The 53,043-nt window shown below is 67.0% G+C and carries 61 protein-coding genes and 1 tRNA gene (2 of these 62 cut by a window edge); 25 read left to right on the top strand and 37 right to left on the bottom strand.

Features of this window, described 5'->3' with window-relative positions; all coding sequences use genetic code 11:
• Positions 1–230 carry the beginning of a hypothetical protein gene (locus ACW173_RS09385; RefSeq protein ID WP_492084829.1) on the bottom strand. It extends 1,099 nt beyond the left edge of the window, so the window shows 230 of its 1,329 coding nt (coding positions 1–230); it begins with the start codon at positions 228–230; its stop codon lies beyond the left edge, outside the window.
• 413 nt (positions 231–643) lie between these two features.
• Between ACW173_RS09385 and ACW173_RS09380 the strand changes: the two genes are divergently transcribed.
• The gene (locus ACW173_RS09380; protein ID WP_492084827.1) at positions 644–1,411 is read left to right on the top strand and encodes a helix-turn-helix domain-containing protein; all 768 of its coding nucleotides are present in this window, start codon (positions 644–646) and stop codon (positions 1,409–1,411) included.
• Positions 1,412–1,475: 64 nt separating this feature from the next.
• Here ACW173_RS09380 and ACW173_RS09375 read toward each other — a convergent pair whose 3' ends face one another.
• Positions 1,476–2,339: an ImmA/IrrE family metallo-endopeptidase gene (locus tag ACW173_RS09375; protein WP_492084825.1), complete on the bottom strand. Its 864-nt coding sequence runs from the start codon at positions 2,337–2,339 to the stop codon at positions 1,476–1,478.
• Entirely contained in the window at positions 2,332–2,712 is a 381-nt protein-coding gene (locus tag ACW173_RS09370) for a helix-turn-helix domain-containing protein (protein WP_492084823.1), read from the bottom strand. The genes ACW173_RS09375 and ACW173_RS09370 overlap by 8 nt, the downstream gene beginning before the upstream one ends.
• Before the next feature lie 182 nt (positions 2,713–2,894).
• Here ACW173_RS09370 and ACW173_RS09365 point away from each other — a divergent pair, with 182 nt between their 5' ends.
• The 3 genes from ACW173_RS09365 to ACW173_RS09355 are packed head-to-tail and all read left to right on the top strand — an operon-like array spanning position 2,895 to position 5,412.
• The gene (locus ACW173_RS09365; protein ID WP_492084822.1) at positions 2,895–3,671 is read left to right on the top strand and encodes a multiubiquitin domain-containing protein; all 777 of its coding nucleotides are present in this window, start codon (positions 2,895–2,897) and stop codon (positions 3,669–3,671) included.
• Positions 3,668–5,074, top strand: coding sequence for a ThiF family adenylyltransferase (locus ACW173_RS09360; protein ID WP_492084820.1), 1,407 nt, complete (start codon positions 3,668–3,670; stop codon positions 5,072–5,074). The genes ACW173_RS09365 and ACW173_RS09360 overlap by 4 nt, the downstream gene beginning before the upstream one ends.
• Positions 5,071–5,412, top strand: a complete 342-nt coding sequence (locus ACW173_RS09355) for a ubiquitination-like system serine protease family protein (protein ID WP_492084819.1) — start codon at positions 5,071–5,073, stop codon at positions 5,410–5,412. The genes ACW173_RS09360 and ACW173_RS09355 overlap by 4 nt, the downstream gene beginning before the upstream one ends.
• A 39-nt stretch (positions 5,413–5,451) precedes the next feature.
• On the opposite strand, the gene ACW173_RS09350 is transcribed toward ACW173_RS09355, so the two are convergent.
• A complete protein-coding gene (locus ACW173_RS09350) occupies positions 5,452–5,808 on the bottom strand; it encodes a hypothetical protein (protein ID WP_492084817.1) in 357 nt (118 codons plus the stop codon).
• Positions 5,809–6,000: 192 nt separating this feature from the next.
• On the opposite strand from ACW173_RS09350, the gene ACW173_RS09345 reads away from it, so the two are divergent.
• On the top strand, positions 6,001–6,966 hold the full coding sequence (locus tag ACW173_RS09345) for a hypothetical protein (RefSeq protein ID WP_492084815.1): 966 nt from the start codon (positions 6,001–6,003) through the stop codon (positions 6,964–6,966).
• A gap of 262 nt (positions 6,967–7,228) precedes the next feature.
• Here ACW173_RS09345 and mobV read toward each other — a convergent pair whose 3' ends face one another.
• Entirely contained in the window at positions 7,229–8,350 is a 1,122-nt protein-coding gene (mobV, locus tag ACW173_RS09340) for a MobV family relaxase (RefSeq protein ID WP_492084814.1), read from the bottom strand.
• 273 nt (positions 8,351–8,623) lie between these two features.
• Between mobV and ACW173_RS09335 the strand changes: the two genes are divergently transcribed.
• Positions 8,624–9,358: a hypothetical protein gene (locus ACW173_RS09335; protein ID WP_492084812.1), complete on the top strand. Its 735-nt coding sequence runs from the start codon at positions 8,624–8,626 to the stop codon at positions 9,356–9,358.
• 249 nt (positions 9,359–9,607) lie between these two features.
• The gene (locus tag ACW173_RS09330) at positions 9,608–10,726 is read left to right on the top strand and encodes a tyrosine-type recombinase/integrase (RefSeq protein ID WP_492084810.1); all 1,119 of its coding nucleotides are present in this window, start codon (positions 9,608–9,610) and stop codon (positions 10,724–10,726) included.
• 27 nt (positions 10,727–10,753) lie between these two features.
• Here the strand turns inward: ACW173_RS09330 and ACW173_RS09325 are convergent.
• A tRNA-Arg gene (locus ACW173_RS09325) sits at positions 10,754–10,830 on the bottom strand.
• A gap of 253 nt (positions 10,831–11,083) precedes the next feature.
• Between ACW173_RS09325 and ggt the strand changes: the two genes are divergently transcribed.
• Positions 11,084–12,823, top strand: a complete 1,740-nt coding sequence (gene ggt / locus ACW173_RS09320) for a gamma-glutamyltransferase (protein ID WP_492084808.1) — start codon at positions 11,084–11,086, stop codon at positions 12,821–12,823.
• A gap of 79 nt (positions 12,824–12,902) precedes the next feature.
• Here ggt and ACW173_RS09315 read toward each other — a convergent pair whose 3' ends face one another.
• Genes ACW173_RS09315 through ACW173_RS09290 form a run of 6 tightly spaced genes read right to left on the bottom strand, consistent with a single transcriptional unit; the run spans position 12,903 to position 17,308 of the window.
• Positions 12,903–13,118 (bottom strand): hypothetical protein, encoded by a 216-nt coding sequence (locus tag ACW173_RS09315; protein ID WP_492084807.1) that lies wholly within the window; start codon positions 13,116–13,118, stop codon positions 12,903–12,905.
• 11 nt (positions 13,119–13,129) lie between these two features.
• The gene (locus tag ACW173_RS09310) at positions 13,130–14,632 is read right to left on the bottom strand and encodes a sensor histidine kinase (protein WP_492084805.1); all 1,503 of its coding nucleotides are present in this window, start codon (positions 14,630–14,632) and stop codon (positions 13,130–13,132) included.
• Positions 14,633–14,641: 9 nt separating this feature from the next.
• A complete protein-coding gene (locus ACW173_RS09305) occupies positions 14,642–15,391 on the bottom strand; it encodes a TVP38/TMEM64 family protein (protein ID WP_492085963.1) in 750 nt (249 codons plus the stop codon).
• A gap of 8 nt (positions 15,392–15,399) precedes the next feature.
• A complete protein-coding gene (locus tag ACW173_RS09300) occupies positions 15,400–16,458 on the bottom strand; it encodes a quinone-dependent dihydroorotate dehydrogenase (protein ID WP_492084804.1) in 1,059 nt (352 codons plus the stop codon).
• Complete coding sequence (locus tag ACW173_RS09295) at positions 16,455–16,799, bottom strand: DUF952 domain-containing protein (protein ID WP_492084802.1); 345 nt, start codon at positions 16,797–16,799, stop codon at positions 16,455–16,457. The genes ACW173_RS09300 and ACW173_RS09295 overlap by 4 nt, the downstream gene beginning before the upstream one ends.
• On the bottom strand, positions 16,796–17,308 hold the full coding sequence (locus tag ACW173_RS09290; protein ID WP_492084800.1) for a SixA phosphatase family protein: 513 nt from the start codon (positions 17,306–17,308) through the stop codon (positions 16,796–16,798). Before ACW173_RS09290 ends, ACW173_RS09295 begins: the two co-directional genes overlap by 4 nt.
• 77 nt (positions 17,309–17,385) lie before the next feature.
• Between ACW173_RS09290 and metX the strand changes: the two genes are divergently transcribed.
• Genes metX through ACW173_RS09275 form a run of 3 tightly spaced genes read left to right on the top strand, consistent with a single transcriptional unit; the run spans position 17,386 to position 19,984 of the window.
• Complete coding sequence (gene metX, locus ACW173_RS09285) at positions 17,386–18,534, top strand: homoserine O-acetyltransferase MetX (RefSeq protein ID WP_492084798.1); 1,149 nt, start codon at positions 17,386–17,388, stop codon at positions 18,532–18,534.
• On the top strand, positions 18,531–19,208 hold the full coding sequence (metW, locus tag ACW173_RS09280; RefSeq protein ID WP_492084796.1) for a methionine biosynthesis protein MetW: 678 nt from the start codon (positions 18,531–18,533) through the stop codon (positions 19,206–19,208). The genes metX and metW overlap by 4 nt, the downstream gene beginning before the upstream one ends.
• Positions 19,205–19,984, top strand: coding sequence for an endonuclease/exonuclease/phosphatase family protein (locus ACW173_RS09275; RefSeq protein ID WP_492084794.1), 780 nt, complete (start codon positions 19,205–19,207; stop codon positions 19,982–19,984). The genes metW and ACW173_RS09275 overlap by 4 nt, the downstream gene beginning before the upstream one ends.
• Here ACW173_RS09275 and ACW173_RS09270 read toward each other — a convergent pair.
• On the bottom strand, positions 19,941–21,452 hold the full coding sequence (locus ACW173_RS09270; RefSeq protein ID WP_492084793.1) for a phospholipase D-like domain-containing protein: 1,512 nt from the start codon (positions 21,450–21,452) through the stop codon (positions 19,941–19,943). The two genes, ACW173_RS09275 and ACW173_RS09270, sit on opposite strands and share 44 nt — an antisense overlap.
• Positions 21,453–21,545: 93 nt before the next feature.
• On the opposite strand from ACW173_RS09270, the gene ACW173_RS09265 reads away from it, so the two are divergent.
• The gene (locus ACW173_RS09265; RefSeq protein ID WP_492084792.1) at positions 21,546–23,132 is read left to right on the top strand and encodes an MFS transporter; all 1,587 of its coding nucleotides are present in this window, start codon (positions 21,546–21,548) and stop codon (positions 23,130–23,132) included.
• Between the two features lie 98 nt (positions 23,133–23,230).
• Here the strand turns inward: ACW173_RS09265 and ACW173_RS09260 are convergent, their stop codons facing one another.
• Both ACW173_RS09260 and ACW173_RS09255 read right to left on the bottom strand, forming a co-directional pair.
• Entirely contained in the window at positions 23,231–23,575 is a 345-nt protein-coding gene (locus ACW173_RS09260) for a P-II family nitrogen regulator (RefSeq protein ID WP_010918409.1), read from the bottom strand.
• A gap of 73 nt (positions 23,576–23,648) precedes the next feature.
• Positions 23,649–24,455: a class I SAM-dependent methyltransferase gene (locus ACW173_RS09255; protein WP_492084790.1), complete on the bottom strand. Its 807-nt coding sequence runs from the start codon at positions 24,453–24,455 to the stop codon at positions 23,649–23,651.
• A 149-nt stretch (positions 24,456–24,604) separates the two neighbouring features.
• On the opposite strand from ACW173_RS09255, the gene gloB reads away from it, so the two are divergent.
• The 4 genes from gloB to ACW173_RS09235 all read left to right on the top strand — a co-directional run bounded on the left by gloB (position 24,605) and on the right by ACW173_RS09235 (position 27,603).
• Positions 24,605–25,354, top strand: coding sequence for a hydroxyacylglutathione hydrolase (gene gloB / locus ACW173_RS09250; RefSeq protein ID WP_492084788.1), 750 nt, complete (start codon positions 24,605–24,607; stop codon positions 25,352–25,354).
• On the top strand, positions 25,351–25,818 hold the full coding sequence (locus tag ACW173_RS09245; RefSeq protein WP_492084786.1) for a cupin domain-containing protein: 468 nt from the start codon (positions 25,351–25,353) through the stop codon (positions 25,816–25,818). Before gloB ends, ACW173_RS09245 begins: the two co-directional genes overlap by 4 nt.
• Before the next feature lie 163 nt (positions 25,819–25,981).
• Complete coding sequence (locus ACW173_RS09240; protein WP_492084784.1) at positions 25,982–26,422, top strand: hypothetical protein; 441 nt, start codon at positions 25,982–25,984, stop codon at positions 26,420–26,422.
• Between the two features lie 8 nt (positions 26,423–26,430).
• Positions 26,431–27,603, top strand: coding sequence for an MFS transporter (locus tag ACW173_RS09235; protein ID WP_492084782.1), 1,173 nt, complete (start codon positions 26,431–26,433; stop codon positions 27,601–27,603).
• Here ACW173_RS09235 and ACW173_RS09230 read toward each other — a convergent pair.
• The 4 genes from ACW173_RS09230 to ACW173_RS09215 form a co-directional block, all read right to left on the bottom strand.
• Positions 27,600–28,589, bottom strand: a complete 990-nt coding sequence (locus ACW173_RS09230) for a LacI family DNA-binding transcriptional regulator (RefSeq protein WP_492085961.1) — start codon at positions 28,587–28,589, stop codon at positions 27,600–27,602. The genes ACW173_RS09235 and ACW173_RS09230 overlap by 4 nt on opposite strands.
• Before the next feature lie 235 nt (positions 28,590–28,824).
• Positions 28,825–29,604, bottom strand: a complete 780-nt coding sequence (locus ACW173_RS09225; protein ID WP_492084780.1) for a DUF4908 domain-containing protein — start codon at positions 29,602–29,604, stop codon at positions 28,825–28,827.
• Positions 29,605–29,748: 144 nt separating this feature from the next.
• Positions 29,749–30,471, bottom strand: a complete 723-nt coding sequence (locus ACW173_RS09220; protein ID WP_492084778.1) for a beta-ketoacyl-ACP reductase — start codon at positions 30,469–30,471, stop codon at positions 29,749–29,751.
• Positions 30,472–30,593: 122 nt separating this feature from the next.
• Positions 30,594–31,769 (bottom strand): acetyl-CoA C-acetyltransferase, encoded by a 1,176-nt coding sequence (locus ACW173_RS09215; protein WP_492084776.1) that lies wholly within the window; start codon positions 31,767–31,769, stop codon positions 30,594–30,596.
• Between the two features lie 218 nt (positions 31,770–31,987).
• On the opposite strand from ACW173_RS09215, the gene phaR reads away from it, so the two are divergent.
• Both phaR and ACW173_RS09205 read left to right on the top strand, forming a co-directional pair.
• Positions 31,988–32,638, top strand: a complete 651-nt coding sequence (gene phaR / locus ACW173_RS09210; protein ID WP_492084774.1) for a polyhydroxyalkanoate synthesis repressor PhaR — start codon at positions 31,988–31,990, stop codon at positions 32,636–32,638.
• A 73-nt stretch (positions 32,639–32,711) separates the two neighbouring features.
• Complete coding sequence (locus tag ACW173_RS09205; RefSeq protein WP_492084773.1) at positions 32,712–33,038, top strand: hypothetical protein; 327 nt, start codon at positions 32,712–32,714, stop codon at positions 33,036–33,038.
• Here the strand turns inward: ACW173_RS09205 and ACW173_RS09200 are convergent.
• Positions 33,035–33,343 carry a DNA-binding protein gene (locus ACW173_RS09200; RefSeq protein WP_492084771.1) on the bottom strand — a complete coding sequence of 103 codons (309 nt, stop codon included), beginning with the start codon at positions 33,341–33,343 and terminating at the stop codon, positions 33,035–33,037. The genes ACW173_RS09205 and ACW173_RS09200 overlap by 4 nt on opposite strands.
• Positions 33,344–33,421: 78 nt before the next feature.
• Between ACW173_RS09200 and ACW173_RS09195 the strand changes: the two genes are divergently transcribed.
• The gene (locus tag ACW173_RS09195; RefSeq protein ID WP_125155815.1) at positions 33,422–33,487 is read left to right on the top strand and encodes a hypothetical protein; all 66 of its coding nucleotides are present in this window, start codon (positions 33,422–33,424) and stop codon (positions 33,485–33,487) included.
• 58 nt (positions 33,488–33,545) lie between these two features.
• Here the strand turns inward: ACW173_RS09195 and ACW173_RS09190 are convergent, their stop codons facing one another.
• Positions 33,546–34,826 (bottom strand): acetyl-CoA C-acyltransferase, encoded by a 1,281-nt coding sequence (locus ACW173_RS09190; RefSeq protein WP_492084769.1) that lies wholly within the window; start codon positions 34,824–34,826, stop codon positions 33,546–33,548.
• A gap of 158 nt (positions 34,827–34,984) precedes the next feature.
• Between ACW173_RS09190 and hemF the strand changes: the two genes are divergently transcribed.
• Positions 34,985–35,872 carry an oxygen-dependent coproporphyrinogen oxidase gene (gene hemF, locus ACW173_RS09185; protein WP_492084768.1) on the top strand — a complete coding sequence of 296 codons (888 nt, stop codon included), beginning with the start codon at positions 34,985–34,987 and terminating at the stop codon, positions 35,870–35,872.
• A gap of 4 nt (positions 35,873–35,876) precedes the next feature.
• Here hemF and ACW173_RS09180 read toward each other — a convergent pair whose 3' ends face one another.
• From ACW173_RS09180 to ACW173_RS09150, 7 genes are all read right to left on the bottom strand, one after another.
• Complete coding sequence (locus ACW173_RS09180; RefSeq protein ID WP_492084766.1) at positions 35,877–36,521, bottom strand: Isoquinoline 1-oxidoreductase subunit; 645 nt, start codon at positions 36,519–36,521, stop codon at positions 35,877–35,879.
• 40 nt (positions 36,522–36,561) lie between these two features.
• The gene (locus ACW173_RS09175; RefSeq protein WP_492084765.1) at positions 36,562–37,266 is read right to left on the bottom strand and encodes a glutamine amidotransferase-related protein; all 705 of its coding nucleotides are present in this window, start codon (positions 37,264–37,266) and stop codon (positions 36,562–36,564) included.
• Between the two features lie 71 nt (positions 37,267–37,337).
• The gene (locus tag ACW173_RS09170) at positions 37,338–38,591 is read right to left on the bottom strand and encodes a CCA tRNA nucleotidyltransferase (protein WP_492084764.1); all 1,254 of its coding nucleotides are present in this window, start codon (positions 38,589–38,591) and stop codon (positions 37,338–37,340) included.
• A 133-nt stretch (positions 38,592–38,724) separates the two neighbouring features.
• Positions 38,725–39,384 (bottom strand): CoA pyrophosphatase, encoded by a 660-nt coding sequence (locus ACW173_RS09165; protein WP_492084762.1) that lies wholly within the window; start codon positions 39,382–39,384, stop codon positions 38,725–38,727.
• Between the two features lie 11 nt (positions 39,385–39,395).
• Complete coding sequence (locus ACW173_RS09160) at positions 39,396–39,956, bottom strand: DUF1285 domain-containing protein (protein WP_492084760.1); 561 nt, start codon at positions 39,954–39,956, stop codon at positions 39,396–39,398.
• Positions 39,957–39,988: 32 nt separating this feature from the next.
• Positions 39,989–40,522 carry a GNAT family N-acetyltransferase gene (locus ACW173_RS09155; RefSeq protein ID WP_492084759.1) on the bottom strand — a complete coding sequence of 178 codons (534 nt, stop codon included), beginning with the start codon at positions 40,520–40,522 and terminating at the stop codon, positions 39,989–39,991.
• Between the two features lie 64 nt (positions 40,523–40,586).
• On the bottom strand, positions 40,587–40,631 hold the full coding sequence (locus tag ACW173_RS09150; protein ID WP_492085959.1) for a hypothetical protein: 45 nt from the start codon (positions 40,629–40,631) through the stop codon (positions 40,587–40,589).
• Positions 40,632–40,766: 135 nt separating this feature from the next.
• On the opposite strand from ACW173_RS09150, the gene ACW173_RS09145 reads away from it, so the two are divergent.
• Complete coding sequence (locus ACW173_RS09145) at positions 40,767–42,035, top strand: MFS transporter (protein ID WP_492084757.1); 1,269 nt, start codon at positions 40,767–40,769, stop codon at positions 42,033–42,035.
• Here ACW173_RS09145 and ACW173_RS09140 read toward each other — a convergent pair whose 3' ends face one another.
• Complete coding sequence (locus tag ACW173_RS09140; protein ID WP_492084755.1) at positions 42,036–42,515, bottom strand: GNAT family N-acetyltransferase; 480 nt, start codon at positions 42,513–42,515, stop codon at positions 42,036–42,038.
• Here ACW173_RS09140 and ACW173_RS09135 point away from each other — a divergent pair.
• Positions 42,457–42,849, top strand: coding sequence for a TfoX/Sxy family protein (locus ACW173_RS09135; RefSeq protein ID WP_492084754.1), 393 nt, complete (start codon positions 42,457–42,459; stop codon positions 42,847–42,849). The genes ACW173_RS09140 and ACW173_RS09135 overlap by 59 nt on opposite strands.
• On the opposite strand, the gene ACW173_RS09130 is transcribed toward ACW173_RS09135, so the two are convergent.
• From ACW173_RS09130 to ACW173_RS09105, 6 genes are read right to left on the bottom strand one after another with little or no spacing between them, the layout of a single operon-like run.
• Entirely contained in the window at positions 42,846–43,703 is an 858-nt protein-coding gene (locus tag ACW173_RS09130) for an SDR family oxidoreductase (protein ID WP_492084752.1), read from the bottom strand. The genes ACW173_RS09135 and ACW173_RS09130 overlap by 4 nt on opposite strands.
• On the bottom strand, positions 43,700–44,215 hold the full coding sequence (locus ACW173_RS09125; protein ID WP_492084750.1) for a hypothetical protein: 516 nt from the start codon (positions 44,213–44,215) through the stop codon (positions 43,700–43,702). The genes ACW173_RS09130 and ACW173_RS09125 overlap by 4 nt, the downstream gene beginning before the upstream one ends.
• A complete protein-coding gene (locus tag ACW173_RS09120) occupies positions 44,215–45,204 on the bottom strand; it encodes an SDR family NAD(P)-dependent oxidoreductase (protein WP_492084748.1) in 990 nt (329 codons plus the stop codon). Before ACW173_RS09120 ends, ACW173_RS09125 begins: the two co-directional genes overlap by 1 nt.
• A gap of 36 nt (positions 45,205–45,240) precedes the next feature.
• Entirely contained in the window at positions 45,241–46,011 is a 771-nt protein-coding gene (locus ACW173_RS09115; protein WP_492084747.1) for an enoyl-CoA hydratase, read from the bottom strand.
• Positions 46,008–46,451 (bottom strand): MarR family winged helix-turn-helix transcriptional regulator, encoded by a 444-nt coding sequence (locus ACW173_RS09110; RefSeq protein WP_492084746.1) that lies wholly within the window; start codon positions 46,449–46,451, stop codon positions 46,008–46,010. The genes ACW173_RS09115 and ACW173_RS09110 overlap by 4 nt, the downstream gene beginning before the upstream one ends.
• Positions 46,452–46,495: 44 nt before the next feature.
• Positions 46,496–47,593 carry an MBL fold metallo-hydrolase gene (locus ACW173_RS09105; protein WP_492084744.1) on the bottom strand — a complete coding sequence of 366 codons (1,098 nt, stop codon included), beginning with the start codon at positions 47,591–47,593 and terminating at the stop codon, positions 46,496–46,498.
• A 163-nt stretch (positions 47,594–47,756) separates the two neighbouring features.
• On the opposite strand from ACW173_RS09105, the gene ACW173_RS09100 reads away from it, so the two are divergent.
• The gene (locus tag ACW173_RS09100) at positions 47,757–49,100 is read left to right on the top strand and encodes a hypothetical protein (RefSeq protein ID WP_492084742.1); all 1,344 of its coding nucleotides are present in this window, start codon (positions 47,757–47,759) and stop codon (positions 49,098–49,100) included.
• A gap of 87 nt (positions 49,101–49,187) precedes the next feature.
• On the top strand, positions 49,188–49,973 hold the full coding sequence (locus tag ACW173_RS09095; RefSeq protein ID WP_492084741.1) for an SGNH/GDSL hydrolase family protein: 786 nt from the start codon (positions 49,188–49,190) through the stop codon (positions 49,971–49,973).
• 11 nt (positions 49,974–49,984) lie between these two features.
• Here the strand turns inward: ACW173_RS09095 and ACW173_RS09090 are convergent, their stop codons facing one another.
• On the bottom strand, positions 49,985–51,526 hold the full coding sequence (locus ACW173_RS09090; protein WP_492084739.1) for an acetolactate synthase large subunit: 1,542 nt from the start codon (positions 51,524–51,526) through the stop codon (positions 49,985–49,987).
• Between the two features lie 115 nt (positions 51,527–51,641).
• On the opposite strand from ACW173_RS09090, the gene ACW173_RS09085 reads away from it, so the two are divergent.
• Positions 51,642–52,283, top strand: coding sequence for a lysoplasmalogenase family protein (locus ACW173_RS09085; protein WP_492084738.1), 642 nt, complete (start codon positions 51,642–51,644; stop codon positions 52,281–52,283).
• On the opposite strand, the gene ACW173_RS09080 is transcribed toward ACW173_RS09085, so the two are convergent.
• Positions 52,264–53,043, bottom strand: partial view of a feruloyl-CoA synthase gene (locus ACW173_RS09080; protein ID WP_492084736.1) — the 3' portion only. 1,029 nt of this gene lie beyond the right edge of the window; only the last 780 of its 1,809 coding nucleotides appear in the window; its start codon lies beyond the right edge, outside the window; its stop codon occupies positions 52,264–52,266. The genes ACW173_RS09085 and ACW173_RS09080 overlap by 20 nt on opposite strands.

The following is a 53,043-nucleotide window of genomic DNA, read 5'->3' as shown; positions in this document are numbered from 1 at the left end:
CTACTGAGCTTAAGCTGCAGGCGAGCCTGCTTGAGCAGGACCTCCGCGCTCTTAGCGAGCAATCTGCTTCCATCGTGACTGATTGCCCTTGGCTGATCCGCAGCCGCCGGCAAAATGTCAAAGGGGAATGAAGCCAGGTCATTGCGCTGTATCGCGTCTCGAAGCCTGGCCTGGCTCTCGGCCCACTCCATGATGAAGTCACCAACCAGCGTCTTTAGGGATGGCTTCACTGGTCGTCCTCAGTGTCGGAGCCCTCGCCCTTTTGAGGCGATCCCCGCGATCAACCTCAAGCGATTCGACGCACGGAAGGACCCTTCCGATCCCTAATCGGCAGGAAGGCGAGAGCGTTTGTTCGGTGGAATTAAAAAATCCCCAGAACAAAACCCAGAATAGAGCCGGGAAATTGTCGGGGGCCCTTGCCAGGCACCCGATAAATCATTGATTTTTCAGGAGAAAATGGCGCGCCCGGAACGATTCGAACGTCCGACCCTCAGATTCGTAGGCTGAACGAGCGCTATGATTTCGCAGAACTTTTCTGCAAACCGAGCACTTTGTGGCCCATTGAAATCATTGGGCTTCTCGAACGATCTGCAAACGACTTTGCCGCCCGCCCAGCGCGCTTTAGCAGCTTCGGGAGGCGCGCATGAGCAGCCCTACGAATCCCGGGCGCAGCCTAGTGAGCCTCAAGCTAGCCTGGCAGCAACGCGTGCTCCGGGCGCCAGACCTGAGCGACAAAGCGAAGCTGCTCGGCTGTCAGCTGGTGCATGACTTCGACGAGCGGGGCGTGGCCTGGCGCTCGCAACCCTCAATGGCCGAACTCCTCCAGATGGACATCCGGACAGTCCGGCGAGCCATGAACGAGCTTCGCGATGGAGGATATCTCCACATCAAGGTCAGCCGAGGTAGGGGGCGCGCCAACGAGTACTCGCCCATCTTCTCTGACATCGACGCCCGCCGTCCGGCCGACCAAATCCATGCTGAACCGGCCTCGGAAAACCGGGCGAGCACGTCCGGATATGAGCCGGATAACCGGACACCGGCGTCCGGATTAACTCCCGAAAAGCGGGCGAGACGGACACAAAAAGCGGACAGCCGTGCCCGCCCACTCCCCTATGAATCCAAATACCCCCCTCCCCCCCAGTGCACGCGGGTTAGGAGCGGCTTTCCGGATGCTGATGTTCGACAACGCGTTGCGGAGGCGATCGGCGAAGATGCGACTGCTGCGTATCTTGACCCTGCAGCTTGGAATCCGGCGAAGCGGCAGATCGTTTGTAGGCTTGGTATTGCGGCTGAGCGGCTGAAAGAAAAAGCAGGGGCAGTGCTGAAGGAAATGAACCTTCAGGTCCTCCATGCCTCCGAGCTCCACCGAGAAATCAGCGCGCCCCTTCGATTAGTTTACGCGGCGCGGTAGCCGTCTATCCAGATGCCGCAATGCGCAATAACCAGCGGACAACGCTATGCCGCCATGGATTATCTTATTTCCGACGTTTCGACCTTCCCGGCCAAGGGAGTACACCATCGAGCTCGCGGAGCCCGTAGGCCTCCTCCTCCCAATTCCTCCGGTCAGCTTGTGGCGGCGGCAGATTTTCATCCTCAAACCATAGCAGGGTGAGAGTCTGGTCCCATGAACCCAGGTGCCGAACATCTTCATAGAGCGCGCCGTCACGGTCCCAATCATCGAACCACTCCTCGGGCTCTGATTCTTCTGGCCCAGTGAGGGGGCCTCCCGCACGAACCCGGTAACTGTAGGAATTGCGCGGCAGGTCCATGCCGATCCGGACCCAGGCCTTAGCGTCTCTAAGCGACGTTGAACGCGCGCAATAACGAACCTTGCCGCCCTCAGAAAGAACGAAGCCGCAAAGTTCCCGCGAGAAGGTGGCGAAGCGAGACGCTGTGGAAACTAACGAAGCGTCGAACTCCTCTGCTAGGTCGCTGACAGCGGCGAGACCCATATCAGCCGTATCGACCCGCGGCTTGAAGAGCTTGTAAGGAAGCAGCAGCTCGGCGGCGAAGATATCGCAGGCGATCTCACCTTTCGGCCGACGCGCAAAACTCCAGCTCGGCGCCGTGTGATCGGCGGCGATGCCGAGCGCCTCGTGCGCCACCTCATGACATACGCTAAATCGTTGGCGGCGGCCGTTATGGGCACAGTTTACGCAAATACGATATTTGCCTTTAGGGTCACGAAAGGACCAAGCGTCCTCTCCCTCTCCGAGGACATCAGCCTTTACCACGCCGCCGATCTGCGCCGCATATGCGTCGACTGAAACTGGTAGGGCGATAGGCCCGCATTGCGCAATGAACTCTCGCGCCTTCATGACGACGGCGAGTTCATCCATCATCATCCTCCTGCATGTAACGGCGTATCCGGCTGAGAGACGTCGCGTAGTCGGGCCGAGCTCCACGATTCACTACTGTCGTAAGCATATGAAACTCTGCAAAAGATACTTTTTCGTCGCCCTTCACGAATTCGACCAGGGCTGGATCAATATTAGAATTATTAGCGAGAAACCTTAGGATCTCGGCATTCCGCTCCGATAGTGCGAGAGCACCGATCAACTTTTCCAACACTTCCGCTGAGGGGGATTCCTTCGCCCCAGTTTCAAGCCGGTAGATGTAGGCGTGATCGACTTTACTGCGGTCTGCTAACTCCCGCAGGCTTTGATGACCCCGCAGCTCCTTGAGCCAATTGCCTAACGCGGACTCCGGCATCCGCCCTCCTTGACATTTACCATTACCCACCACATTCTGTTGTCCATACAGACAACACGCCTCAAACTGGCTATGCCGAGCGAGGCGTTTTTTAGGGCCCGCATGTTGTCTGGCCGGACAGCAAATTGCCAGCCGGCGGGGTGAATCGCAAGCGCCGCATTAGCGGAGAAGGACGAAATACGATGGAAACGAAGGATCACGCTGAACCGGAGACCGCTCGCCTCCTTGAAAAGGCGGAAGAGCTGATCGAGGAGGCTGAGGCGCTGCTCGACATGGTCATCGACCTGGAGCAGCACTGCAAGACCGGTACGAGGGCGCCTCTTGCAAGGAGCTACAAGTTCAAGGTCAACGACTCGGTTATCGTTTGGGACAAGCCTACCGTGACGCCACGGGAAGCGTTGACCAAGGCCGGCCTTCTCCCGCCAGATAACTACAACGTCCGCCTCAAGGTCGCCGGGGGGAAGCCGGAGCCGATCGGCCTCGACGTCTCCGTGGATTTGCGACGCCCCGGCGTGGAAAAGTTCCGCGCCATCAAAAAGGGGCAGGGCGAGGGTGAAGCCCTGGGGCGGCGCGATGCGCCGGCCCTGGACCAGGATCGCGCCTTCCTCGACGGCTATTCCGCAGGTTGGGAGTTGATCATCGACGGCTCCACCTGGGTCCTAATCCCAGATTTCCAACTGCCCGAGGGCTTCACAGAGACCAAGGTGACGCTAGCGATCCGCATGGAGGGAGGCTACCCGCTTGCGCCGTTGGACATGTTCTACGTGTTCCCTGAGATCCGCCGCGCCGATGGGAAGCCGATCCGGCAGGCCGACGTGATCCAGCAAATCGATGGGCGCGCCTTTCAACGCTGGTCCCGTCACCGCACCGAGACAAATCCCTGGGTGCCTGGCCAGGACTGCTTGGAGACTCACATCTATCTCGTCGAGGACGCCCTCGCTGAAGAACTCTTGAAATGAACACGAGAGTCTCGCTCACCCTGACTGGCGATCAACACGATGAACTGAAGCGGCATTTGCTGCCGGGCGACGGCCTGGAGGCCGTTGCCTTCATTGCGTGTGGCCGTGCAGCCGGAGCCGAACGGCACCGCCTAGTCGCGCGATCGATTCACCCGATCCCGCATGAGCGCTGCCAACGCGCGGCGAATAACGTCAACTGGAATGCTGAAGACATAGAGGCGTTAATTGAGGATGCCGAAGCGAAGGGCCTGTCCCTTGTAAAGGTACATAGCCATCCTCAGGGCTTCCCCGCCTTTTCCTCGATCGATGACGAGAGCGACTCGGAGTTGCTGCCGACAATCCGCTCCTGGGTCGAAGCCGACATCCCCCACGCCAGCACCATCATGCTACCTGACGGTCGGATGTTTGGTCGCTATCTGTGGCGTGGGTCGGAGCTGCAGGACATAGAGCTCATAAACGTCGTGGGCCATGATCTGCATTTCTGGTGGCATGGCGACGACCCGACGCCGCGTCCTCACTATGGCGCCTCGCAAGACCAAGCCTTTGGTGAAGGCACGACGCGCATGCTCGGCAGGCTGCGAATCGGCGTGGGCGGCGCCTCCGGAACGGGGAGCCCCACAATCGAACAGCTAAGGCGGCTAGGTGTAGGCGAGATCGTTCCGATCGATGACGACTATATCGAAGACCGCAATCTCAACCGCATCACGTATGCAACGACCGAGCACGCCGAGAACGCAACGCTGAAGGTGGAGGCCCTTAAGCATGAGAGCGATCGGCAAGGTCTTGGCGTCAAGATAATTCCGATCCCCAAAGACTTGGGCAGCCCCGAGGCCCTCAGGGCGCTGTCACAATGCGATGTGATATTTGGATGCGTTGATACCGCGACGGGAAGACTTATAATGAACCTGTGCGCGACCCACTACATTCAACCCTATTTCGACATGGGTATTCTGTTAGATGCCGTTCAGGAAGGTCCTGATCGCGGTAAAATCCAGGATATCTTGGGCACCGTGAACTATCTAATCCCTGGAAAATCGAGCTTGATATCGCGGGAGGCATTTTCGCTGCAGGACGTTTCGACCGAAGAAATCCACAAACGCGACCCGATCGCTGCCGCCCAGCAGATTCAAGATAAGTATATTAAGGGGCTACAAGTGCAGAGACCGGCCGTGATCAGCGTTAACATGTTAATGTCGTCGCTTGCGGTGAACGATTTCTTGGCCCGGTTGCACCCCTATCGAAAGGTTCCGAACTCGGAGATCGCTGCAATCGAGTTCAGCCTCGCCGAAATCCGAATGACAGCCGACGAAGAACTGGATGATTGCCCGCTGATGTCGCGCTTTGTTGGCCACGGGGATCGCTCGCCGTGGCTGGGCCTGCCGCAGCTGGGTCCGCTGCTATGAAGCGGCTCACAACATCGCTGGCGGCTTTCTGGGCTTGGCTCCTGGGCCTCTTTGATCGTCCCTATCGGTTTGAAGTCAACGAGGCGACCTTTCCGAAAAACCTTCGCAGGCGCCGCATCTACATCCTCACCGAAGATGGTGAAGCCTGGGAGGCGCGCATGATCTGTCCGTGCGGTTGCGGCGAACCGCTCGATCTGAATCTCATTCCAGACGACCACCCGACTTGGAACGCGACGACGGATAGTCAGGGCCGCGCGACCCTTCACCCATCGATCTGGCGCCATGTAGGCTGCCGTTCACATTTCTGGATACGAAATGGGCGCGTCATCTGGGTGTAGCTCAGGCCTGCGCGCGATGGCTCACGCCCAGGCAGCGACCTACTTCGAATTCTTACCCACTAGGGTCGCGCCCACGGAGATAAAATCTGCTGCGAGCGTACTAAACATCTCACGGTATTCAGGCGACAGCGCCTTGCTAACGCCATTGATCTGCCGGGCCTTCTTCGCGGGGGCAGGCGGCTCGGCTGGAATCCGCTCGACGGTCACCGCCTCAACAGATTCGGCGTTGGCCAACGTAGCAATCGACCAGGCGTTTAGGCGCGCAGCGGCACCGCGCGCGGATTTAACAGTTTTGGCAGCGTTGGTTTCGCTCGTACCAAGCAGAGTCCACTGCGAGCTAGTACCAGACACCGCAACCCCACGAACGAGAAGCGGATCCTTCTCAAGGTTGGTCATCGTCCTGCGTTCCCCTCGCGAGCCGAGCCGGCGTATATGCGTTGAAGGACACTCGCACAAGGTATTTAGCAATCAACACCACAGCACAAAAAAAGTTGCCATTGCTGACAAACTTGCGCAGCTAGTCAGATCTGCCCGTCGCCTACCAGGCGATTCCAACGAGCATTGTGTGCCCGATGGGGGGCGATAATTATGTCAGATGGCGGTTTGCCAGAGGAGGCTCCGGAAGATTCTTCGTCGCAGGCCCTGAGCGAAGTGCTCAATGCGGCTAACGAAGAGCGCTCCGAACGCCTTACCAGAACCCTAAATCAGATTCGCGCGGAAGCTATCTTCGCGCTGAACTGGTGGCGCGCTCAAAATCCTGGTCGCGCAGCGCCTCTTGAGCCCGTTGTGGCTATTCTCTCGGCAAACAACCTCGTGGTTAGCGAGGGCCTTGGCGAGGCTGGCTTTAGATCCGATGCAGAGAACTTCGAAATCCTCTTCAACGCCGGCGTTTTGAGGCGGATCGAAGAGGTCGTGGTTGAGCTCTTCGGGGATGACGAAGCGTTCGCCGACTCTCTTGAGGAAGTGCGGCGCCAAGCCATCGCGCTCTACATTTTCCATGAGATCACGCACATCACACAGCGCTTCGTCGAGCATGAGCTCGCGAAGAACATGAAGGCGGCATTCACCCCCGACGAACTTAGTAAGATTGATCTTGTTGCTGACGTCCGGGCGGCGCACTGCAACGCTCTGATCGCCACCGCTATTGATGAGAATGACGATACCGCGCCCTATCTGGAGGCGTACCGCAACAACCTAATGCTCTCGTATCAGCTTTTGGTACGGGCATTCTCAATCAAGAATGCCGACCATAAGCGTAAGCGAGCTCTTGGATTGCTGACCTGCGTAGTGCTCTGCCAGAGCGCGATCCATGCCGACACGTCAGAAGCCGAGAAACGGGTGGAGTTGGCGGTACGCCCTGCATTTACCTCTGTGGACGAATCCGAAGGCTGTATCGTGGCGCTTACTTGCGGAGCGATGGGATGGGAAATTCTATTCCACGGCCGCGTTTCAACCAATCGGATGACCATACCCGAAATGTGGGATTCCGTAGGGGCGAGCGATCCGAGTGACATTCTCGCGCTACTCAGGGTGGCCTACGAAAAGCTCATCTAGGCCCAATAAGGGTAGGCTGCAGCCTCTGTGGTCGTGAACTGCTGCCTTCGGGCATTTTCGGTCGCGACCTATGCCCAGAGCCAAGCCGAAACATGTCGCAACAAGACATTGCACCTGCAAAAAGTGAGCGAGACGCATCGCGCTGCCTCGCCCACTTCCGCTTCAATCTAGACCCCGGGGGGCTTTGCCTTTCGGCCACCCCACATTACCCAGCGCCCGGCGCTGCGCAAGGAGCCTACGGCGCCGGCAAGGCTTCACAGGCTTACCGCTCCAAATCCCGCCCCTGTCGCCGCTCCAAGATTTCGGCGCCGGCTGACGACACCTTTACGAGATCACCGGCGCGGACCTCCGCCCTCTCAAGCGCGCTCGCCGCCCTGGTCGACAGGATAGTCACCGTTTTGCCGGTACCGCGCTCCTCGAGGGTGATCTGCCACTCTCCGCCGGACCTTGCGGGGGCCAGCCCCTTGAACCAACCCACCACTTCGCGAGCGGTCTCCTTCATCCGATCGGCGGCGCGCCGCAGCGAATGGAACAGCTCTCGGGCCTGGTCGGAATTCAGGCCGTCAAACACACGCTCGAACGCGTTCAGCCGCTTGTGCGCCTTATCGAGCGCTTTCTTCAGCCGGCCAACCTCGCGGGCCTGCTCTCGTTCCCGTCTGGCCAGGTGCGCCACTTCGACGCCCTTTTGCGCAGCCGGCTTCAACTGCTCCACCACGCTTTCGGCAACGCGTGAGGCAAACGCCGCGTCAGTTTCCAGCGTCGTGGTCAGGATGCCCTTTTCAAGCACCTGGCGCTCTTTCGGGAAGTTGACGCCACGCCCGACTTCCGCCGCCCGCGAGATCGCCGTGTAGTATTCCTTGACGGTCTGGTGGCGAGCGACACTGCCCTCAATGCCGCGCTCCAGGCCATGCTCGCGGCCGACCCGTTGCCAGAAGTCGGTCTGCATTTCCGAGAGGGTCTTCTTTCCCCCTAGCCACTTCTTGGCGTTCAACTTGTCGCCATCCCGGGGCACGACGTAGGCGACCAGGTGAGGCGTCTTCTCGTCGCGGTGAACATGGGCGCTGATGACGTTCTCCGCGCCGTGCCGATCAAGCAGCCATTCAAGCGCACTTCGGAAGTATGCAGCGTCGTCGCCTCGCCATTCTGGACTGTGACCGACGAAGTACTCGATGCACAGCACGGCGTCGGAGCGGTACTTGGCCGGAAGCGCCGCGCGGATCGCCGCCAGCGCGCCGGCTCCGGTCTCAGCGCCCCAGTGCTCGTTCGCCAGCTTTAGCGCCGGGTCGGCGTTGTGGGTCTCTCGCTCTCTGAACGTGTGAGCCAGGGAGCCGCCGATCTCACCGAAGCTCTTGAGCTTGGCCGTGCGGAGGATTGCGTAGGCCATGGGGTCACCACCAGCCTGAGCGCAGCGAAGGTGTACTCACTACACCTTTGCTGTCGCAAAGGTCGCTCGCCGGGGCATAGCCCCTGGTCCCCGGCCGCTTCGCGGCTAGGGGCTCCTCGCCCCTAACCCCCGGCAGGAGGATACCCTCCTGCACCACCCCACCACCTTTTGTCGTCCGATTCCGCATGAGTAGCCCAGCCAGTTTCGCCATTTGCATTTATCGCAGATGGGCTTGAGGCCGTCATCTGCGAATGTTACAGATGACGTATGGCAATGCTCTCAGATCTCGTCCGCGTTACCGCTGAGGCGACTGGCGATCCAGAATCGACCGTCACCGTGATAGCTCGCGCGCTGCGTGAAGCTGGCTTCATCGCTACGGGCGGCCGAGGACGTAGTGGTGCCAAGATGTCTGCCAGCGATGCGGCGAGCCTTTTGCTCGGCGTTTGCACCCTGGGCGAAAGCACCAAAGCCGCCGAAACCGTCGGCATCGTCAGTCCTCTGAGGCTCGAACGAAGCGCCGAACTGCCAAATGGCGTGGGCATCTTCCTGGAGGATTACGAGAAAGAGCTCGGACTGAGGCCAGGCGAGACCCTGCATAACTGCCTAACCTCGCTCCTTGAACGCCTTATCGATCCTTTAGAGGCAGCCGCCCCGCGAATTGAGCCGCCGAAAGCCGCTCCGTCCGGAAGACGCTCATTCGACATGACGCCGTTCAAGTTCAGAGGCGACACGTGGCCAAGTTCCGTCGAGCTTGAGATCGCACGGAACACCTATGGGCTGCGCGCCCATCTAAAACTTCGGGTCCGCGGGGGCGAACTACTGAAGTTAACTTTCAGCCCAAACGGCGAGCATTGGATCGTAGATCTAGAGAATGGCGCGCTAGCGAGAGAAAGCCGCGGGAAGCACTCTTCGATAACGCTTCTGCCCGAGGTGGCACATAGCGTCGTCTCCTGTTTGCGCGGCTGTCAAGCCGAACAATCGCGCGATAACGGCGGCATTGACAGATGAGGAAGGCCCGAGCCGATCTGCCACCGTCCCTAGCACCCCGGGGCCTTACGATCGCCCAAGCGGCCGCACTTGCCGGCCTCGGAGAAGCCAGCTTCGCTGCTGCGCGTGCGCGTGGTGAGTATCCGAACCCAACGCTTCCGGGCGGCCGCGTGGATCGAGTGTTGCTGGAACAAGCCATGGACCGTCTCAGCGGGATCCTCACCGAGCGAGAGGTGAACGACCCGCTCGCCGCCTGGGAGAGCCGCCGCAATGCGCGTAGCACTTAGAGGCATAAACACCGTCCGCAAGCGCCTCAGCAGCGGACGCGTGGTGCTATACTACTATCACCGCGAGACCGGCGTTCGGCTTGAAGGAGAGCCAAACTCTCCGGAGTTCATCGCCTCCTACTCCAGAGCCGAGCAGCTTGTACGAGATCGCCACACCACCGGCGTGTTCGCCTCCCTGTCTCGCGATTACATGCGCTCACCCGAGTTCCGCACCCAGCTCGCTGACAGCACGCGGCGCGAGTACGCACGAAAGCTCGCCTTCGCTGAGACCGAGTTCGCGGACCTCCCAATCGCGGCGCTGAACAATCCGCGCGTGAAGGCGCCCTTGATGGCTTGGCGCGCCAAGGTCGCCGAGATCTCCGGCGCGCGCGAGGCTGATTACCGGCTCTCCGTCATATCCGCGATGCTGAGCTGGGCCGTCGACAACGGCGTGATCGAGACCAACCACCTGAAGGGCTTCAAGCGGCTCTATCGCTCGAACCGCGCGGACGTCATCTGGCTTCCCGAGAACATCGAAGCCTTCATGTCCGCCGCGCCCGTGGAAATGCAGCAGGCCCTTATCCTGGCCCTGCACACCGGCCTCCGACAGGGCGATCTCCGAAAGCTCTGTTGGAGCAACTACGATGGCGCGCACCTGACGCTGAGGATCGGCAAGAACCAGCGCGGCGGCGTTCAAGGCCCCCTGGTTCACATTCCCTGCACGCGGGCCCTCAGAAGCATGCTGGACGGCATGGAACGTCGCGCGGCGGTGATCCTGACAACGAAGGAAGGTCGCCCCTTCACGGCGCGCTATTTCGGCCATCAGTGGGAGAAGGCGATGGTGGCGGCCGGCATGGAGACGTCGCCGCTCCACTTCCATGACCTACGCGGCACCGCCGTGACCATGCTGGCGGAAGCTGGCTGCAGCGTCGCCCAGATCGTCGCCATCACCCAGCACTCGCTGGCGACCGCGACTCGAATTTTGGAAGCGTATCTCTCGCCGACCAAGCACCTCGCCAACCAAGCGATTGCGCAGTTCGAGAACGCCAAGGAAACAGAATTTGCAAACCGGCTGCAAACCAGCGCCACCGCGCCGCTATCCAACACCAACCGGAAAGGCTGAAACCCCAATGATTACAAGGGGAGAAAATGGCGCGCCCGGAACGATTCGAACGTCCGACCCTCAGATTCGTAGTCTGATGCTCTATCCAGCTGAGCTACGGGCGCGCATTGCCTTTCGGCGAGGCGGGGGAAGTAGCCCGTCCGTTTCGGGAACGCAAGCCCGGTTTCGCGGATAATGTCGAAAAGTTTGGCGCACCTGTGTTCGGTCAGCGCCAAAGCCTTGTGCGGCTTGGGTTCACAGCCCGCGATTAAGGCCGGCGCCAGAGGATCTGGGCGTGACAGCGCCGCGCGATTGGTGTCCATGGAACGCATCCGGGACGGCGGGCAGGCCGTCCTCCACGTCTGCCCGAGGATCCGTATGCGTCGTCTCGCAACCCTGCTCGCTCTTTCCTCCGCCCTCTCCCTGACCCTGACGCCTCTCGCGGCCCGCGCCGAGTCGATCCCGCTGGGCATGCCGACGCCCAAGCCGGTTTCCACCTCGACGACGGCCAAGGGCATGGTGGCCGCCGCCAATCCGTTGGCGGTCGAGGCTGGCCTGCGGGTGCTGCGCGACGGCGGCTCGGCCGTGGACGCGGCCGTGGCGATCCAGGCGGTGCTGGGCCTGGTCGAGCCGCAGAGCTCGGGCCTGGGCGGCGGCGCGTTCCTGGTCTTCTATGACGCCAAGACCGGCGAGGTGACGGCCTATGACGGCCGCGAGAAAGCGCCCGCTGGCGCCACCCCCGACATGTTCATGGGCCCGGACGGCAAGCCCCTGCCCTTCGTCAAGGCGGTCCTGTCGGGTCGCTCGTCGGGCGTGCCGGGCGCGGTGGCCATGCTGGCCCAGGCCCAGAAGGAACACGGCAAGGCCGCCTGGAACACCTTGTTCAAGGACGCCGAAAAACTGGCCGACGATGGCTTCGTGGTCAGCCCGCGCCTGGCCGGCATGATCGTCAGCCGCGCGCCGCAGGCCTCGCAACCGGACGCGGCGAAGTATTTCACCAAGCCGGACGGGGTCCGCTACCAGGCCGGCGACGTCCTGAAGAACCCCGCCTATGCCGAGACGGTCCGCAAGATCGCCGCCGAGGGGCCGGCGGCCCTGCTCAAGGGCCCGATCGCCCAGGCGATCGTCGACCGCCTGCACGAGGGCGACCTGCCGAGCAGCATCACCCTGGAAGATCTCAAGAGCTACAAGCCGCGCTCGGCGCCCGCCCTGTGCCGGCCGTGGCGAGTCTACACCGTCTGCGTCCCCAATCCGCAGTCCTCGGGCCTGGCGATCATCCAGGCGCTGCGGATGCTGGAGCACACCGACATCGGCAAGCGCGGTCCGACCGACCCGGTCGCCTGGACCCAGCTGGCGCAGGCCGAGCGGGTCATGTACGCCGACCGCGATCGTTATGTCGGCGATCCCGCGTTCGTGACCGTGCCGGTCGCGGGCCTGCTGGATCCCAAATACGTCGCCGAGCGCGCCAAGCTGATCACCGACACGGCCGGGGCCGCCCCGCCGTTCGGCCACCCCAAGGGCGCGCCGAAGGTCGGCGTCGACATGACCAAGGAGCCGGGCGGCACCACCCACCTCGTCGTGGTCGACACCGCCGGAAACGTCGTCTCGATGACCACCACGGTCGAGAGCATCTTCGGCAACGGCCGGATGGTCGGCGGCTTCTTCCTGAACAACCAGCTGACCGACTTCTCGTTCTCTCCGAAGGAGAAGGACGGCGCGCCCGCCGCCAACGCCATCGCGCCAGGCAAGCGCCCCCGCTCGTCGATGGCTCCGCTGATCGTGCTGGACAAGAAGGGCAAGCTGGTCGCCGCCCTGGGTTCGCCCGGCGGCAACGCCATCCTGTCCTATAATCTGAAGGCGCTGGTTGGACTGTTCTACTGGAACCTGAACATGCAGCAGGCCGTGTCGCTGCCCAACGTCGTCGCGCGCGGCGAGACCTTCTCGGGCGACGCCGACCTGTTCGGGCCGGAGATGCTGGCGGCGCTCAATGCGCGCGGCGTCAACATCAAGGTCGGCCAGCTGGAGACCTCGGGCCTGCACGGGGTGATCGTGCGTCCGGGCGGCGTGCTGGAGGGCGGCGCGGATCCTCGCCGCGAGGGCGTGGCCAAGGGCCTCTAGGGGATCAGGCGCGGGCCTGGTGCTCGCCAGAGCGCATTGGCGCTCTGGCGTCTTGCAAGAGGAAGCCCTGATCGTTCGATCAGGGCTCCAGGCCCGCCTCGACCTCGGCGCGGGAGAAGACCTCTTCCTGGCCGTCCAGCAGCAGTTCGGCGTCGGACGCCTCCTGCACGGCGATCAACCCCGCGACACGACGGAGCGCGGTCGGGGCGTCGGGCGCCTCGACGGTGATCTCGTGGATCGGCGCGAGGTCGGGCGAGGCGCCGAGCTTCACGGCGATGGTCCAGGTCGTGGTCATCTGACTTCCTCCTACGAGGCGGCCGCGTCCGCCCGGTCGCCAGGTTCCGACGGCGTCTCCGGCAGCGGGTCGGGAACACCGGCCAGGGTCAGGTCGAACACCGAGCCGCCGGGGCCGGTCTCCACCAGCGCCAGGTCGCCATGATGACCCTGCGCCAGCTCGCGGGCGATGGCCAGACCCAGGCCCGTGCCGCCGCGACGAACGGAGCCGACGAACGGCTGAAACAGGTTGGCGCGGGCCCGCTCGGGCACGCCGGGGCCATCGTCCGACAGCCGCAGGATGCTCATGCCCTCGGCGCGGCGCAGTTCGACGAAGACCTTGCCCTTGCCGCCGCGATCCGGCGCGCCCTCGATGGCCTCGCGGGCGTTGCGGAACAGGTTGGTCAGGATCCGATGCAGTTGGTCCGGGTCGGCCAGCACCTGCTCGCGGGCGTCGACCACGGTCTCCAGGCCCACGCCCTGAGCGGTGAGGCCGGCGTCCTCGGCGGCCATGTCCAGGGCCGGGCGCAGCGGAATGGTCCGCGTCACCGGCTCGGGCTCCTTGGACTTGCCATAGGCCATCACGTCGGAGGCCAGGGTGATGGCGCGGTCCAAGGCCCTTTCTAGACGGGGCAACGCCTGGGCCACCTTGGGGTCGCCCAGGGCGGCCAGGCGGTCGGAGGCCATCTGGGCGCTGGTCAGCATGTTGCGGAGGTCATGATTGATCTTGGCCACGGCCTCGCCCAGGGCCGCCAGACGCGCCTTGGAGGCCAGGGCGGCCAGCAGGTCGGCCTGCATGCGGTCCAGCTCGGCCTCGGCGCGGCCGATCTCGTCGCGACGCTTGGAAACGGTGATGCGGGCGGCCGGGTCGTCGGGATCGCCGCGGAAGGCCTCCATGGCCCGGGTGATCCTTTGCATCGGCCGGACCAGGAAAACGTTCAGGAAGGCGTAGACGAACAGGCCCGCCAGCGCGGCGACGAAGACCGTGACCCCCGCCAGGCGCCAAAAATACTCGACCAGCGCCGCCTTAAGCGGCGCGTCAGGCACCACCACCTCGACGAACTCGGCCTTGCGGAAGCGCGGCTCGGCCATCACCCGGACCATGCTGCCCTTGGGGCTGGTCAGGGTGAAGAACGGCGCGGCCAGCCACGAGCCCGGGTTCTGGCGGCGCAGATCGACCAGATAGGGCGTCTTGAACGGCTCCTTGGGCGGCAGCACCAGGCGCCGCGCGCCCTCGGCCTGGACGGCGACGGTGACCGCCCCGGCCTGGTCGAACATCTGGTTGGCGACCGCGTCGCTGACCCGCAACTCCGGATCGGACTCGGCGATGGTCGAGGCCAGCTCGCCGGCCCGCACGCGGTCCAGCAGCCACTGTTCCTCGTAGGCCGCCAGGGTCGGAGGGACGATCAGAAGGCCGCCGAAGGCCACGACGATGGCGGTGAACAGCAGTAGGCGCGCCGACAGGCCGCCGGGCCACGGAAAGCGTTTCCGGGGCGGGGCGGGCTTAGTCTCCGACGGCGGGACCGTTTCGACCATCCGGGGCGGCTACTTCTCGTCCAAGGGCTTTGGCGACGGCGCGGCTCCGCGCCCTTTGCGCCAATGGCGCCACAACGGCGGCAGAAAGGCCAGAACGCCCATGCCGATGATTGGAAGATAGATCCGTGGCGACAAGAGGGTCTCGGTCGTTACGGGCCCGCCACGCGCGAAGATATGACCAAGTCCCGCGCCGATGCCCGCATAAACGAATGAACTCGGGATCATGCCCAGCACCGAGGCCGGGACGAAGGTGCGGATACGAATGTTCATCAGGCCAGCCGCGACATTCACGACCAGCAGCGGAAAGGCTGGGATCAGGCGCAGGGTCAGCAGGTAGTTGAAGGCGTCGCCCTTGAAGCCCTCCTCGACCCGCGTCAGGAACGCGCCGGGCTTGCGGCGCAAGGCGTCGCCGAAGGCGGTGCGGAAGACCAGATAGGTGACCGTCGAGCCGCCGCTGGCGCCGATCACCGCCGCGAAGCCGCCACCGATCGGCCCGAACAGGAAGCCGCCGGTCAGGGAGAGGATCAGGGCGCCCGGCAGGGAGACGGCCACCGAGCCAACATAGACCGCCAGGTAGATGGCCACGCTTGTCAGCGGCCGTTCGCGCGCGAAGGCCTGCAAGCCCGCGCCGCGCGCCCGCAGCTCCTCCAACGACAGATGGCCGGCCACGCCGCTGGCGAAGGCGACCACGAACAGGATCACGATGACCGCGAGCGGCCCATAGCGGCGCAGAATCGTCACCGCCCGCTCGCGTGCCATGGGGCGCGTCATGGCGCGCCGACCGCGTCCTCGACCGCCGTGAAGCCGTCGGCGCGCAGGCGAGCGGCCAAGTCGCGCTTGATGCGCGAGACCAGGCCCGGGCCGCCATAGACCAGGGCCGAATAGAGCTGCACCGCCTTCGCGCCGGCCCGAATCTTGGCATAGGCGTCGCCGCCGCTGGCGACGCCGCCGGCCCCGATCAGGGCCACGCGCCCGCCGGCGGCGGCGTGAAAGCGCTTGACCACCTGTGTCGAGGCCGTCAGCAGCGGCGCGCCGGAAAGACCGCCGCTCTCGCCGGCATGGGCCGACTTCAGGCTGTCCGGGCGCGCGACGGTGGTGTTGCTGACGATGATGGCGTCCAGGCCCGCGCCGATCACGGCCTCGACGATGGCCTCGACCTCGCCGTCCTCCAGGTCGGGCGCGACCTTCAGGAAGATCGGATAGTCGGCGCGCGAAGCGACCTTCAGGGCCTCGCGGGTCTCGGAAATCCGGCCCAGCAGGTCTTCCAGCGCCGCCTTGGTCTGCAAGGCGCGCAGGCCCGGCGTGTTGGGCGAGGAGATATTGGCCGTGAAGTAGTCCGACAGGCCCCACAGGCGGGTCAGGCCGGTGACGTAGTCCTGGATGCGGTCGCCAGCATCCTTGTTGGCCCCGATATTGGCGCCGACAACGCCCCGCTTAACCTTGCGAGCCGACAGGCGGCGGGCGAACGGTTCGAGGCCTTCGTTGTTGAAGCCCATGCGGTTGATCACCGCCCGGTCCTCGGTCAAGCGGAACAGGCGCGGGCGCGGATTGCCGGCCTGGGCCAGGGGCGTGACGGTGCCCGCCTCCACGAAGCCGAAACCGGCGGCCAGCATGGCGTCCGGAACCTCGGCGTTCTTGTCGAAGCCGGCGGCCAGGCCCACGCAGTTGGGCAGCTCGAGGCCCGCCAAGGTCACGGCCAGGATCGGATCGTCCGGACCAACCTCGCGCGGACCCAGACCCCACTTCAGGCCTCGGATCGCCCAGCCATGCGCGTCCTCCGGATCGAAGGCGCGCAGCGCGCGGGCGGCGATGTCGTGAAGGCTCATGCGAGATGGTCGCCCAGCTTAGGCACGCCATCGGCGTCCAGGTGAAGATCGGTTTCGCTGAGCACTTCGCTCGCCAGCAGCGGGCGGTAGAGATGCGGGAACAGCGCCCCGCCGCGCGAGGCCTCCCACTTGAGGTCCGCGCCCAGGCCCTCGGCCTCGACGCCCAGCAGGACCAGGCCTTGCTGGTCCTTGAAATACTTGGCGGCGGTCTCCTGGGCCTGATCGGCGGCGGAGAGGTGGATGTAGCCGTCCTGGTGATCGACGGCCGAGCCCTCGAACTGGCCGGCGGCCTTGGCGGCGTCCCACTCGGCGCGGGAGAGGATCTTGTAGATCAGGGTCATTCGCCGCCGGCTCCGCCGTTCTCGCTCACGAAGAGCAGGTGTTCGAGGACCGGCGGACCACCGCCGCCCCAACCAAACACCACGACGGTCGAGGTCGGGAAGCGGCCGCGCAGCTTGTTGGTCTGGATCGGCGAGGCGCCGCCCGTCAAGGCCAGGCGCAAGGCCAGTTCGTGCATGCCGGGGTTATGGCCCACGACCATGACGGTCCCGACCGCGTCGCCATGATCCTCCAGCGCCTGGACGATCTCTTCCGGATCGGCGTGATAGAGGTCGCGCAGATGCTCGGGCTTGGCCTTGGGAAAGCTGGCCGCGACCTGCTCGGCGGTCTCGCGCGTGCGGCGGGCCGAAGAGACCAGCAGCAGCTCGGGCGCCAGACCCAGGCCCGCCAGCACTTCGCCCATCCGGGCCGCGTCCTCGCGACCGCTGGGCGCCAGGGCGCGCTCGAAGTCGCCGCCGCTCTGGGCGTGCCGCTCGGCCTTGCCGTGGCGCATCAGGATCAGTCGCTCCATGAGTCCTCCATAGCCGTCCGTCGCCTCGGCAGGAAGCGCGCGGTTGACACCTTCTTCGCATAGCGCTCCAAGGCGACATGGCTGCGCTCGATCTGGTCACGCCCGCCGACGGGGGAACCTGGCGTTTTCCCGCCAACGAGCCCCTGCGGCTCGATTCGGGAGCGGTGCTGGAAGGCCTTGAAATCGGCTACCAGACCTACGGCCACTTGAACGCCGACAAGTCCAACGCGGTCCTGATCTGTCACGCCCTGACGGGCGACCAGTACGTCGCCTCGCCGCATCCGGTGACGGGCAAGCCCGGCTGGTGGACCCGACTGATCGGCCCCGGCAAGCCGCTGGATCCGGCGCGCCACTTCGTCATCTGCTCGAACGTGATCGGCGGCTGCATGGGCTCGACCGGTCCGGCCTCGACCAACCCCGCCACCGGCAAGCCCTACGGCCTGACCTTCCCGGTCATCACCATCGCCGACATGGTCCGCGCCCAGGCCATGCTGGTGAAGGCCCTGGGGGTCGAGACGCTGTTCGCCGTCATCGGCGGCTCGATGGGCGGCATGCAGGCCCAGCAGTGGGCGGTGGACTATCCCGAGCGGGTGTTCAGCGTCGTCGTGCTGGCCTCGGCCTCGCGCCACTCGGCCCAGAACATCGCCTTCCACGAGGTGGGCCGCCAGGCGATCATGGCCGATCCCGACTGGCGCGGCGGCGCCTATGCCGATCATGGCGCGCAGCCCGGCAAGGGCCTGGCCGTGGCGCGGATGGCCGCTCACATCACCTATCTCTCCGAACCGGCCCTGCAGCGGAAGTTCGGCCGCGAGCTGAAGCGCGACGGCCTGTCCTGGGGCTTCGACGCCGATTTCCAGGTCGAGAGTTATCTGCGCCACCAGGGCGCCAGCTTCGTCGACCGCTTCGACGCCAACAGCTATCTCTACATCACCCGCGCCACCGACTATTTCGACATCGCCGCCGGCCATGGCGGGGTGCTGGCCAAGGCCTTCACCCGGGCGCGTGACGTGCGCTTCTGCGTGCTCAGCTTCACCAGCGACTGGCTGTATCCCACCGCCGAGAGCCGCCACCTGGTGCGCGCCCTGACCGCCGCGGGAGCACGCGCCGCCTTCGCCGAGATCGAAAGCGACAAGGGCCACGACGCCTTCCTGCTGGACGAACCGGTGATGGACGCGGCCCTAGCGGGTTTCCTAAGCTCGGCCGAACGCGACCGGGGGCTGACTTGACCCTAAATTCCGAGAGAAGAGCGCGCGAGGACTTCCGCGAGATCCTGCGCCTGGTGCGCCCCAGCTCGCGCGTGCTGGACGTCGGCTGCGGCGAGGGCGCGCTGCTGGATCTGCTGTCCCGCGAGAAGCAGGTCGATGGCCGGGGGCTGGAGATCAGCGCCAGCGGCGTGGCCGCCTGCATGGCGCGCGGCCTGTCGGTGGTGCAGGGCGACGCCGACCAGGACCTGGATCACTTCCCCGATCGCAGCTTCGACTACGCGGTGCTGTCCCAGACCCTGCAGGCGACGCGCAATCCGCGCCACGTGCTGGACGAGCTGTTGCGCATCGCCGACCGGGCCATCGTCTCGTTCCCGAACTTCGGCCACTGGCGAGTGCGTTGGTCGCTGCTCAGCCGGGGCCGCATGCCCGAGACCAAGGCCCTGCCGATGCCCTGGTGGTCGACGCCGAACATCCACCTCTGCACGCTGGCCGATTTCATGGCCCTGACGGACGATCTGAACCTGCGCGTCGACGCCAGCGCGGCCTTCGCGGGCCTAGGCCCGGCGCGGCCGATGAACCCCGCCAGCGCGCTCGAGAACTGGCGGACCGAGACCTGCCTCTTCATGCTCAGCCGCAACGGCGCGGCGCCAATCCGGGAACCTCTGCCCGGCTCGGGCGATCTCTTCGACGGATGAAGACACTTCGTCTCATGACCTACAACGTCCACCGATGCGTGGGCACGGACCGCAAGCTCGATGTCGAGCGTGTGGCGGAGGTGATCGCGGCTGAACGGCCGGATGTGGTGGCCTTGCAGGAGCTGGACGTCCTGCGGGCGCGCACCAAGGGCGTCGACCAGGCCCACCGACTCGCCGAACTGCTGAAGATGAGCTTCCACTTCCACCCGGCCATGACCGTGGAAGAAGAACTCTACGGCGACGCCATCCTGACCGCCCTGCCAGAGCGCCGGATCAAGGCCAAGGGCCTGCCGCTGTATCGCCGGGTGCCAGGGCTCGAGCCGCGCGGCGCGCTTTGGGTCGAGGTCGATGTCGACGGGACCAAGGTCCAGATCATCAACACTCACCTGGGCCTCGTGCCCCAGGAACAGAAGCGCCAGGCCGCCGCCCTGCTGGGTCCCGACTGGATGGGCGCGGACCAGTGGCTGGCGCCTGGCGTCGTGCTGGGCGATTTCAACGCCACGCCCTATTCGGCGACCTACCGGATGCTGCGGACGGCCTTGCGCGACGCTCAGGCCCCGACGCCCAGCTGGCCCCGTCCGGCCACGGCGACCTTCCCGTCCAGCTTCCCGTTCATGCGCATCGACCACGTGTTCCTGACCAAGGGCCTGGAGACGCGCGGCGTCAGCTCGCCGTTCACCCCGATGGCGCGCGTGGCCTCCGATCACCTGCCGCTGGTTGTCGAGCTGGAGATCACGACTGAAGGCGCTCCGGAGGCTTCGGCGGCGGCGCGGTAAGCCGGGCGATGTCGCGCTTGAGGCGCTTGCGGCGTCCCCAAGGGCGCCAGGCGTCGTCGGGCGCTATGGCGTCGCCCAGGCTCCAATCGGCGATGAATTGCTGCACGCCCGAGAGATGACGCGTCGGCACGGGCCGCAGCCGGCGCGGCGGACCGCCTCGGACATCCAGGGCGTTGATGGCCGCCCCCAGCCCGCCTTCGCGTTCGATCGCTTCCAGCACGTCGCCGGTGTCGCGGTCGATGAAGTGGCCGACCAGCCGGCCGAGGAAGCCGCGCACCGTCTCGCGCTCCAGCTCCGAGTTGGCCTCGAAGGCCAGGTCGCACTCGCTGTCCAGGCCGATCGAGCGGTTGTTGAGGTTGGCGCTGCCGATCCTTAAGAGCCAGTCGTCCATGATCGCCACCTTGGAGTGGACGATGATCGGCGCGCCCTTGGGCGTATGCGCCGAGAAGGCCGAGAAGCGTTTGTGGATGTCGACCTCGCGCAGGCGATTGATCGCCGCCGTGCGGGCGCTGTCCATGGTCATCTGGTCGAAATAGCTGGGACTGCGGGCCGGGCCGATCGTCACCACCTCGGGGCCGTCGGGCTCGGCCAGGCGCTCGGCCAGGGCTTCGACGATGATCGGCGAGGTCAGGTACTGGTTCTCCAGATAGATCAGCCGCTTGGCTCGACGGATGGCCGCCAGGTGCAGCAGCATGCACTCGACGACCTCGGGCCGCCCCTGCCAGGCCGCCGAGGTGCGGGCCACGGCGATCGGCATGCGGCGCAGATCCGGCAACAGGCGCTCGGGCCAGGGCGTCTCGTCCGGACGCGCGGGACGCTCGACATGATCGCCGCCCGAGGCTTTCCAGCGGTCCATGAACAGGTCGGCCATCGCCTCGCCCGCCCGGCCGTCGACCAGCATCGAGACCTCGTGGCGGGCCGGATAGTGGCGGCCGGTCGGCAGGCGGCGCAGGGGATTGTTGTCCAGATGCCGGGTGTCGTCCCAGCGGTCGACGCCGATGTCGCCGCCGCTGATCAGCGCCGTGACTCCGTCGATGATCACCGCCTTCTGGTGATGACAGGCGCTGGCCGGCAAGGTGGCGTCCAGGCGGTACTTCACGCGCGAGCCGGCGAAGAAGGCCGCGCCCCGATGCGGACCGAACAGCTGCGAGGCGGCGATCGGGAAGGGCATGTCCCAGGTCAGCACCCGCACGTCCAGGGCCGGATTCAGCGCCGCCTGCCGCCGCAGGATCAGGCCGATGCGGTCGGCGTGGCTGGGATCGCGGCTCCTTCGCACGCGATCGGGATCGAGCCGGGTCAGCGGATCGAACACCCAGGCCAGGATCCAGATCGACTTCTTGGCCGACAGGATCAACGGCTTCAGCGAGTCGAACGCCTCGTCGTTGTCGATGAACAGGGCCACACGATCGGCGGGCTCGACCCGCCAGCAGTTGTATCCCGGTTGAAAAAGGGAAGAGCTGGGACTCATGTCACCCCGGAAGCCATGGAATTCGACAACGCGCGGACCCGTGTTATGGCTCCGCTTAGGGATCGCGTCCCCAACAATCAGAGCTCAAACGCCATGACCACGATCGATCCGCTCAAGGCCCCGCACGTCCTGTCGGATCGACAACGACTCTGGGCCTTCTGGTTGGGCTGCCTGGTGGTCACGGCGGGCGTCGTCCTGCACATCCCGATGTACCTGATGGGCGCGGACATCGGCTATCAGCTGGCCGGCATGCCGATGGACCTCGGCATGACGATCGGCATGCTGATCATCCCGCCCGGCTGCGCCCTGGCCGGCTGGGGCCTGCTGCCGCGTCGCGGTCACGATCCCAGGATCGCCGATGGGGGCGACCACCACACCGTCGACGTCACCCCGCCCGAGGACGCGCCGCTGTCGCGGGCCCACTGGGGCCTGATGACGACCCTGGTCGTGGCTCTGATCATCGACATCATGAAGCCGGCCAGCCTGGGCTTCGTCGTGCCCGGCATGATCGAGGAGTACGGGGTCTCCAAGGCCATGGTCGCCTGGCTGCCGTTCGCGGCCCTGACCGGCACGGTGGCCGGCTCGATCATCTGGGGAATCCTGGCCGACATCTTCGGTCGCCGCGCCTCGATCCTGCTGTCGGCGGTGATGTTCGTCGGGACCTCGATCTGTGGGGCCATGCCCGATTTCTGGTGGAACGTCGGCATGTGTTTCATGATGGGCGCGGCCGCCGGCGGCCTGCTGCCCGTGGTCTACGCCCTGTTGGCCGAGACCATGCCGTCCAAGCACCGGGGCTGGAGCCTGGTCCTGGTGGGCGGCCTGGGCGCGGTGGGCGGCTATCTCGCTTCATCCGGCCTGTCGGCCCTGCTGCAGCCCGAGTTCGGCTGGCGGATCATGTGGTTCCTGAACCTGCCCACGGGGCTGATCCTGATCGCCCTGTCGGGCGCGATCCCCGAGTCGGCCAAGTTCCTGATGACCATCGGCCGGATCGACGCGGCCCACGCGATCATGAAACGCTTCGGTTCGGTCGTGCGCGAGCGCGACGAGACGCCGGTCGAGGCGGCCGACCACCACCACGTCCTGACCGCCCCGCCGGTCGAGCGCCGCTTCGCCGGCATGACGGCCGCCTTGAGCATCGCCGCGGTCGCCTGGGGCCTGGTGAACTTCGGCCTGTTGCTATGGCTGCCGGCCGAGCTGGTGGCCAAGGGCTACAGCATGGGCGTGTCGAGCCAGCTGCTGTCCAAGTCGGCCCTGATCGCCTTCCCGACCGTGTTCGTCTGCGCGTTCCTGTACAGTCGCTGGAGCACCAAGTGGTCGCTGGTCGCGACCATGGTGGTCAGCGCCATCGGCGTTGCGGGCGTGCTGGCGGTCGAGAACGGCGCCAGCCCGATCCTGCCCGTGGCCCTGATGATCATCGGCACGAACGGCCTCTTGGCCATCCTGTTACCCTATGCGGCCGAGAGCTATCCATTGCGGATGCGCGGCCGGGCGACCGGCTGGGTCGCGGCCTGCAGCAAGTCGGGCGGTCTGATCGCTCAGCTGCTGGGCATCCTGGGCGCGGCGCCGGCGCTGAAGGTCGCGGCCCTGATCATCATCGCGCCCCTGGCCGTGGCGGCGCTGCTGACGGCGCGGTTTGGGGCCGAGACGCGCGGCCGGGACCTGCGGGAGCTGGAGCGCTAGAGCATTTTCCGATCCGAGCGGATCGACAAAAATGCTCCAGGTTTTTGATTTAGAGCCCTTTTTGTCCGACTGATCGTTCGATCAGGTCGGAAAGGGCTCTAGCCGGCGATCGCGGCGGCGTCGCGTTCGCCGGTGCGGATGCGCAGGGCCTGTTCCAGGTCCATGACGAAGACCTTGCCGTCGCCGATCTTGCCGGTGTTGGCGGTGCGCTGCAGGGCCTCGATGACGGGCTCGAGCACATCGGTCGGCACGGCGATCTCCAGCTTGACCTTGGGCAGCAGTTTCACCTCGTACTCGGCGCCGCGATAGACCTCGGTCTTGCCCTTTTGGCGACCGTAGCCACGCACTTCGGTCACGGTCAGGCCCGACGCTCCCGCCTCGGTGACCGCTTCGAGCACCGCGTCGAGGCGGCTCGGCTTAATCACGGCGACGATCATCTTCATGGCGGTGTTCCCGGGGAGCGAACGGTTGTTACGACTCCAAGCTAGGCGTCCCGGCGCTTCGCTCCAAGTAAGATCAGACTTCCCGACCGCTCGGCGCCTTATGAACAGGCGCCTTTTGAGCGGGAACGGGTCGCCCCTCGGTATGCCGCGCGGGTGTCGGCCCCGCCGGACTGGGCAGCAGAACGCCCGGCGCGAAGACCCGGGCCCGAGCGCGATGCCCACGCGGCTTGACCGCGAAGGTCTGCTTGATCGCTTCCATCAGGATCACGCCGGCGAAGCGCGGCCAGAGGCGCGCGCCCACCTGCTCGAAACCCTCGGCCCAGGCGGCCGTGGCCCCGAACGGCGGGACATAGAGGGCGCGGGTCCAACCGGCCGGCTCCAGGCCCGCCTCGCGAATCAGGCTCTCCAGCTGGCCGCGGCTATAGGGGCGACCGTGGCCAAAGGGCGTGGTCTCGGCCCCGGTCCAGACGCCGTCGCGCGACGAAGCCGCCACGATCAGCCGTCCCGTCGGGGCCATGACCCGGCCGATCTCGGCCAGCAAGGCGGCAGGATCGTCGGCCTCCTCCAGGGCGTGGACGGCCAGGACACGATCGAACATGGCGTTGGGCAGAGGCAAGGCCGTCTCTTCGACCAGACAGGCCTGGTTGCGGCCGCCGTGCGGCCAGACCTCGACGCCCTGCTGGGCCGGCATGGCGGCCACGACCCGGCGAGCATTGCCGCGGGCCGCGTCCAGGAACGGGGTGGCGTAGCCGACGCCCAGGACGTCCAGCCCGCGCGTGTCGCCCCAAGCCTCCTCGACCTTGCGGGTCAGCATGGTCCGCGCCGCCCGCCCCAGGGGGGAAGCGTAGAAGGCTCTCAAGTCCAGCACGTCGCGGCGCATTGAGTCTCCTCAAGCCTTTCCACCGGAAAGGCTTGATCCTTTAGATGGAGCGCGATCTCATCGCGAAACCGCTTCACACTTTCGCGGATCGCGCTCGCGGCGAGGCCATCCTTGTATTCGCGCGCGCGTCGCGACGATAGAGCAAGCCGATGACCCTGACCGTCCACCAGTTCCCGTGCCTGTCCGACAACTACGGCTTCCTGATCCGCGACGAGGCGAGCGGGAAGGTCGCGACGATCGACACGCCCGACGCCCAGGCGATCCTGACCGAGCTGGACAAGCTGGGCTGGAGCCTGGACCTGATCCTCAACACCCACTGGCACCCGGACCACGCCGGCGGCAACGCGGCGCTGAAGGCGGCCACCGGCGCGACCATCGCCGGCCCCGCCGAGGTGACCCGCATCGCGCCGCTGGATCGGACCTTGAGCGGCGGCGACACGATCGCGCTGGGGGAGACCAGGTTCGACGTCATCGACAGCGGCGGCCACACCCTGGGCCACATCACCTATCACGACACGGCGGACGGCGTCGCCTTCGTCGGCGACACCCTGTTCGCCCTGGGCTGCGGCCGCCTGTTCGAGGGCACGCCCGAGCAGATGTGGGAGTCGCTGAGCCGCGTGGCCGACCTGCCCGACGACACCACCGTCTACTGCGCCCACGAATATACGGCCTCGAACGCTCGCTTCGCCCTGTCGGTCGACGACGACCCGGCCCTGAAGGCGCGAACCGACCAGATCTTCGCCGCCCGCGAACGCGGCGAGCCGACGGTGCCAACCACGATCAGGGCCGAGAAGGCCACCAATCCGTTCCTGCGCGCGCCCCTGCTGCGGCCCGACGCCGCGACGCCAGCCCAGGCCTTCGCCGAGATCCGGGCCGCCAAGGACAGCTTCAAGGGATGAGCGCCAGCGTGACCGACAAAGCCATTTCGGGCGACCTGGGCGCCAAGGAAATCATCCGGATGCTGGACCTGGCGCCGCATCCCGAGGGCGGCTGGTACCGGCGGACTTTCCAGGACGAGCCCGGCCCCGATGGCCGCCCGGCCTCGACCTGCATCTATTTCCTGCTGGAGGCCGAGCAGGTGTCGGTCTGGCACCGCGTCGACGCGGTCGAGACGTGGCACTGGTACGCCGGCGCGCCGATCTCGATCAGCCTGTCGCCGCCCGACGGCAAGGGCGTCACGGCCTCCGTGCTGGGTCCCGATCTGCGGGCGGGTTGCCGCCCTCAGGTGGTCGTGCCGAAGGACTGGTGGCAGACCGCCGTCAGCCTGGGCGCCTGGACCTTGGTCGGTTGCACGGTCGCGCCGGGATTCCGCTTCGAGGGTTTCGAGATGGCCGCCCCCGACTGGAGCCCGTCGAAGGGGTGAGCAGCCGCCGGCTCCCGTCTCCCTCCGTCCCCGCGTCAACCTGTCGCGGGTCCCCAAACGGGGTCCCCATAGTGGGTAACTTGGTCGCATGGCGTCGTTCTGTGAGCCATGCAATCCTTTTCTGGTCGCGCTATAGCGCCGACCCAGGGGAACCAAGTAACCAATGTCCGAAGAGTACATGAACGCTCGCGCAGCCACCCGCTACGCGACGGATTACATCCTGCGCTGGGTCGAAATCGCCAATGAAGTCCACGGGTCTGACCTGCTGTACGCGCTCGTTTTCACCACCCTGTGGGCCGGCAATTGCTCGCACATCCGGGGCGGGGTCTATGGCGATGTCGAGGACATTCCGCCCGACCACGAGCGTCGTCCGCTGACCGTGCGCCAGGTCGCCGACTCCCTGGGCCTGCCCTATGAGACCGTGCGCCGCCGCTTCGTCGAGATGCTGGAAAAGGGCATGGCCCAACGCGTCGGCCGAGAAGGCTTCATCGTACCCGCCTCGGCCCTGGCCCGCCCCGAGGTCGTGCAAGGCTTGAAGCGTTCGCACATCAGCCTCACCCGTTTCCTCAAGGAACTGAAGACGATCGGCGTCGAGGCGGCCTAAGGCCCCTCGTGCCCGCCGCCGACCGCGCCCTGCGAGGCCTTGCCTGGCTGATGTTCCTGGTCACGGCCATGACGACCAATGTCGTGGGCGTGCTGATCCCGGAGGTCGCCAGGGCCCACGGTCTGAACCTGACCCAGGCCGGCGGCCTGCAGTACGCCACCATGGCCGGCGTCGCCTTGGCCGGCCTGTTCCTGGGCGGCATGGCCGACCGGCGCGGACACCGCGCGACCGTGCTTGTCGGCCTGGCCCTGTTCGCCGCGGCTTCGGTCCTGATCGCCTTCAACCGCGCCCTGGCGCCGCTGCTGGTCCTGCTGTTCGCCAGCGGCCTGGCCATCGGCGTCTTCAAGACCGGCGCGATCGCCCTGATCGGCGACCTGGCCCGCTCCCCGGCCGACCACATCCGGGAAATGAACATCGTCGAGGGTTTCTTCGCCCTCGGCGCCATCGCCGGCCCGCCGATCGTGGCGCGGCTGCTGGCGGCGGGCCTGCCCTGGACCGCCCTGTACGGCCTGGCCGGAACCCTGACCCTGGGCCTGCTGCTCTTGGCGCTGGTCGTCCGCTTCCCCGCCGCCCGGCCAGCGACCTCGCCCGAACGCGCCGGCATGATCGCGACCCTGGCGATCGCCCGCGACCGGCGCGCCCTGGGCCACGGGGCCTGCATCTTCCTGTATGTCGGCGTCGAGACGGCCGTCTATGTGTGGATGCCCGCTCTGCTGGCGGCCGACGGCGCGGCGACCCTGCTGCCCGGCGCCTGGGCGCTGTCGACCTTCTTCGTGCTGCGCGCCGTGGGCCGCTTCGCCGGCGCCTGGACGCTGGAGCGCCTGGGCTGGGCGCGGACCCTGGCCGTCTGCGGCGCGGCGGTGCTGGCCTGTTTCGCGGGCGCCCTGGCCGGCGGGCGCCAGGCCGCGGCGACCCTTTTGCCGCTGTCGGGCCTCTTCATGTCGGTGCTTTATCCGACCCTGAATTCGCGGGCGATCAGCGGCTTTCCGACTGAACGGCACGGGGCGGCGGCGGGCTTCATCCTGTTCGTGACCTGCTTGTCGGCCGTTTTGTCGCCGCTGGCGATCGGCGCCGCCAGCGACGCGTTCGGCGGGCCACGCGCCGGCTTCGTCCTGGCGACGGGCATGGCGTTGGCCCTGGCTGGCGCCCTAGCCTTCAACGCCGCGGGGAACCGCGCCTAGACGCTGCTGCCGCGCACCACCAACTCGACCGGCGCCAGGACCCCCGCCGCGTCCTCGCCAGCCATGCGGCGGAACAACAGGTCGACCATCGCCCGCGCGCCGAACGCCAGGTCCTGGCGCACGGTGGTCAGGGGCGGATTGCTGTGGCGGGCCAGGACGATGTCGTCGAAGCCGACCACCGCCACGTCTCCGGGCGTCGTCCTGCCGGCCTGGTGCAGCGCACCGATCACCGCCAGGGCGATGACGTCCGAGAAGGCGAAGACGCCGTCGAACGGAACACCGGACGCCAGGAAGGCGCTCGCCGCCTCCTGGGCTTCTTCCATCGTATAGGGCGTGGGCGCGACCAGGGCCGGATCGAACGGCAGCCCCGCCTCGGCCAGGCCTTTCTTGTAGCCTTCGAACCGTAGAGCCGCCTCGGGCGCGTCCGCGGCGCCGAAAAAGGCGATGCGCTCGCGACCGGCGGCCGCCAGGTGAGCGACGGCCAGGCGACCGCCCTCGACATTGTCGCTGCCCACCGCGCAATAACGCTGGCCCGGCAGCTGGGCGCCCCAGACCACCATGGGCTTGTAGTTGTCGGCGACGGCGTTGAGGGCGTCGTGCTGGGTGCTCTGGCCGATCAGCACCAGGCCGTCGGCGCGGTGCGACTGGATGATCCGGTCCAGCCAGCCGGCCTCCGTGACGATCACCTTGTTCAGCAGCACCGCATAGTCGCGGCGGGTGATCTCGTCGGCCAGGCGGCCCAGCATCTCCAGGAAGAACGGGTCCGAGATCAGCTGCCCGGCCTCGTGGGCCAGGGGGATGATGACCCCGATGGTGTCTGTCTTGCGCAGGCGCAGGGACCGGGCCGACTGGTTGACCACATAGCCGTGGGTCTGGGCGATCTCGACGATCTGGTCGCGCAGGGTCTTGGGAATCAGCGGATTGCCGGCCAGGGCGCGCGACACCGTCGAGATCGACACCCCCGCCATGCGGGCGATGTCAGCCATCTTCAGGCGGCCACGTTCGGGCGCCTCGGCGATATCGGGGCTATCCATGAGGAGACAATAGAACCTTGCGTACGCGCGAAAAGCCTCGCTGGCGTCGCATTACGCGCGGTTGTACGCGGTGCGCGGCGCCAGGAGGCCGAGACAGCGAACACCGCTATCCGACCTCGGTAAACGGCGATTGAGCGCTTATGGTTACGCTTGCAAGATTTGCAAAGCCATTCCCGTAAGCGGTTGATCAGCGGTTGATCACCTTGATGATGCGCTTGGAGGACGGCCGTCCGGCAACGCCCTGTGTGGGTGAATAGGTGATGGTTAGGGAGCCATCCTTCAGCGAGGCGGCGGGCTTGTGCCCCTCGGCCAGCAGCACCCGGACGATGCGCGAGATCACCGAGCGGTCGCCCTTGCGGGCCATGCGCTCGAAGGCCTCGGCGACGACGGTGGCGGAATCGGCGGCCAGGACCGAGGTCTCCGGGCGCACATCCTCGACGGTCGAGAACTCGATGTCGCGCTGGGCCGCGCGGCTGGCGCGGGCGGTGGCGATGCGGACCCGCTGGACGAAGACGCTGAACGACAGGATCGACGGCGGCTGGATCGACGTGGCCCGGCCCGACAGCGCCGCGGCCGCTCCCATCGGGGCGTCGTCGGTGAACAGGATCACGCCGCCCAGCTTGGTCACCCGCAGCACGGGCTCGCCCAGGTCGTTGCGGTAGATGACGTCGCCGCGCGAGGCGGCCTGGGCCGACAGCACCCAGACCTCGGCGCTGTTGTCGAACTTCATCAGCGGACGCGGCGCGGCCTGGTCGAAGATGAAGCCGCCGCCGGCTTCGGAGACGTAACGCGCCACGGGCGGGGCTGTGAGTCTGCGGGCCTCCGCCGGGCCCTTGTGGCCGAGCAGGGCGTCCCGCAGCGAGTGCGGCTGCTGGGCGTTCGCGGACGCCGCCATGAGCATCAGAGCTACGATCGTCAGGGACGTTCGCGCCCCCCAATCACCTAGCTCCGCCTTACAGAATTTCATGCGATCCGTACTGCCCGCCGACTGGGGCGAATCTTGGACGTGTTAACGTCCAAACCCCGAAGCCACGCGCATGAGGCCAAACAGCAACAGTGGCCGTCAAGTCCAGGCTTCGGGGAAGGTCCTTTGGCCCAATGGACCCAGGGGTCAGGCCATGTACTGGCCGCCGTTCAGGCTGAGCGTCGCGCCGGTCACGAAACCGGCCCGCTCGCCCGAGAGGAACGAGACCATGTCGGCGATCTCCTCGCCCTTGCCAAGGCGGCCCACCGGGATGCCGGCGATGATCTGGGCCAGCACGTTCTCCGGCACCGCCGCCACCATCTCGGTGTCGATATAGCCGGGGCAGATCACATTGACCGTCACGCCCTTCTTGGCGTTCTCGAGCGCCAGGGCCTTGGTGAAACCGATCAGGCCGGCCTTGGCGGCCGAATAGTTGGTCTGGCCCATCTGGCCCTTTTGGCCGTTGATCGAGCTGATGTTGACGATCCGGCCCCAGTTGCGCTCGCGCATGCCCTCGATCACCGGGCGGGTCATGTTGAAGGCCGAGTCCATGTTGACCCGGATCACTTCCGACCACTGCTCGTAGGTCATCTTGTGCAGCATGCCGTCACGGGTGATGCCGGCGTTATTGACCAGGATGTCGATGGGGCCCAGCTCGGCCTCGACCTTCTTGACGGCGGCGGCGCAGTCGTCGAACGAGCCGACATTGCCCTTCACCACCATCACGCCCAGGTCCTTGGCGCAGGCCGCGGCCGCTTCTTCGTTGCCGGAGTAGCCCGCCGCCACCTTGTGGCCGTCGGCGATCAGCCGTTCACAGATGGCCCGACCGATACCGCGGGTGCCGCCGGTCACGAACGCAACTCTCGTCATCTGATCTCTCCCGATCGCGATTTTTCTTATGGTTCACGTGATCCGCACGCGCCAGCAAGAGCTGAAGCGCGCGGCCACGGTTAAGGTTGCGAGACGTTTTTGTTTCAGCCGATCTCTTCTTCTCAGAGCGCCTCGACGCACATGGCGACGCCCATGCCGCCGCCGACGCACAGGGTGGCCAGACCCTTCTTGCCGCCCGAGCGCTTCAGCTCGTGCACCAGGGTGGTCAGGATCCGAGCGCCCGACGCGCCGATCGGGTGGCCGATGGCGATGGCGCCGCCGTTGACATTGACCTTGGCCGGGTCGAGGCCCAGCTCGCGGACCACGCACAGCGACTGGGCGGCGAAGGCCTCGTTGCTCTCGACCAGGTCGAGGTCCGAAACCGACCAGCCGGCCTTTTCCAGCGCCTTCCTCGAGGCCGGGATCGGGCCGGTGCCCATGATCGCGGGATCGACGCCGGCATTGGCCCACGAGGCGATGCGCGCCAGGGGCTTCAGACCGCGCTTCTCGGCTTCCTCGGCGCTCATCAGCACCAGGGCGGCGGCGCCGTCATTGAGGCCCGAGGCGTTGGCGGCGGTGACCGAGCCTTCCTTGTTGAAGACGGGCTTCAGGCCCTGGACGCTTTCCAGCGTCGCGCCGTGGCGGATGAACTCGTCCTTGTCGACGATGGTGTCGCCCTTGCGGCCCTTGATGGTGACCGGGACGATCTCGTCGTCGAACTTGCCGCCCTTCTGGGCCGCCTCGGCCTTGTTCTGCGAGGCGACGGCGAACTTGTCCTGGTCTTCGCGGGTGATCTGCCAGCGGCTGGCGATGTTCTCGGCCGTCTGGCCCATGTGGTAGCCGTGGAAGGCGTCCCACAGGCCGTCCTTGATCATGGTGTCGACGAACTGCAGGTCGCCCATCTTCTGGCCGCCGCGCAGGTTCTGGGCGTGCGGGGCCTGGCTCATGCTCTCCTGGCCGCCGGCGACGACGATCCTGGCCGAGCCGTCGGCGATCTGCTGGGCGCCCAGGGCCACCGCGCGCAGGCCCGAGCCGCACAGCTGGTTCAGGCTCCAGGCCGGGCTCTCGACCGGCACGCCGGCCTTGACCGAGGCCTGGCGGGCCGGACCCTGGCCGGCGGCGGCCTGCAGCACCTGACCCAGGATCACCTCGTCGACATCGGCCGGCGTGATGCCGGCGCGCGAGACCGCGGCCTCGATGGCGATCTTGCCGAGGTCGGAGGCGGGCAGGCTGGACAGCGCCCCGTTGAACGAGCCGACCGGGGTGCGGGCGGCGGAGACGATGACGATGTCGCTCATGGAAAGCTCCCGTGACGTTCTGACGTGACGCCTTCGCGGTTGCGGCGCCCGTGCTTTTGCGATGCAGCATCCAACATGCACACCGCGACGGCGTTCGTCACGGGCACATTTTCACGCCTTGGCGACAGCTCCAAGTCATCAGACCACTGGCGCCATGCCTTTGCATTAGCGATAGTGCGGTGCGAGAAGCGGACCGAACCGCTACCCTAGGGAACGAAATGTCCGAGAACCCTGAACAAGGCGAAAAGTCCGCCGGCGCCGAGAAGGCGGCCGGACAGCGCGTAATCATCAAGAAATACGCCAACCGTCGCCTCTACAACACGGCCTCGTCGTCCTACGTGACCCTCGAACACCTGTCGGACATGGTGAAGGAAGGCGTCGACTTCGTGGTCTATGACGCCAAGTCCAATGACGACATCACCCGCTCGGTCCTGACCCAGATCATCTTCGAGGAAGAGAACCGCGGCGGCGGTCAGAACCTGCTGCCCATCCAGTTCCTGCGCCAGCTGATCGGCTTCTACGGCAACTCGATGCAGGCCTTCCTGCCGTCGTACCTGGAAATGTCGCTGGAGAGCTTCACCAAGCAGCAGGAACGCATGCGCGGCCAGTTCGCCGGCCTCACCCCCGGCAAGATCCCGGGCATGGGCGTCTACGAAGAGCAGATCCGTCAGAACATGGCCCTGTTCGACCGGGCCATGAAGATGTTCTCGCCGTTCGCCTATGTGCGCCCCGAGGACGCCGGCGCCGCCCCGGCCGAGCCCGCGCCGACCCCGGCCGCCGCGCCGGCGGGCGACGACTCCTTGGCCGACCTGAAGCGCCAGATGGAAGCGATGCAGGAGCAGCTCGCGAAACTGGCGAACAAGTCTTAACCCCAGTCTTAACCCCAGTCTTAACCAAGCCGGTCCAGGCGATCTTAACCGTCTCGGCTCTACGGTTTCGGGTATGAACGGCCCGATCGATCCTCTTCGACGCTCTGGTCCCGCGCGCCGCGCCTTGCCGGCGCCGCGTGAGGGCGGTCGTCCCGAGACCGAAGAAGAGGTCGTCTTCATCGTGGAGGATGACGCCCCCCCACCGCGCCAGGAACCCCCGCGTCGCGAAGGCTTCGCCGCCTTCGCCGCCCATGTCATGGGCCAGTCGGGTCAAAAGCGCGGCCTGCGCGGTGGGCAGGAAGTGCTCGATACGGCCAGATCGACCTATCTCGGGACGGAATATTCCGGGCCGGCCGATCGCCGTCCCCAAACGGGCCTGCTGAAGAAAACCAAGATCTAACGTTTCAGGCGGGCCAGCTCGGCCTCCAGGGCCGCGACCCGCGCCTCCAGCGCCGCGATGCGCTGACTATCGCTCAAGGGCAGCGGCCGCACGCCCGCGCGTGACGCGGCCTCGGCCGGCGTCACGCCGAGAAGTTCAGCGAAAACAGACACCTCCCGCGTCGATAGCTCGCGCTGGTCCTTGAAGGCCAGGGCCAGGTCGGCCTCGCTCATGCCCGCCGCCGCGGCCAGCACTCCGCGCGACAGGCCGCGCTGGGCCAGGCGCTCGTCGTACCAGGCGGCGTCGAAGAACAGCGCCATCAGCACCGCCCCCTTGGGGAACCGACCGGTTGGCGCCGGTCTTGCTTAATCGAAGGTGAACTCAAACGCCGCGAGCCCGCCATGCTGTCCGTCGCCATCCGCATCTTCGACGTCGCCGTCGTGGCTCTGATCTTCACGGCCCTGACCTAAGCTTTTTTGTTGTCGCGTGGCGGGCGCCAAAACCGGCGTCCACTTTTGGCTGCCACGCTTAAGCCGACTCCAGCAGCATCATCGTGCCCTGACCGCCGTCGGCGCAGATGCTGACGATGGCGCGCTCGCCCTTCGGACGGGCGGCCAACTCCTTCACAGCCTGGCTGAGGATGCGCGCCCCGGTGGCCCCGAACGGGTGACCCAGCGCCAGCGACCCGCCGTACGGGTTCATCCGCTCACGCGGGAATTCTCCCAACGCCGCCGTGACGCCAGCCTTGTCGGCCAGGAACTTCGGGCTCTCCCAGGCGGCGATGTGCGACAGCACCTGGGCCGCGAAGGCCTCGTGGATCTCCCATAGCGAGATATCGGCATAGGTCATGCCGTTGCGGGCCAGCATGCGCGGCACGCCATAGGCCGGAGCCATCAGCAGGCCCTCGTGGCGCAGGTCGATCGAGGTGACTTCGTGGTCGACGATCTTCACCTTCGGCGTCTCGGACGGCAGGCGGGCCATGCCGGCCTCCGACCCGACCCAGATCGCCGCCGCCCCATCGGTCAGGGGCGAGGAATTGCCGGCGGTCAGCGTGCCCTTGCCGCTGGTCTTGTCGAAGGCGGGGCCCAGCTTGGCCAGCTTCTCCAGCGTCGAGTCCTTGCGCGGGATGGTGTCGCGCTTGGCGCCGCCGATCGGGATGACCAGGTCGTCGAAGAAGCCCTCTTCCCAGCCCTTCACCGCGCCCTGATGGCTGGCGAAGGCGACGGCGTCCTGGTCCGCGCGGGTCAGCCCCCATTCCTTGGCCGTGATCTCGGTGTGCTCGCCCATGGACAAGCCCGTGACCCGGTTGGCGACCTTGGGAATGAAGAGCCTGACGTCCTTGAGGTTCAGCGCGCCCAGGGCCCGCAGACGCTGGCCGCCCGTCTTGGCGCCCTGGAACTCGCGGATCCAGTCCGACAAGGCGACCGACAGGCCGATCTGCACCCGGCTCATGCTCTCGACACCGCCCACCAAAGCGAGGTCGCGACCGCGCCCGTCGATCATGCCCGACGCCTCGATCGCGCCGATCATGCTGGTCGAGCAGGCCATGATCGTCGAGAAGGCCGGAATGGTCGGATCGGCGCCGGCGTCCAGCAGCACCTCGCGGGCCAGGTTGCTCCAGGTCAGGTTCGGAATGACCGTGCCCCAGACCGCGAAGTCGGGCTTGGCGCCTTTCGCCAGCATGGCCTTCACGACCGGCACGGACAGCTCGATCGCGTCATACGAGGCCAGCGGCCCGTCGACCTTGGCGAAGGGGGTGCGGACGCCCGAGGCGATCCAGACGTTGGAAGCGGATTGGGCGACACGCATGACGAACTCCGGGGCGGCGGAAACCTTGACCTAATATGGGATGGCGCGCGGCTTCTTGTCGAATTTCGCCATGACTTGCCGCGAGTTTCGGCTCCGGGCTCTCCCTTAGGCGCGGCGCCCGATTTGCGCGCGGACGCCGGGCGGCTTAATCCGACAAGATGAGCACCGATCAAGACCTCGAAACCCAGGATCTGAACGCCAAGAAGGCTCGCGCCAAGGCGTGGTTCGAAAGCCTGCGCGACCAGATCTGCGCGGCGTTCGAACAGCTCGAGGACGCGGCGCCGGCCGACCTCTATCCCGGCGCGCCCGGCCGCTTCGAGAAGAAGCCGTGGGACCGCGCGGCGGGCGGCGGCGGCGTCATGGGCATGATGCACGGCCGCCTGTTCGAGAAGGTCGGCGTCCACGTCTCGACGGTGCACGGGACCTTCACGCCCGAGATGGCCAAGACCGTGCCCGGCGCGGCCGATGACCCCCGGTTCTTCGCCACCGGCATCAGCCTGATCGCGCACATGACCAATCCGCGCGTGCCGGCCGTGCACATGAACACCCGCTTCATCGCCACGACCAAGAGCTGGTTCGGCGGCGGCGGCGATCTGACGCCCCTGCTCGGCTATCAGCGCAACCAGGACTTCCCGGACGCCGTCGACTTCCACGCCGCCTATCAGCGGGCCTGCGACAAGTACGATCCAGCCTGGCACGCCAAGTACAAGGCCTGGTGCGACGAGTACTTCTTCCTGCCTCACCGCAACGAACCGCGCGGCATTGGCGGCATCTTCTACGACCACCACGACAGCGGCGACTGGGAGCGCGATTTCGCCTTCACCCAGGACGTCGGCCGGGCTTTCCTGGAAATCTATCCGGACCTGGTCCGGCGGCGGATGGGCGAGGCCTGGACCGCCGACGAGCGTGAACAACAGCTGGTCCAGCGCGGTCGTTATGTCGAGTTCAACCTGCTGTACGACCGCGGCACGATGTTCGGCCTGAAGACCGGCGGCAATGTCGAGTCGATCCTCAGCTCGATGCCGCCGACGGTGAAGTGGCCGTGAAGGCCTAAGCCGTCGGGCACTTCGCGCCGGTGTCGATCCAGGCCTTGATCAGCTCACCGAACCGAGCCTGGGTCCCCGGCGCGGGGATACGGCCGGCGCCGGGGTTCCAGGCCCAACCGACAAGGTGGTCCTGAGCCATGTGGTGGTGCAGCTCGGCCATCGACTTGCCGCCGTTGGTCGCCGGGTTCTTGATCTGGCCGCAGATCTGGCCCAGCGACTTGCCCTGCCAGGCCATCTCGGCCGGGGCGAGCGCCCACTTCGGATCACCGGGGATGCTTTTGATGTCCTGGCCCCAGGTCGGGACGTTCTTCTGCCCATGGCACGAGAAGCACGCCAGGCCGGCCGGGCCGTGACCGCTGTCGCCAGCCACCATCGGCGGATTGTGCGGATGCAGGTCGTCGCCCTGAGTGGGCGCGCGCTGCACCGGGTGGCAGTTCAGGCAGCGCGGGCTCTGGATCACCTTGCCCGCTTCCTGGAACAGCGCGACCGATCGCGCGGCCGGATCCTTGATCGACTGGAAGCTGGCGGCGGTCTTCAGGACGGCCGGCGCGGGCTTGGCGGCCGCTTCGGGCGCGGCCTGAACGCTGGCGACGATGGCGCCGGCGGCGGCAAGCGCTCCGGCCAGGATGACGACGGTAGCGGCGCGCATGGGCGTTCTCTCCGGTGGTTCCGGACTCGAACGCTCCAGCTTACCCCCGGGTTTCCTGGGCCAGGAAACGCCCGATCCACTCGGCCATCCGGGTGCGGTCGTTGTCGGCGCCCAGGCTGGCGATCGCCGCGTCGGCCTGCTCGTCGGTGAAGCGGGTCCCGCGCCGGGCCTCGATCAGGGCCTTGGCGTAGGCCGGCGAGAATTCCGGGTGGAACTGCATCGAGATGGCCTTGGCGTCGTCGTAAGCGAGAATGCCGTTGGGGGTGAAGGCGCTGCCGGCCAGCACGCGCGCGCCCGGCGGCAGCTCGACCACCTGGTCCTGGTGCGAGCCCGGCACGGCGACGTGGCCGGCGGCGTCCATCCACGGCTCGCGCGCCGCGACCTCATAGGCCTGCAGGCCCACGCCCCAGCCCTTGTCGGATTTGATCACCTTGCCGCCGAACGCCTCGGCCATGATCTGGTGACCAAAACACACGCCGACCATCGGCCGCTCGCCCTTGATCTCGAGCAGGAAGGCCTTCAGCGGCTCGATCCAGGGCAGCGGATCATAGACCCCGACCGCCGAGCCGGTGATGACATAGGCGTCGTTATCGGCCGGATCCGCGGGCAGCTCGCCCTGCTGGACGTCGTAGACGGTGTAGCTGTGCTCGGGACCCAGCAGCGCCTCGAACATCGCCGAATAGCTGCCGTAAGTCTCCGCGAGGTCGCCCGGCGGATTGCCGGTCTCGAGCAGGCCGATCTTCAAGACACCCCTCCGACTTCCTTGCTTGGCGCGCGATTTGTCGCCGAACCGGCTCCCACTTCGCGCTTGCGACGCTAGTAGACCATCCCTTGAGCGACAGCCTTCAGACGCTCGATAGCGCTGAACTTGTCCTCGATGAAGTCCTGGTCGATCCACCAGATCTCGATCTCGCGCATCACGTCCCCGACGAGAGGTCCCTTGGGCACGCCAGCCTTCATGATCTCGTCGCCCGACAGCGGGAAGGTCGGCGGCGTCCAGGTCTCGGCCAAGGCCAGCAGCGCCCGCCATTGCGGGGCCGTGGAGTCGCGGCCCGAGCCGGCCCAGGCCAGCTTGATCCGATCACAGAAGGTGCGCGCACCCAGTCCATAGACGGCGCGGCGGGCCTCGCGCGGGCTCATCCACGAAACGACGCGCGGGTTCTTGCCCACCGCGTCGACGATGCGGTCGCGGACGTTGTTGGGCAGGCGCAGGCGCTCGGCCAGCTGCTCGGCGACCTTGGGATCGTCCGGGATCAGGGCGGCCAGGCGCAGGTCGGGATCGTTCTCGAACAATTGCTCGGTCTCGATGGCGACCAGGGCCTCGAAGCGGGCCAGCGATTTGACCGACGGCAGGATCGAGCCGAGCACCGCCGTGGCGGCCATCAGGCGGAAGGCCGGGCGCGGATCTTCCGCGGCCAGCATCTTCATCAGTTCCTTCTGGGTGCGCTCGGCGGCGCGGCCCGAGACCATGCCCTTCAGCGCCTTGCAAGCGGCCAGGGCCTTCTGGTCGGCCTCGCCCTTGCCGTACCAGGCCTGGAACCGGAAGAAGCGCAGGATCCGTAAGTAGTCCTCGCGGATGCGGGTCATCGGATCGCCGACGAACACCACCCGCCCCTCGTGGGCGTCGGCGACCCCATGCCCGGTGGGATCGTAGAGATGCCCCTCGACGTCGGCATAGATGGCGTTGAAGCGGAAGTCGCGCCGCTCGGCGTCTTGCCCCCAGTCCTGGGTGAAGGCCACCACCGCCCGCCGGCCGTCGGTCGAGACGTCCTTGCGAAGGGTGGTGATCTCATAGGGACGGCCGCCCGACAGCGCCGTGATCGTGCCGTGGTCGACGCCGGTCGGAATGGCGCGCAGACCCGCCTGCTCCAAGGCGTCGATCACCAGGTCCGGCGTCAAGGTCGTGGCGATGTCGATGTCGTCGACCGGCTTGCCCATGATGGTGTTGCGCACGCAGCCGCCGACGAACCGCGCGCAGCCCGGATAGCCGCGCGCCTCCAGGGCGGCGATCACCGCCTTCGTCTCCGGCGAGGTCATCCACGGCGCGGGGCCGATCGTTTCAGTGTTCACGCCTGTTCCCACTCATGCGTTTCAAAGCGTGATAGCCGAAAGTGCGCGCGGTTTCGGCGGCCATCACGCTCCCAAGGATTTGCCCTTCAAGGGGCGACATTGTTAGGCCAGGAGACCCTATCTTCGCCAGCGCTCAAACACCCTGTTCGGAGGGGTCACGACCGGTTTCGTCGTAAAGCGCCTCGTACAGCGAGCGAAGCATGCCCGCCGTCGCGCCCCAGATGAACCGATCGTTCCAGGGCATGGCGTAAAAGTGACGGCGCGCGCCGTCCGGCGCCTCGCGGTGCTGGCGTTGGTGGTTGGCCGGATCCATCAGGAACTCGAACGGCGTCTCGAAGACGTCGGCGACCTCCTCGGGGCTCGGAACGAAGGTCGCCTTCGGATCGACGAAACCGACCACCGGCGTCACATAGAAGCCGGTCACCGTCTGGTAGCCATGCAGCAGACCGGCCAGCGTCACGAAAGACGGGTCCAGCGCCACCTCTTCCTGAGCCTCGCGCAGGGCCGTCTCCCAGGGCAGCTCGCCCGGATCGCAGCGGCCGCCGGGGAAGGCGATCTGGCCGGTGTGGCTGCGCATGGTGTCTGACCGACGGGTCAGCAGGATCGTCAGGCCATCCTGGTGCTCGATCAGCCCCACCAGCACGGCGGCGGGCCGCAGGGCGTGCGGATTGTCGACCTTCAGTCCCGGATTGAGGTCGTAGTCGGACCGCATCGGGTTGGCGAGACTGGGATCATAGTCCGCGATCGGATGCAGACGGCTCATGACCCAAGCGCGCCTATCCTCGCGAGACATGGCTTCTCGTGTCATGCCGGCGCCGATCCGGGCGGGGCGATCGGGAAGAAGGCGCCGTTCGAGGTCACGCCCCAGGTGTCGCCATCCAGGCTCGCCATCTCGGCCAGTTCGTAGAACACCGGGCGAGCGATCAGAGCCTCCAGGCCGCGACGGACATGCACGTAAGGACGCGGCTCGCCGGTCTCGGCGTCAATCTCGACGCGGATCTTGTTCTCCGGCCCAGCCTCGACCGTGTCGCCAACATTGGTCTGGAAGATCAACGCCTCACCCACGCGATCAACGCGCGTGGCGATGAACGGCGCGTCCTCGACCGTGATCTTCATTTTCTCGACGGGCGTGACCAGATGGTAGCCGTCCGGATCGAGCCGCAGCACGGTCGAGAACAGCCGCACCAGAGCCTCGCGGCCGATCGGCGAGCCCTCGTGGAACCAGACCCCGTCCTTGCGGATGCGGATGTCGATCTCGCCGCAATGCTCGGGATGCCACAGATGCACCGGCGGCAGGCCGCGAGCGCCCGCCGCTTTCGCGGCCTGGGCGACGCCTTCCAAGCCTGGCTTCGGAGCATCGGTCATCACTGATCAGTTAGGCCGTATGGCCCTTCCGCTCAAGCGCGCGGATCGATCGCGACCAGACCCGCGAGACCTTCGTCCCCAGCTTCCGCCAGCGGCAGCAGCAGCACGCGACGCTGATCCACCGGCCCGGGCATGACGACGCCAGCCGTGTGGGCGTTGGTGAAGCCGACTCGACCGAAATAGGGACCGTCGCCGACCAGCAGCACCGCGCGCCAGCCAGCGGCGCGAGCCGCCTCGACGGCGCTTTCGACCAGGGCTTGGCCCAGACCCGCGCTGCGCTCGTCGGGATCGACGGCCAGCGGACCGAGGAAGGCGACCGGTTCGCCGCCGATGGTCACTGGCCACATGCGGCAGCAGCCCACCGGCGCGCCGTCGCGGACGGCCACGAACGAGCAGTCGGAAAGCGGGGTGTTGCCCTCGCGCAGGCGCTCGGACGACTTGGCGAAACGGCCTGGTCCAAAGACCCTGTCGATCAGGTGGGTGACGGCCGCCTCCATCGCCGGGGTCTCGTGGACCAGCGAGGGATAGGCGGGCGCGGGGGAAACGGTCTTTTGAACGGAAGTCATCGGCCTTCGGGAAATGCGAAAGAACGTCGGGGGCTCCCGACGCGAAGGCGCGACCGGGAGGGCTTCAGATCGTGGCGCTTTCGCGCGTCATTCGTCGCAGGCGTCGCATGCCCGACATTCCTCAATGCCGCGGATCGTGGCTTCGCCACGCTCCGAGGCTCCAAAAGATGCGCGCGCTGTAGGGCCAAGGCTTTCCCAGGTCAATAACGTTGCGGTGCGACAGCTTGGCCCTATGTTCGGCGCCATGTCCGATCCAGCGTTCCCGGCCGCAGAGCCCGCCCCCGACACGTCTACCCGCGCCCTGTTGCGGGAACGTGACTTCGTCCTCTTCTGGGTGGCGCGTTTCGTTTCCACCCTGGGCGTGCAGATCCAGTCGGTGGCCCTGGGCTGGCAGGTCTACGCCATCGCCCGCCTGACCCACTCGGTCGGCGAGTCGGCCTTCATGGTCAGCATGATCGGCCTGGCCCAGTTCGCGCCGCTGTTCCTGCTGACCCTGATCGCCGGCGAGACCGCCGACCGCCGGACCCGCAAGCTGATCGTCGCCGCCACCCTGTGCCTGGACGCCATCAGCGCCGGCGCCTTGCTGACCCTGGCCCTGATGGGCTCGCATCACCTGTGGCCGATCTTCGCCATCTCGGTGATGTTCGGCGCCAGCCGCGCCTTCCTGTCGCCCGCCAGCAGCGCCATGGGGCCCATGCTGGTGCCGCGTCCGCTGTTGCCGCGCGCCATCGCCTGGAACTCGCTGTCCTGGCAAAGCGGCTCGATCATCGGTCCGGCCCTGGGCGGCCTGTTGCTGATCCACTCGCCGGCCCTGGCCTTCGGCGCCGCGCTGGCCCTCTATCTGGTCGCCGCCCTGCTGGCCCTGGCGATTCGCAAGAACACCAGGCCCGAGACCCAGCCCGGCTCGCGCGTCGAGCTGATCAAGGAAGGCTTGGCCTATGTCTGGAACAACAAGATCGTCTTCGGCTCGATCTCGCTGGACCTGTTCGCGGTGATCCTGGGCGGGGCCACGGCTCTGCTGCCGGTCTTCGCCAAGGACGTGCTGCACATCGGCCCTGGAGGCTTTGGCCTGTTGCGGGCGGCGCCGGCCATTGGCGCCTCGTTGGTGGGGATCTACCTGGCCAGCCAGCCGATCCGCCGCCATGCCGGCCGGATCATGTTCGCGGGCGTGGCCGTCTTCGGCCTGGCGACGGTGGTGTTTGGCCTCTCGAAACTGGTGTGGCTGTCGGTCGCGGCCCTGGCCGTCCTGGGCGGGGCCGACATGCTGTCGGTCTATGTCCGCCAGACCCTGGTCCAGATCGTCACGCCAGACGCCATGCGAGGTCGCGTCGCCGCCGTCTCGGGCGTGTTCATCAGCGCGTCCAACGAGCTGGGCGAGGTCGAGAGCGGCGCCGCGGCCTGGTTGCTGGGCCCGATCGGCGCGGCGGTGTTCGGCGGCGTCGGCGCCATGGCGGTCACGGCCGCCTGGGCCTGGCTGTTCCCCGACCTGCGCAAGGCCGACCGGCTGGAGTAGCTAGACGCCCGCCAGCTCGCGGATCCCCTCGCCCGTCAGGCGGCGGATCAGCCACTCGTCCATCGTGGCCGCGCCCAGGCTGTCATAGAAGGCGATCGACGGCGCGTTCCAGTCCAGCACCGACCATTCGAAGCGCCCCAGGCCCTCGTCGACACAGCGCCTGGCCAGGTTGACCAGCAGCGCCTTGCCCGCCCCCGAGCCCCGCGCCGAAGGCCGCACGAACAGGTCCTCCAGCCAGATCCCGTGCCGGCCGACAAAGGTCGAGTAGTTGTAGAACCACAGCGAAAAGCCGACCGGCTGGCCATCCAGCTCGGCGATGTCGGCGAAGGCGCGGGGATTGTCGCCGAACAGGGCGGCGGCGGTATCGGCTTCGCTGGCCGTCACCGTGTCGAGCAGCTTTTCATAATCCGCCAGATCGAGGATGAACTGGTGGATCAAGGCGGCGTCTGCGGGCGTAGCGGTGCGGACGGAAACAGGCATGGCGGTCTCTACGGACTATCGGGACTTCGTTCTGGAGCAACTGGCCCCGCTGGGCCACATCACCTCGCGCCGCATGTTCGGCGGAGTCGGCGTCTATGCGAACGGCCTGTTCTTCGCCTTGATCGACGACGACACCCTGTACCTCAAAGGCGATGACGCGCTGAAGCCCGAGTTCGAGGCCGCCGGCTCGCACGCCTTCGACCCGTTCGGCGAGGGCAAGCCGATGGCCTACTGGGCCGCGCCGGCCGAGGCCTTGGACGACCAGGCGTTCCTGCTGGAATGGTCGCGCAAGTCGCTGGAGGTCGCGGCGCGCAAGTCAGCCAAGAAGCGCTAGCCGATCGTCACCCCCGGCGGCGGCTCGCTGCTTTCCGGCACGAAGAAGTCCGGCATCAGGGTCGCGGCCGGATCAACCTTGTACTGGTCGAAGTCGCGGACGCCCTGGCCGTACAGGAACGTGTCGTCGATCAGGAACTGGCCCGTCAGCTCACGCGACGGCTTGTTGAAGATCGCATAGGCCGCGTCGGCCATGATCTCGGGCGCGCGGCAGTGGCGCAGGCCCTCCTCGCCGGTCAGGGCGAACTGGATGGCGGCGGTGGCGATGCCGGTGCGCGGCCACAGGGCGTTGAAGGCGATCCCATCGCTCCTGAATTCCTCGGCCATGCCCAGCACGCACATCGACATGCCGAACTTGGCCATGGTGTAGGCCACGTGCGAGCCGAACCAGCGCGGCGACATGTCCAGCGGCGGCGACAGCATCAGGACGTGCGGGTTCGCCGACTTCTTCAGGTACGGAATGCAGGTCTTGGAGGTCAGGAACGTGCCGCGCGTATTGATCTGATGCATCAGGTCGTAGCGCTTCATGTCGGTCGACAGCGTACCCGTCAGCGAGATGGCCGAGGCGTTGTTGACGCAGATGTCGATCCCGCCGAACTGGGCGACGGCCTTCTCGACCGCCTCCTGGACATTGGCCTCCTCGCGCACGTCGACCACCAGGGGCAGCGCCTGGCCGCCCGCGTCCTCGATCGCCTTGGCGGCGGTGTAGATGGTGCCCGGCAGCTTGGGGTGAGCCTCGGCCGTCTTGGCGGCGATGACGATATTGGCCCCGTCGCGCGCGGCGCGCAGGGCGATGGCCAGGCCGATGCCGCGCGAGGCGCCGGTGACGAAGAGGGTCTTGCCCTTGAGACTCATGCGGGTTCTCCACGCGCTTTGATCAGATCGAGGCCGGCGATGATGAAGCCCACGATGAAGCTCATCTTGGCCACGTGCGCGACGGGACCGTGATCCTTCAGAGCCAGCCCCGCAAGACCGATGACGAGCGCGGCGATCCAGAGGCCGGCGGGGATACGGAACAGCTTGGCCCGCGACAGGTCGATCGCCCAGACCACCATGCCGATCGACCAGACGCTGGAGGCGATCATGTAGGACGCCGCGCCGAAGATCTCGGCCGACGAGGTCCGCACCAGCATCACCCCCAGCAGGGCCAGGACAAAGCCCGTCAGGCCCAAGGCGCTCGCGCGCCGATGGCTCGCCGACCACACGCCCAGCATGCCGAACAGCAGCAGCAGGTCGATGATCACGTAGACGAGGTGCGGCCACGGCGCGACGAGACGCGGATAGATCAGGAACGGCGCGATGATGTCGATGACCGCGCCGACGATCGTGGCGGCGCCGGCCAGGCGCAGGACGGTGCGGCTCCGCATCAGGCGCCCGCTCCGACGGTCTTCACCGACAGATCCCACAGACGATCGGCCGCTTCGGGGTCGAGCGCGTGGGGCATGACGCCGTTCCAGGGGCGCTCCTGGCTCCACGGGACGGCCTGGTTGCAGTCCTCCAGATAGAGCCCGCCGACGCCTTCCAGCTCATCGCCCACCGCCGCCCAGACGCTGGTCGCCGCGCCCTGCTCGGTGGACTTGAAGCCCTCTCGCGGCTTGTCGTTCTCGTCCAGCCAGCCCATGGCCCGCTGTTCCTCGATGGTCATGTGCCGCTGCAGCGGGGTCATGATGCCGCCGGGCATGACGGCGTTGGCGTTGACGCCCTGGTCCTTGAACCGCTTGTCGAAGCCGACCGCGAACAGGCTGTTGGCGGTCTTGGCCTGGCCGTAGGCCTCCCACTTGTCGTAGGGGCGATGCTCGTAGTTCGGGTCCTCGAAGTTCACCCCGGCGCGGCGGTGACCGATCGACGACAGCGACACGAGCCGCGAGCGCCTGCCGCCCTTTCCATCGAAAGAAGGGGCCTTGGCGCCGGCGACTAGGTTCGGCGCCAGCAGCACCGACAACAGGAAGTGGCCCAGGTGGTTGGTCCCGAACTGCATCTCGAAGCCGTCGGCGGTGCGCATCAGCGGACTGGCCATGACACCGGCGTTGTTGATCAGCAGATCGACCGGCCGGTCGCCCCAGCGATGGGCGAAGTGACGGATGGCCTCCAGGCTGGCCAGGTCCAGCATGCCGAAGCTGACCCGCTTGAGGCCCGCCTCTTCGTTGATCTGGTTGGCGACCTCTTCGCCCAGTTCCGGCTTGCGGGCGGCGATGATCACCTCCGCGCCGGCCAGGGCCAGGGCTCGCGCCGTCTCGACGCCGATGCCGGTCGCCGCGCCGGTGACGATGGCCGTGCGGCCCGACAGGTCATGACCCGCCGCCACCTCGCGCGCCGTCGACTTCGCCCCGAAGGGCGAGGTGATCCGATCCGCCATGTCGATCCTCCCAGATCGTTCTGTTGTTGGGTGAGCTTAGCCCACCTTCGAGAAATCCGGCGGCCTGCGCTCCATGAAGGCCATGAAGGCCTCGCGGGCTTCGGCGGTCTTGAGGCGTTCGCCGAACAGCGCGCCTTCGGTGTCCATCAGCTCGGCGATCTTCTCGGCGTCGCGCATCAGGCGCTTGGTGGTCGTCAGCGCCCCCAGCGGACGGGTCGCCAGCTGGTCGGCGGCGGCGCGGGCGCGGGCCCGCAGGTCGCCGGCCTCGGCCGAGCCGTTGGCGATGCCCCAGGCCACGGCGGTGCCGCCGTCGATCGCCTCGCCCAGGGCGAACATGGCGTAGGCTCGGGCATGGCCGATGCGGGCCGGCAGCAGCCAGCTGGACGCCGCTTCCGGCACCAGGGCCAGGTTGACGAACGGCACGGTCAGGCGCGCGTCCGGCGTCACATAGACCAGGTCGCAGTGCAGCAGCATGGTCGTACCCACGCCCACGGCCTGGCCATGGACGGCGGCGACCAGCGGCCGGGTGGCGTTGGCCAGCGCCTTCAGGAAGCGGATCACGTGGCGCTCGCCGGTGAAAGCCCCCGTGGCCTGGCTGGCGAAGTCCTGCAGGTCATTGCCGGCCGTGAAGCTGTCGCCGTCGGCCTGGAAGATCACGACGCGCACGGCCGGATCCTTCTCGGCCGCCTCCAGGCTGTCGGCCAGCACGCCGTACATGTCGTTCGACAGGGCGTTCTTCTTTTCCGGACGCGCCAGGGTGAGAGTCATCACGCCGGCGTCGATCTCGACCTTCACGTGCTGGGTCATTGCTGGTCTCCCTTGGGAAGCTTGGTCTGCAGGCTGGAGAGCCAGCGCGCGACGACGCCGATCTCCTCGTCCGTGAAACCTTCGGTCAGATGGGCGTTGATGCCGTCCAGGCCGGCCTTGGCGGCCTCGCGGGCGGCGCGGCCCTTGTCGGTCAGGTAGAGGCGCATGGCGCGTCCGTCCTTGGGGTCGGCGCGACGCTCGACCAGCTCGGCCTTGGTCATGCGGTCGATCAGGCCGGTCATGGCCGAAGGCGCCAGGTCCAGGGCGTCGGCGGCCTCGCCGATCAGCGCCCCGTCCCGCTCACCCAGATAGAACAGCACCCCCGACTGGGCGGCGGTCAGCCCGCCCTTGGCCGCCATCTTGCCCTCGATCCAGCGCTGCACGCGCCGGTGGCCGGCGTTGAGCAGGAAAATCAGGCGGCGGTCGGCGGACACGGGCATGTCCGCAGATTATGTTTCGTATGCGAAATGTCAAACAGTCGTTTCTAGTCGTCGTTAGAAATCGCGGCGTACCAGGCCACCCCCTCCGCATCGATCTCGCGCCGGATGCGGCCGCGACCGATCAGGCAGTTGAGGTGCGCCAGCGCCTCGCCCGTGGCCATGCCCAGCAGATCCGGGCCGATCGGCCGCGCGAACAGGGCTCCGAAGGTGTCGACCACCCGCTTGGGCTCGGCCAGCTTCTTTTCCAGGCGGGCAAGGCCCCGCTCGTGCCCGGAGATCAGGCCGTCGACCCGGGTGTGCAGTCCCTCGAACGGATCGTTATGAGCCGGCAGCACGATGACGTCGTCGGGCGCCGTCGCCTTCACCTTGGCCAGCGAGCGCAGCCAGTCGCTCAAGGGATCCGCGTCCGGCTCGGTCGGGAACACCGAGACGTTGGACGAGATGCGCGGCAACACCTGGTCGCCGGAAATGAAGACGTTCAGATCCGGTTGCCACAGGCAGGCGTGGTCAGGCGAGTGCCCCTGCCCCGTCACCACCCGCCAGGTCTTGCCGCCGATGTCGAAGTCCTCGCCGTCCGACAGTCGGCGATAGCTGTCGGGCAGGGCGTAGATCGCCTTGCCGAAGCCGCCGAAGCGGGCCTTGTAGTTCTCGATGGCGTCCTCGTCCCAGCCCGCGGCGTGGAAGAACTGGACCCCGTCCTCGGGCGCCTCGCGGCCGGTGTCGGCCACCAGCATCCGGCACTGGAAATATTCCAGCCGCGTCATCCACAGCCGGCAGTCGAACTTGCGCGTGATCCAGCCGGCCAGGCCGACATGGTCGGGATGCAGATGGGTGCAGATCACCCGGGTGACCGGCTTGCCGCCCAAAGCTCCGCCGAAGGCGGCTCTCCAAGCCTGGCTCGTCTCGCGAGTCTGGACGCCGGTGTCGACCACCGCCCAGCCCTCGCCGTCGGCGATCGCCCAGACATTGATGAATTGCAGCGAGCCGCCCAGCGGCATGCGCAGCCACAGGACGCCTGGCGCGACCTCGACCGCCTGGCCCGAGCCCTGCTCGGGCGCGGTCTCGAACGGGTAGACCAGCCGCCCGATCTTCTTGGGTTCCTGAGCCTCTCCGGCCGCCTCGTCTTCGAATCCGTCGCGCATTCCGTTCCCTTCAGACGTCGTTCAACCGACGCTCATCCTTGATTTGACCCATTTTTTGCCTCCGAACCCAGTCATCATCACGCCCAGGTCGGACGGTATCTTGACCCCTAGTACCGGCACGCGCTTATGTCCGCGCGAGGAATCCACCCAGGAGACATTTCCCATGAAGCGTTTCGCGATCGGCCTGACGGCCGCCCTCGCGGTCGCCATTCTGACCCCTGCCGTCGTTATTTCGGCGCAGAAGGAAGAGAAGGGCAAGCCCGCCGCTGTCGACGCCAAGGCGCGTGAAGCGGGCATGAAGGACGCCCCGGCCCTGATCCAGGCCAGCGGCGCCGGCTGCACGGTTTCGGACGCTCGCTTCATCGGCGAGGACAAGAAGGCCGGCGCTAAGTACTACGAAGTCGCCTGTAACGAGGGCATGGGCTTCGCGCTGATCGCCAAGAAGGACGTCGCGCCGCAGATCTACACCTGCCTGGAATCGAGCCAGCCGGGTCCGGACGGCAAGGTGGGCGGTCTCGCCTGCGTGCTGCCCGGCAACGCCAACCCTGGCGCGGGCCTGGCTCCGTTCGTCAAGAAGGGCGGCGTGACCTGCGATATCGAAAACACCCGCGCCATCGGCTCGGGCGCCAAGAACTCGTATTTCGAAGTCGCCTGTAAGGGCGGCAGCGGCTACGTCGTCCAGACGGTCTCGCCGCTGAACCTGAACGGCGAAGTCGTGGTCAACAGCTGCCTGCTGTACGAGGAAGGCGGCAACGTCAGCTGCAAGCTGACCAACCGCCAGACCCAGCTGGCCGTCGTCGACACCCTGAACGGTTCGGCCGGCGTCAGCTGCGCCATCAAGGACAAGCGCTACGTCCTCAGCACCAAGACCGACAATTATTACGAGGTCTCGTGCCAGGACGGTAAGGGCTACATGTACCAGCAGACGGCGACGACCGGCGCGTTCGCCCGGGCCATCCCCTGCGCTCAGGCCAGCTTCGTCGGCGGCGGCTGCACCATGACCGACGCGGTGGCGGCGCAGACCGAACAGGCCGGCTTCTACAGCAAGCTGGCGACCAAGGCCGGCTTCCCCTGCGACGTCGAGAAGTACGGCATGCTGCCGACCAACGACCCGAAGAAGGAAGTCGTCGAGCTGAAGTGCAAGAACAGCGAAGTCGGCGGCATCGCCGTGTTCACCGCCACCGGCGGCATGGTGTTCGACTGCCTGTCGGCCGAGTTCAACGGCTATCGCTGCAGCTTCTCCAAGAAGGACACTCAGTACGCTCGCCTGAGCCAGGACCTCGTCGGGTTCAACAAGGCTTCGTGCAAGGTGTCGGACGCTCGCGTGATCGGTTCGACCGACACGGAAGGCTTCGTCGAAGTCGCCTGCTCGGACGGCCTGCCGGGTTGGGTGCTGGGCTATCCGACCGGCGTCGCCAAGCCGGCGGCGAAGGAGTTCCTCTCCTGCGCCCAGGCCAAGGGCATCGGCGGTGGCTGCAAGCTGCCGACCAACAAGGTCAAGGGCTGATCCCGGCCTAGAGCTTGAACAAGTCAGCCCGCCCGGAGCAATCCGGGCGGGCTTTCTTTTTGCCTAAAGTCCTGGCTAGCTCCGGCCATGCTTCGCACGCTGACCCTCGCCATGGCCTTGATCGCCGCGACCGCCGCCCAGGCCGGCGAACGCTATGTCTCGATGGGCAGTTCGTATGCCGCCGGCCTGGGCGTCGCCCCATACCAGGCCGGCGCGCCGGCCCGTTGCGCGCGGTCGACGCGGAACTACGCCAGCCAATTGGCCGCCAAGCGGGGCCTGACCCTGGTCGATGTCGGGTGCAGCGGGGCGAAGACCTCGGCGATCCTCCAGCCGTGGGGTGAACTGCCGGCCCAGATCGACGCGGTGACGGCCGACACGGCCCTGGTCACGGTCACCATCGGCGGCAACGACATCGGTCTGGTCGGCGGCCTCTACGGCGCCTCATGCCGCGAGCTGGGCCAGGCCAATTGCGCGCCGGCGACCGCCCCGACCGAGGCCGACTATGCGACCCTCCAGACCGCCATGACCGGCATGGTCGCGGCCATCCGCGAGCGGGCGCCGAAGGCCCGGATTCTGCTGGTCGAGTATCCGACCATCCTGCCGGCCAGCGGTGTCTGCGCCGCCACGCCGATCACCGATGCGGACGCCGACGCGGCTCGCGCCAAGGCCGCGCGCCTGCTGGCCGTCACCCGCGAGGCCGCCGCGTCGGGAGGCGCCACGGTGATCACCACCTCGGAGTTCAGCCGCGGCCACGACGCCTGCGCGGCGCAACCGTGGATGAACGGCTATCCGGCGCCCGGCGCCGCCCCCTATCACCCGAACCTGGCGGCCATGACCGCCATCGCCCAGGCGCTGGACGCCGCCCTGCCCTAGCGGCCATTTCTCTAGTTCAGCGCCGCCTCGATCAGGCGCGGACCCGGCGTGGCCATCGCCCGTGCGAAGGCCTCGTCGAAGGCCTGCGCCGTCGCGGCCCGTTCGGCGGCCATGCCCATGCCCTGGGCGATCTGGACCCAGTCGATGCGCGGATCGCCCAGGTCCAGCAGCCGCGAGGCCGCCGGCCCCGGATTGCCCGCCCCGGTGCGGCCCAGCTCGATGCCCAGGATGCGGTAGGCGTGGTTGGCGAAGACCACGACCGTCACGTCCAGCTTCTCGCGGACGATCGTCCAGAGGCCCTGCACCGTGTACATGCCCGCCCCGTCGCCGGTCAGGGCCAGGACCTTGCGGTCGGGGCAGGCCACCGCCGCGCCGATCGCCAGCGGGACGCCCTGGCCGATCGCGCCGCCGGTCAAGGACAGCCAGTCATGGGCTCGCGCCGCCTTGGTCTGGGTGAAGATCGGCAGGCCGGCGGTCACCGCGTCGTCCGAGATCACCGCGCCGGTCGGCATGTGCTTGGCGATCGAGGCCCCGATGGCCCAGGCGTCGAAGCGGCCGGCCGGCGCGTCGGGCGCGGCATAGGTCTCGACCGGGCCCGCCGCCGGCGCGCCGACGGCGTCGGCCAGGGCGTTCAGCGCCGCCGCCGCGTCGACCTCGCGACCGCACAGGGTCTCGACCGAGCAGTGCTCGGGCACGAGCACGCTGGGCCGGTCGGGATAGGCGAAGAAGGCCACCGGCCGCTGGGTCGAGACCAGGATCATCAGGTCGACGCCCTCCAGGTCCTTCAGGGCCTGCTCGGCGAAATAGGGCAGCTTGTCGGGGCGGAAACGACCCTCGCCCCGCGCCTGACGAGCGGTGAAGGTGTCGGTGAGCACCCGCGCGCCATGCGCCGCCAGGCGGCCGGCGGCGGCCAGGGCGGTCTCGCCACAGGCGCCCGAGCCCAGCAGCAGGACCGGCTTCTTGGCGAAGGACAGCGCCTTGGCCACGCTTTCGACGGCCGCCTTGTCGGGCTTGGCGAAAACCGGCGGCGTCACCACCGGCCCCTTCACGGTGGCCTCGTTCCAGGCCGCGTCGGCGGGCAGGACCAGGCAGGCGTTGCCGCCTGGCGTTCCGTAGCTGGCGACGATGGCCTCGGCGGTCAGCGGGCCGACGCTGTCGGCGCTCTCGGCCGACTTGACCCAGACCGAGTTGGGGGCGGCCAGGGCGGCGATGTCGCTGTTCAGCGGGGCGTCGAAGCCTCGGTGATAGGTGGCGTGATCGCCGATGACGTTGACGATGGGGGTGTAGGCTCTGCGGGCGTTGTGCAGGTTGGCCGCGCCGTTGGCGTAGCCGGGACCCAGGTGCAGCAGGGTGCAGGCGGGCTTGCCGGCCATCCGGCCATAACCATCGGCCGCCCCGGTCGCCACGCCCTCGAACAGGCACAGCACGCTGCGCATGCGCGGCTCCCGGTCCAGGGCCGCGACGAACTGCATCTCGCTGGTGCCGGGATTGGCGAAGCAGGCGACGACCCCGTTGTCGGCCAGGGTGGTGATCAGGGCGTCCGCGCCGTTCATGGCCTTCTCCGTACCGCTTCCGCGTTCTTCCGACATTTCCGCACGGGTCTCAACACGATTGCGCTGAAGGAGAAGATCGTCGCAGTCTGATGGCAAAATTGGGGGGAAACGTGCCATGGCGAACATGAGCGCGGCCGCGCGCTGGACGCTGATCGCGTCGGTGATCGCCGGCGTCAGTTATGTGGCGACCTGGGGCCTGGCCCTGCCGGCGCCGGTCGAGACCGCCTGGAAAGGCGCCGGCGTCGCGCTGCTGGCGGCGCACGCGGCGGTCCGGGCCAGATCGCTGGACGGCTGGCTGCTGGTCGGCGTCATGGCCCTGGGCGCGGCGGGCGACGTGCTGCTGGAGGTCGCGGGCCTGACCGTCGGCGCGGTGGCCTTCCTGCTCGGGCATCTCGTCGCCACGGGCCTCTATCTGCGCCATCGTGGTCCGCGGCTCGCCGCCCAGATGGCGCTCATTCCGGTGGTCGCGGTCACGGCCTATCTGCTGCCGTCCGATCGCGCCACCGCGCCGGGGATCGCGCTCTACAGCCTGTTCCTGGCGATCATGGCGACCACCGCGCTGATGAGCCGTTTCCAGCGTCGCCTGGTCGGCCTGGGCGCGCTGATGTTCGTGCTCTCCGACCTGCTGATCTTCGCGCGGCTGGGCACGCTGCCGGACACTCTGGCCACCGGGCTGGCGGTCTGGGGCCTCTATTATTTCGGCCAGCTGCTGATCTGCGTCGGGGTCGCCAAGGACCTCAAACCTGGAGCCGAATGACTCCGTCATCCGGCGCCTCCGCGAACAGCCGCGCCAGCTCCGCCGGCCGGCGATCGCGGGCCATGGCCTGGTTGATATAGCCCTTGTCGGTCAGCTCGCCGCTGGCCGCGTCGGGCGCGCCGTCCAGGATCAGGGCCCGCCGCACCTTGCCGCCGCCGCCCTTGGCCGCCGCGTTCATGCGCGAGAGGCCCTCGACGATCCGACCACGGACGGCCTCGGCATCGCCCAACCTCTCGCAGGCCTTGGCGTCGAGGAACAACATCAGCCCGACCCCGTCCTGGCCCTCGCCGCAGACCACCGCGTCGGAGACCACGCCGCCGATCGCCGACACCGCCGCGACCCGCAGCGCGCCGGCCGCCACGAAGGTTCCGCTGGCCAGCTTGAAGTTCTCCACGAGGCGCCCGTCGAACACCAGGCCCGCCGCCGGATCCTCCGGATCGGCCAGCCGCGCGGCGTCGCCCAGGCGGTAGAAGCCGTCCTCGTCGAAGGCCTGCTCGGTGGCCTCGGGTTGATCCAGATAGCCCGGCGAGACCTGCGGCCCCTTCACCCGGATCTCGAACTTGCCCCCATCGCCGGCCGGCACGAGCTTCACCGCGGTGCCCGGCGTCGGCAGGCCGACCATCCCTGAGCGGGCGTTCAGCCAGTGGATGTTGCAGGCCGTCGGCCCCGTCTCGGTCGCGCCATAGCCGGCCGCGAAGGTGATCCGCTCACCGATCGTCCGCACCGCCACGGCCTGGACGCGGTCGAGGATCGACTGGGC

Source organism: Caulobacter sp. ALps2, assembly GCF_058681635.1.
Note: the sequence above shows the minus strand (reverse complement) of the source record. Positions and strands in the feature narration are given on the sequence as shown.

What these genes read in the sequence shown, in the direction of transcription:
- ACW173_RS09380 (WP_492084827.1), top strand. Translation starts at nt 644, where the DNA reads ATGAGCAGCCCTACGAATCCCGGGCGCAGCCTAGTGAGCCTCAAGCTA.
- ACW173_RS09375 (WP_492084825.1), bottom strand. Translation starts at nt 2,339, where the DNA reads ATGGATGAACTCGCCGTCGTCATGAAGGCGCGAGAGTTCATTGCGCAA.
- ACW173_RS09370 (WP_492084823.1), bottom strand. Translation starts at nt 2,712, where the DNA reads ATGCCGGAGTCCGCGTTAGGCAATTGGCTCAAGGAGCTGCGGGGTCAT.
- ACW173_RS09365 (WP_492084822.1), top strand. Translation starts at nt 2,895, where the DNA reads ATGGAAACGAAGGATCACGCTGAACCGGAGACCGCTCGCCTCCTTGAA.
- ACW173_RS09360 (WP_492084820.1), top strand. Translation starts at nt 3,668, where the DNA reads ATGAACACGAGAGTCTCGCTCACCCTGACTGGCGATCAACACGATGAA.
- ACW173_RS09355 (WP_492084819.1), top strand. Translation starts at nt 5,071, where the DNA reads ATGAAGCGGCTCACAACATCGCTGGCGGCTTTCTGGGCTTGGCTCCTG.
- ACW173_RS09350 (WP_492084817.1), bottom strand. Translation starts at nt 5,808, where the DNA reads ATGACCAACCTTGAGAAGGATCCGCTTCTCGTTCGTGGGGTTGCGGTG.
- ACW173_RS09345 (WP_492084815.1), top strand. Translation starts at nt 6,001, where the DNA reads ATGTCAGATGGCGGTTTGCCAGAGGAGGCTCCGGAAGATTCTTCGTCG.
- mobV (WP_492084814.1), bottom strand. Translation starts at nt 8,350, where the DNA reads ATGGCCTACGCAATCCTCCGCACGGCCAAGCTCAAGAGCTTCGGTGAG.
- ACW173_RS09335 (WP_492084812.1), top strand. Translation starts at nt 8,624, where the DNA reads ATGCTCTCAGATCTCGTCCGCGTTACCGCTGAGGCGACTGGCGATCCA.
- ACW173_RS09330 (WP_492084810.1), top strand. Translation starts at nt 9,608, where the DNA reads ATGCGCGTAGCACTTAGAGGCATAAACACCGTCCGCAAGCGCCTCAGC.
- ggt (WP_492084808.1), top strand. Translation starts at nt 11,084, where the DNA reads ATGCGTCGTCTCGCAACCCTGCTCGCTCTTTCCTCCGCCCTCTCCCTG.
- ACW173_RS09315 (WP_492084807.1), bottom strand. Translation starts at nt 13,118, where the DNA reads ATGACCACGACCTGGACCATCGCCGTGAAGCTCGGCGCCTCGCCCGAC.
- ACW173_RS09310 (WP_492084805.1), bottom strand. Translation starts at nt 14,632, where the DNA reads ATGGTCGAAACGGTCCCGCCGTCGGAGACTAAGCCCGCCCCGCCCCGG.
- ACW173_RS09305 (WP_492085963.1), bottom strand. Translation starts at nt 15,391, where the DNA reads ATGGCACGCGAGCGGGCGGTGACGATTCTGCGCCGCTATGGGCCGCTC.
- ACW173_RS09300 (WP_492084804.1), bottom strand. Translation starts at nt 16,458, where the DNA reads ATGAGCCTTCACGACATCGCCGCCCGCGCGCTGCGCGCCTTCGATCCG.
- ACW173_RS09295 (WP_492084802.1), bottom strand. Translation starts at nt 16,799, where the DNA reads ATGACCCTGATCTACAAGATCCTCTCCCGCGCCGAGTGGGACGCCGCC.
- ACW173_RS09290 (WP_492084800.1), bottom strand. Translation starts at nt 17,308, where the DNA reads ATGGAGCGACTGATCCTGATGCGCCACGGCAAGGCCGAGCGGCACGCC.
- metX (WP_492084798.1), top strand. Translation starts at nt 17,386, where the DNA reads ATGGCTGCGCTCGATCTGGTCACGCCCGCCGACGGGGGAACCTGGCGT.
- ACW173_RS09275 (WP_492084794.1), top strand. Translation starts at nt 19,205, where the DNA reads ATGAAGACACTTCGTCTCATGACCTACAACGTCCACCGATGCGTGGGC.
- ACW173_RS09270 (WP_492084793.1), bottom strand. Translation starts at nt 21,452, where the DNA reads ATGAGTCCCAGCTCTTCCCTTTTTCAACCGGGATACAACTGCTGGCGG.
- ACW173_RS09265 (WP_492084792.1), top strand. Translation starts at nt 21,546, where the DNA reads ATGACCACGATCGATCCGCTCAAGGCCCCGCACGTCCTGTCGGATCGA.
- ACW173_RS09260 (WP_010918409.1), bottom strand. Translation starts at nt 23,575, where the DNA reads ATGAAGATGATCGTCGCCGTGATTAAGCCGAGCCGCCTCGACGCGGTG.
- ACW173_RS09255 (WP_492084790.1), bottom strand. Translation starts at nt 24,455, where the DNA reads ATGCGCCGCGACGTGCTGGACTTGAGAGCCTTCTACGCTTCCCCCCTG.
- gloB (WP_492084788.1), top strand. Translation starts at nt 24,605, where the DNA reads ATGACCCTGACCGTCCACCAGTTCCCGTGCCTGTCCGACAACTACGGC.
- ACW173_RS09245 (WP_492084786.1), top strand. Translation starts at nt 25,351, where the DNA reads ATGAGCGCCAGCGTGACCGACAAAGCCATTTCGGGCGACCTGGGCGCC.
- ACW173_RS09240 (WP_492084784.1), top strand. Translation starts at nt 25,982, where the DNA reads ATGTCCGAAGAGTACATGAACGCTCGCGCAGCCACCCGCTACGCGACG.
- ACW173_RS09230 (WP_492085961.1), bottom strand. Translation starts at nt 28,589, where the DNA reads ATGGCTGACATCGCCCGCATGGCGGGGGTGTCGATCTCGACGGTGTCG.
- ACW173_RS09225 (WP_492084780.1), bottom strand. Translation starts at nt 29,604, where the DNA reads ATGAAATTCTGTAAGGCGGAGCTAGGTGATTGGGGGGCGCGAACGTCC.
- ACW173_RS09220 (WP_492084778.1), bottom strand. Translation starts at nt 30,471, where the DNA reads ATGACGAGAGTTGCGTTCGTGACCGGCGGCACCCGCGGTATCGGTCGG.
- ACW173_RS09215 (WP_492084776.1), bottom strand. Translation starts at nt 31,769, where the DNA reads ATGAGCGACATCGTCATCGTCTCCGCCGCCCGCACCCCGGTCGGCTCG.
- phaR (WP_492084774.1), top strand. Translation starts at nt 31,988, where the DNA reads ATGTCCGAGAACCCTGAACAAGGCGAAAAGTCCGCCGGCGCCGAGAAG.
- ACW173_RS09205 (WP_492084773.1), top strand. Translation starts at nt 32,712, where the DNA reads ATGAACGGCCCGATCGATCCTCTTCGACGCTCTGGTCCCGCGCGCCGC.
- ACW173_RS09190 (WP_492084769.1), bottom strand. Translation starts at nt 34,826, where the DNA reads ATGCGTGTCGCCCAATCCGCTTCCAACGTCTGGATCGCCTCGGGCGTC.
- hemF (WP_492084768.1), top strand. Translation starts at nt 34,985, where the DNA reads ATGAGCACCGATCAAGACCTCGAAACCCAGGATCTGAACGCCAAGAAG.
- ACW173_RS09180 (WP_492084766.1), bottom strand. Translation starts at nt 36,521, where the DNA reads ATGCGCGCCGCTACCGTCGTCATCCTGGCCGGAGCGCTTGCCGCCGCC.
- ACW173_RS09165 (WP_492084762.1), bottom strand. Translation starts at nt 39,384, where the DNA reads ATGTCTCGCGAGGATAGGCGCGCTTGGGTCATGAGCCGTCTGCATCCG.
- ACW173_RS09160 (WP_492084760.1), bottom strand. Translation starts at nt 39,956, where the DNA reads ATGACCGATGCTCCGAAGCCAGGCTTGGAAGGCGTCGCCCAGGCCGCG.
- ACW173_RS09155 (WP_492084759.1), bottom strand. Translation starts at nt 40,522, where the DNA reads ATGACTTCCGTTCAAAAGACCGTTTCCCCCGCGCCCGCCTATCCCTCG.
- ACW173_RS09145 (WP_492084757.1), top strand. Translation starts at nt 40,767, where the DNA reads ATGTCCGATCCAGCGTTCCCGGCCGCAGAGCCCGCCCCCGACACGTCT.
- ACW173_RS09135 (WP_492084754.1), top strand. Translation starts at nt 42,457, where the DNA reads ATGAACTGGTGGATCAAGGCGGCGTCTGCGGGCGTAGCGGTGCGGACG.
- ACW173_RS09140 (WP_492084755.1), bottom strand. Translation starts at nt 42,515, where the DNA reads ATGCCTGTTTCCGTCCGCACCGCTACGCCCGCAGACGCCGCCTTGATC.
- ACW173_RS09130 (WP_492084752.1), bottom strand. Translation starts at nt 43,703, where the DNA reads ATGAGTCTCAAGGGCAAGACCCTCTTCGTCACCGGCGCCTCGCGCGGC.
- ACW173_RS09125 (WP_492084750.1), bottom strand. Translation starts at nt 44,215, where the DNA reads ATGCGGAGCCGCACCGTCCTGCGCCTGGCCGGCGCCGCCACGATCGTC.
- ACW173_RS09120 (WP_492084748.1), bottom strand. Translation starts at nt 45,204, where the DNA reads ATGGCGGATCGGATCACCTCGCCCTTCGGGGCGAAGTCGACGGCGCGC.
- ACW173_RS09115 (WP_492084747.1), bottom strand. Translation starts at nt 46,011, where the DNA reads ATGACCCAGCACGTGAAGGTCGAGATCGACGCCGGCGTGATGACTCTC.
- ACW173_RS09110 (WP_492084746.1), bottom strand. Translation starts at nt 46,451, where the DNA reads ATGCCCGTGTCCGCCGACCGCCGCCTGATTTTCCTGCTCAACGCCGGC.
- ACW173_RS09105 (WP_492084744.1), bottom strand. Translation starts at nt 47,593, where the DNA reads ATGCGCGACGGATTCGAAGACGAGGCGGCCGGAGAGGCTCAGGAACCC.
- ACW173_RS09100 (WP_492084742.1), top strand. Translation starts at nt 47,757, where the DNA reads ATGAAGCGTTTCGCGATCGGCCTGACGGCCGCCCTCGCGGTCGCCATT.
- ACW173_RS09095 (WP_492084741.1), top strand. Translation starts at nt 49,188, where the DNA reads ATGCTTCGCACGCTGACCCTCGCCATGGCCTTGATCGCCGCGACCGCC.
- ACW173_RS09090 (WP_492084739.1), bottom strand. Translation starts at nt 51,526, where the DNA reads ATGAACGGCGCGGACGCCCTGATCACCACCCTGGCCGACAACGGGGTC.
- ACW173_RS09085 (WP_492084738.1), top strand. Translation starts at nt 51,642, where the DNA reads ATGGCGAACATGAGCGCGGCCGCGCGCTGGACGCTGATCGCGTCGGTG.